Here is a 56,852-nt window from a genome sequence, read left to right on the forward strand (position 1 = left end):
CTCCAACCCCGACATCGACGCTTCGGAAAAGTCACTCCCCGGACCCGCCACCGACCACCCTACGACCCCGGGCTTGACCTAGAGGGGTGCCAGATGAGGACCGAAGTTGTGCAGAGGCTCGCCTGACGCGGCCTCTCGCCTGGGGTCCCACCTCGTGCGCACCGCCCCCGCGCTGATCGAATGACCGTCCAGAGCGGTGCCCGACAGGGCATGGCGAACCTCTTCGAGGGTGGTTCGCGGCTCTGCTGCCTCTCGACGCGTCGGGGCGATTCACACCTCTCCTGGCCGCGACGGTGAGCCAGGCCATCCGTCAGGGGTGAGGCTGGGGTTGGGCTACGACGGCGATGCTCAGGGTGTGACAGCTGCGCCGTCGAACCGCGGGACGCCATCGACGTGGGCCGTGGTGGCGACGGTGGGCCTCATGGCCGGGGTCTTAGCCATCGGGCACTTCGCGCCGTCGGGCTCCATGCTTGTCGCCGGGCCGCTCGGAGCCCTGCTGTTGCTGCTGCTGGCCCGCGTAGCCGGGCTCGGTGCCGGCGACGTCGGCCTGGCCCGCCGGTCCTTGCGGCGTGGTATGGCGTACGCGTTGTGCTGTGCCGCCGCGGTGGCCGTGGTGTACGTGATGGCTGCCTGGCTGCCCGCCACCCGGTCCGCGTTCCTCGACGAGCGGTACCTCACGGACCTGGGCGCGGCGGTGCACACCGCGTTCGTGGTGATCCCGCTCGGCACGATCCTGTTCGAGGAGGTCGCCTTCCGAGGAGTGCTGTGGGGGCTGCTGCGTCGGAAGTGGGGCGGCATTCCGGCCACGCTGGTGTCGTCGGCTCTCTTCGGAGTCTGGCACGTGCTGCCGTCGCTGCGTCTCAATCGGGTCAACCCGGCGGTGACCGACCTGGTCGGTCCCGGCCCGACCGGGCAGGTCGTGGCCGTCGCCGGGGCCGTGGTGTTCACGGCGGCGGCCGGGGTGCTGTTGTGCGAGCTACGCCGGCGCAGCGGCAGCCTGCTGGCCCCGATCGGTCTGCACTGGGCGGTCAACGGCTTCGGCGTCCTGGTGACCGCCGGTATCGGGAGGTGGAGCTGATGACAGGCGATGGAGAGGATGGCACGGAGATGACGACCACGACGTCGCGGGTGCCGGCGCCCGCCGAGCCCGAGCATCCATCGCAACCGCGACGCGGCTGGTGGTGGCGACTGCTGCATCGGTGGCACTACGGCTACGTCGGGCTGCTCGCCGCGGTGACCTGCTTCTGTCTGTCGCTGACGCCGTCGCTGCTGCCGCGGGGGCCCGGGCTACAGGGGGCGGTGAGCGGCATCTCGGCGGCGATCGGTTACGGGCTCGGCGTGCTGGCGGTGTGGCTGGCCAGTAAGCTGCGCAGCCGCCCGATGCACCGGCCCGGCCGGACCGCCTGGCGCATCCTGGCTGTCGGCGCCGCGGTCGCCGTGCTGTTCTTCCTCTATCGGGGCGCCGGCTGGCAGCGGGAGATCCACGAGATGATGGGCGTGGACGCGCCTGCACGTCCCCGGTACCTCCTCGTCCTGCCGCTCGCCCTGCTCCTCGCCGCCGGCCTGGTTGGCCTGATCCGGCTGCTGTCCCGCGCGGCCCGCGGCGTCGGCCGACTGCTCGGACGGGTGATCCCGGCGTCGACCGCGCGGGTGCTCGCCGGCCTGGTGGTGATACTGCTGACGCTGGGCGTGCTCAACGGCGTGGTCCTCGACGGGTTCTTCACCGTTACCGACAACAGCTTCAAGGCGATCAACGGCGAGACCGAGCCCGACGTGTCGCCGACCCAGGATCCGCTACGTTCGGGCGGTCCGGGCTCGCTGGTGTCCTGGGCGTCGCTCGGCAAGCAGGGCCGCAGCTTCGTCGCGGGCGGGCCCAGCCTCGAAGAGCTGCGGCGATTCGGCGGCAACGGCGCCGAACGGCCGATCCGGGTCTATGCCGGACTGGACTCGGCGCCGACCTCGCGGGAACGGGCCGCCCTGGCCGTGGCGGAGTTGCAACGCACCGGTGCGTTCGACCGCAAGGTGCTGCTCGTGATCACCACGACCGGCACGGGCTGGGTCGACCAGGACGGCGTCGACCCGCTGGAGTACATGTACAACGGCGACTCCGCCATGGTCGGCATGCAGTACTCGTACCTGCCTAGCTGGCTGTCCTTCCTGGTCGACAAGGAACGCGCCCGGCAGGCCGGGCGCGACCTGTTCAACGCCGTGTACGGGGCATGGTCGAAGCTGGCAGTGGGCAAACGGCCCAAACTGCTGCTGTTCGGCGAGAGCCTGGGCTCGTTCGGCGCGGAGTCGGCGTTCAGCGGCGCCGACGACATCCGCAACCGGGTCGACGGCATGCTGCTCGTCGGCCCGCCCAACCGCAACGAGCTGTGGCGCCAGTTCGTCGCCGACCGCGATCCGGGCAGCACCGAGATCCTGCCCAGCTACGAGAACGGCGCCACGATCCGCTTCGCCCGTGATCCGGCCACCGACCTGGACCGTCCGGCGTCGGCGTGGTCGACACCGCGGGTGGCGTACCTGCAGCACGCGTCGGACCCGATCGTGTGGTGGAGTCCGCGGCTGATGCTCAGCCGTCCGGACTGGCTGCGCGAGCCCCGCGGCGCCGACGTGTCGACCGACATCCACTGGTACCCGTTCGTGACGTTCTGGCAGGTGACCGCCGACATGGCCTTCTCCACCGGGGTGCCGGCCGGGCACGGGCACAGCTACGGCTCGGAACCGGTGCCCGCCTGGGCGGACATCGCGCCCCCGGACAACTGGACCGCGCAGCGGACCGCGGAGCTGACCGACCTGATCGCGACCCGGTCCGACTGACTTGGACGTCATCCTGGTCCTGAAGGCGCTGTTGCGTTGAGCGAACGCAGACGCGCCAAGATCGGCTTCGCTTCGTCAGACGGCCCGACATGAGCGGTCGAGCGGTGGTCAGACTCACGCAGGCCCCACTCGCCACGACGCTGGAGGCGCGGCGGCAGGACCAGGAAGGCATACCGACTGAGTCGGACGAGTGAACCGGCTACGCGTCACCCGCGCTGGCGGAACGCAGAGACGGCCGCATCGTCGCCCTGAACTGCGAAGATGCGGTTCTTGTCTTGACAACTTTGGTCCACGCAAGAGGTTCGAACCGCTTTGTCTGAATTGCGTTAGCGTAGGTTACGGCCGATCGGCTCGCTGATCTGCGTAAACGGCTCGGGTGGAGCGGTTCTCACGGAAGTATGGCCGCCGCGATTTATGCGCGGATCGCAGCACAAGGCCAGCTCCGTAACTCGCGGAGCTGGCCTTTCTTGGCCAGCTGTCCACGCCGCGGCGCTCCGACCCTGGCCTATCCGGCTTGACGATGACGCCCGCCGCAGGCGAGTAGCTGCAGAGCGTCTGGCGTGTGAGGCCAGGGGGGCGCGAGGACGGTTCGGTCGCCTCCTAGGCAAAGACCCGTTGGTGACACGGGCGGCGCTAACGTCTCGCAGCGCGGCACGCCGTCGCGCCGTGCCTGCCCACAATGGCAGCCCGGAGAGGCCCGGCGGCGGCACAGGCATGACTCTCTCTTCCGGACCGGTCCAGATCCGGCCACGCCGTCGGCGGGTGCGGTCCCGCGGCCGGTCCCGTCGATGTCGTCGAGCACTGAACCGCTGTGCGAGCACCAGCTCGCACCCTGGAATCCCGAGCGCGACGACCCGTACTTCACCCTCGACGCCCAGGTCGCCGCCATCGACATGGCCTTGACCGAGGAGGCGGCAGGACGCAGCCTCTCCCGGGCCATCGTGGACCATGCCGACGAGCTCGTCGGCCGGTCAACCTGAGCCACATCATCCGCGGCGCACTGCAGTCGGCGTCGATCGGCTACTGGGTCGGCGCCGCCATGGCGCCGCCGCCCCGCCGCCGCGGCCTGACCACCACACCAGGGCCGTCCGGGAAACCGGGGGAACCTCAACCTGTACCGCGAGCAGTGGGTGCATGTGGTCGCCGCCGACGTCGAACTTCCCGACGGACGGCGCCGCCAGAACGGCACCGCGCGCAAGACCCTGATTGATCGTGGCCAGGACGTCTCGCGATGGAAAGTCACTCGAACAGGTGTCACTTGGTCCGGGGTCACCCGAACACGTGTCGTGGAAATTCTGTCTGTCCTCTTTAGCGTCGATGCCGTGGCGCCCGGGCTGGCCGGGCAACCCGCGAAAGGAGAAGCGCAATGACGGACGAGACGACCTACGTGTCGCCGACCCTCATCGAGGTGGGCGACTTCGCCGAGCTGACGCTCGGTAACGGCGGCGGCGGAGTCGACACCTTCTGGGAGTGCTGGTTCTGGTGCGACCGCCCGTGACGCTCGCCTGAGCCGATAGGCCGGTGGGGCGCTCGTCGTAGTCATTCATCGACGGGCGTCCCGCTGGCGCACCCGTCGATTCGGTCCTCCGACAGAAGGGCAGGGGCATGGATTTCGTACTCCTACCGGACACCGAGGCCGGTGAACACGTTGCACGCCTGCTGAACCTCAAGCCCGGCCACCGGCGTGTCGCTCACGCATCGGGCAGACCGTGGATCGTCGGATCATGGGCCGACGACGAACTCCTCGAGGCCGTCAGCGATCGAGGGGTACGGCTGGTTGTTCTGGGCTTCACCCGTGTGACGGCGGGCCGCCTGGACGACCTTCTCCGTCCGGTGGCGCGGCTCGACGACCTGGACCGGGTAGCGACGCGGCTACCCGGTAGTTGGTTCCTGTTCGGGTCGGCGAACGGCGATGTGCGGGCGCAAGGCAGCGTGTCGGGAGTGCACCGGCTCTACCACGCCGAGATGGCCGGCGTCACCGTGGTGGCGAACGGACCGTTGGCGCTGGCGGAATTGACCGGTGCCGGGCTCGACGTCGTTCACGTGGCACGGCATCTGTTGTCGCCCTCCCCGCCCTGGCCGCTGAGCGAGCAGAGCGACTGGCAGGGCGTGGAGCCTGTGGCCACCGATCACTACCTCGAACTCAGGCGGGATAGCGGCGCCCGCGTCGTCCGGTGGTGGAGGCCTCCGGATCCGGACACACCGGTGGCCGACGCGGCGACTGTGCGTGACGCCCTCACCGAGGCGGTAGCGTTGCGCACCGCGCGGGGCGGCACCCTGAGCGCCGACCTGTCCGGTGGAATGGACTCCACCAGTCTGTGCTTCCTCGCAGCATCCGGTCCCGCGGAACTCGTGACCATGCGCTGGGGCGGACGAGACCTTGCCAACGACGACGCCGCCTGGTCCGCGCGAGCCGCAGCGAAGTTGCCACGCGCCCGGCACGTGGTGATACCCCCGAGTGAGGTTCCGCTGAACTTTGCCGGTTTGACCACGGACCGCACCGATCCGGAAGCACCGTTCGCCTGGATACGCGGCCGGGCCATCATGGGGCTCCAGGCGCGTCGGCTCGCCGAACTAGGGTCCACTGTCCATCTCACCGGTCATGGGGGGGACGAGCTTTTCTACGCCCTCCCGATGTACGACCACACGGTCATCCGTCAGCAACCGGTGCGCTACCTGCAGACGCTGCGGATGCACCAGGCGCTTCGCCGTTGGTCGGTGCCGAAGACCCTGCGCCAGCTGTGGGACAACCGTAGCTACGGGCGGTGGCTCGCAGACGCCGGGCGCGCTCTCGGCGCGCCACCCACCAGGCAGGCAATACCCTGCTCGGACTGGGGTGTCGCAATCACGCTTCCGCCGTGGGCGACGCCCGACGCAGTGACGACGATGCGGGATGCCCTGCTCGGGTCGGCCCATACCTGCGCGCCCCTGCATCCGCTGCGAGGGCAGCACGTGGTGCTGCAGACCGTGCGCGAGTGCGGTGCCTCCATCCGTCAGGTGAATCGGCTCACCTCCGCGCACGGCGTGTCCTGGCACGCTCCGTACCTCGACGACCGCGTGGTGGAGGCTGTGCTGGCCGTCCGCATTGCCGATCGTGCCGAACCGCGCTCCTACAAGGCCGTGCTCGGCGCCGCGATGCGGGGAATCGTTCCGCCCGAGCTTTTGGGTCGTCCGTCCAAAGCGGAGTACAGCGCGGACGTGTACGCGGGTCTGAAGCGCCATCGGCCGGAACTGCTCGAATTGTGCGACGGCATGCGACTCGCCGAGCTGGGGCTGGTCGACGCGGGAATGTTCCGCTCGGCCGTGCTGGGCCTGCACCCGACGTCGCGCACGTTGATCCCCCTCTTCCGCACGCTCGCCTGCGAGACCTGGCTGCGGTCGATATCCGCTTCCGCGCTCGGGCTCGCCGCGACGCCCAGCACGGCCTAGCCGAGAGGTGTCTGAGATGTCCCTGACCCTCGCCGATTCCGTCAGCCTGACGCCGACGGACGACGGAATGGTGCTGCTCGACGAGCGCACCGGACGCTACTTCCAGTTGAACGACACCGGCGCAACCATACTGCTGATGCTGACCAGCGGCGTCGCGGAGGACCTGGTCGCCGTAGAGCTGCGCAAGCGCTTCGGCGTCGGCGCCGACACGGCGGATCAGGACGTGGTCACGTTCACGGCCGCGCTGCGCTCGGCCGGGCTGGTGACACCGTGAGCATGCCCGTGGTGCTCGAGTCGGCGCCCCGGGTGCCGGTACGAGATCGCCTTCAGGCAATGCTGGCGGTCGCGGTGGCCCGGCTGCTGATCACTCGGCCTCCGGCCCGCCTATGCCGGTGGCTGACGCTCGCCAGCCGAGGTGCTGCGGCCGCTTCCGAAGCCGAGGCGCGGCGCGCACGCCGCGCGGTGGTGGCAGTCAGCCGGCGTTGCGCCGGCCAGCACTGCCTGCAGCGGTCCGTTGCGGTGGCATTGTTCGCCCGCATCGGCGGCAGCTGGCCGGATTGGTGCAGCGGCGTTCGGACGGAACCGTTCCGTGGACACGCCTGGGTTGAGGTCGCCGGTCGACCGGTGGACGAACCGGAGGACGGCCATCTCTATCGCACGGTGCTGGCCGTGCGCGCGCGGTGAACGCCGTCCGGACCCGTGGGCTCGGCAAGGCCTACCGGGACGCGACGGCCGTCCGCGGCTTGGACCTGACCGTGCCACGAGGCACGACATTCGGATTTCTGGGGCCCAACGGCGCGGGCAAGTCCACGACGATCGGCATGCTGTGCACCCTGATCAGGCCTACCGCCGGTGAGGCATCGGTGGCGGGGCAGGACATAAACCGGGCACCCCACGAGGTGCGCCGACGGATCGGGCTCGTCACCCAGGAGTCCACAGTCGACCAGGACTTGAGCGCGATAGAAAATCTATCGTTCCACGCCGAGCTGTACGGCGCGTCCCGGCGTGACGCGCGGCGGCGCGCCGGCGCCGTACTCGAAATCATGCATCTGGCCGAGCGGGGCCGATCACCGGTCCGGACCTACTCCGGAGGCATGCGTCGGCGGCTCGACATCGCTCGCGGTCTGATGCACGAACCCGAGGTGTTGTTCCTCGACGAACCCACCGCCGGCCTCGACCCGCACAGCAGAGCGAACATCTGGACGCGCCTGCACGAACTGCGGCAACGGCAGGGGATCACGATCTTCCTCACTACGCACTACCTGGAGGAGGCCGAGAACTGCGGGCGAATCGCCGTGATCGATCGTGGCTCGGTCGTGGCCGAAGGGTCACCGGCGGACCTCAAGTCAACGGTCGGGGACGACCTGGTGTGCCTCCGAACGGCGGACGACGCGGCAGCGGTCCACGCCGTGCGGACCCAGCTCGGGCTCGCGGCGGCGCTGGTCAACCACGAGGTGCGAGTCCGAGCTACTGACGGGGCAGCTCTCATACCGGCGCTGATCCAGGCAGTCACGGTTCCGGTGACCTCCGTGACCGTGGTCAAGCCGAGCCTCGACGACGTGTTCCTGCACCACACCGGCCGGACAATTGGTGAACCGGTGGGGGATCCCCGATGAGGACGGATGAGGTCACCGCGATGCCGGCATCAGCTCCGACGCCCATCACGCCGGCCCCGGACCGGGGGACACGTGAGTGGCGCGCGATTCGGGTGCTCTGGCGCCGGGAGATGCTACGGCTCGTCCGAAACCCGATGCACATCGTCCTGATGCTGATGAATCCGTTGCTTTTCCTCTTCGTCCTCGGGGGTGGGCTCAACGGTGTGATCCGGGGCGGCGACTACCAGCAGTTCCTGTTTCCCGGGATCCTGGTCATGGCTGCGCAGGCGCCGGCCCTCGGCGTCGGATCGTCGATCATCCGGGACCGCGAGATCGGTTTCCTCCGAGGCATGCTGGTCGCTCCCGTGAGCCGGGGGACACTGCTCATCGGCAAGTGTCTCGGGGGCGCGACTGTCGCCACCGTGCAGGCGTGTCTCCTGCTCTGCTTCGCCGGCGTTGTCGGGATGTCCTACCGCCCGACCGTGCTGGCGGCCCTGCTCGTGGAGCTCGCGGTGGTAGCCCTCGCGCTCACTACCGCGGGTGCGTTCATCGCGGTCGTGGTACGCCGCACGGAGACTTTCCAGGCTGTATTAGGACTGGCGACCATGCCCCTGCTCTTCTTGTCGGGGGCCTTGTTTCCTCCGAGCGGGCTGCCGGCAGGGCTCCACGTCGTAAGCCTGATCAACCCGTTGACCTATGCCGTCGACGCGCTGCGCCGCACCTCCGGAGGGCCCGCCCTGGTGACCTGGGGCGGTTGGATACCGCCGGTCGCCCTCGAGTTGCTCATGCTGGCCGCCGCCGGCGTCCTCGCGCTCGCGATGGGCGCGCGCCGGTTCGCGAGCGAAACGTGATGCCCGGAACCCAGCGAGAGGTAGTCCCGATGACCGTTCGTTTCGGTGTACTCCTGAACGCTCAGCGTGGGCCCGCACAGAGTGAATCCGACGCGCTGGCCCGGACAGTGAACCTGGCACGCCGAGCCGAGGACCTCGAGGTCGACGACCTCTGGGTGGTCGAGCATCACTTGGCGGCGGATGTCGTCAGCCCTTCGTCGCTCGCGATGGCGGCATTCCTGCTCGGACGCACCCGGCGAATTCGCGTGGGGACCGCAGTGACGATATTGCCGCTGCACTCGCCGGTCCACGTGGCCGAACAAGCCGCGCTCCTGGACCATCTGTCCGACGGCCGGTTCAGCCTCGGTGTCGGGCGAGGACAGCCGGGGATGGAGTACGAGGTGATCGGCGCCGGCCGGCATTACTGGGATCGGGGCTTTCCCGCGGCGTTGGACCGGACAATCGCGGCGTTCAGCGGGGACACGACGGCGGCTACCGACCTCTACGCCTTCCCGCCGGCGCAAACGGTGCCACGCCCGGCGACCCCGGGCGGCCCGCCCATCCACGTCGCGGTCAATTCGTCGGCTTCCCTTCCGACCGCGGCCAGCCGGGGACTGCCCATGTTGATGTACTTCGACAAGAGCACGCAGGCGAAGGCGGACCTGGTCGAAGAGCACGCTCACATCGCGGCTGCGAACGGCTTCCCCAGATTCGGATACGACCACGCCTTCTCGGTCTACGCCCAGGTCACCGACACGCCGGAGCATGCTCGCGAGCTCATGTTGGCACGCGCAGAGTCCATCGTCGCGCGCGGTTCCGTGCCCGTCGATCGAGCGCCGGACGACCGACGTCGGGGTGCCGGATCTGCGGATACCGGCGCGGCGCGAGCGGCCGCCATCGCTGATCGCCTTCTGCAATGGCATCCGGTCGGGGAACCCGATGCCTGCGCCGCTCGGCTCTTCGCGGGCATCGAGGGCTCGGGCTGCACCCGAGTGCTGTGCCACGTTGAGCTGACCCGCGACGCGCAAACGTGTCTAGACAACCTGGAGCGGCTGGCGACCGAGGTCTTTCCCCTCGTTCGCGCTGAGCTGGCCCGCCACGCAGTGCGATCTGCCTCGAGGCTTGGCTGATCGAGGTGCACCGGAGTCGAAGTAGTCAGCGTCTGTGCGCCTGAGTGCTCTCGAAATCGACGCCTCGGATAACCGGGCTGCCCGTGCGCATTAGCACGAATAGTGCTACTTGTCCACGTGCTGACGACCACTGACAGATCGGGACCTTTATTCATAATGTGACTACGTGGTTGAGAAGAACGTCGAGCCACGCAAGCGCATCCGATCCTGTCTCGCCCGGCCCGAGGGCGCCCGCGGGATCGATGACGGCAATGGCGCGGCTGGTGAGGGCGTCGATCGAGCGCTCACGAGAATCATCCTGGTTTTCCGGACGGCGAGTGCCGCGGTTGCTTGCGTCATCGCGGTGATCGGACTTGCGCCGCCTGCTGATGCCGGCCTGACCTACGCCGCTGCGGGCGGACTGCTGGCCTGGGTGGGATTATTTGCGATGCATTTTCGGCGGCCTCCGATGCGGGAGATGCTCGTCGTCGCCGATGCGGCGGTCGTCATCATGCTGTGTCTCGCTTACATGCGGCTGGTTCCGGCGGAGCTGGCTGCGGCGTCCTCGGGCACCAGCTGGGTCGATCTACTCGCGAGCGTCTCGGTATTCACTGTCCAATTTGGATTGCGTCAGCCAGCGGGTGCGGCGGTCGGCCTTGTGATCGTCGCTGCGCACACTGTCGGCCGCGGAGGATTTGGTGAAGCAGGGGTCGTTCTGATACTTCAAGTCTTGCTCGCGGCGACGATCAGCCTCACGTTGAGACGGGCAGGGCGAGCGGCGGACGTGGTCCTGGCCGAGGCGGCGCAGCAGCGCAGTCTGGAGCGCGCTCGAGAGGCCACCCGGGCTGACGAACGTGAGCAACAACGCCGGATGCACGACACTGTTCTGGCGACCTTGACGATGGTCAGCACGGGCGTCATCGGTGGCGAATCGGATGCACTCCGGCGGCGCGCGTCCGACGACTTGATGGTGCTGGAAGCGGTACGTGTCCAACCCGTGGGCGGCCTTGAGCCAGGCGAGAAGATCCGTCTCGACGTTCTGCTTCGCGACGGGGTGATTCGCAAATTTCCGAGGCTCCGGGTTGCTCTCGACCTTGCACCGGTGACGGTGCCGGCCGAGATAGCGGAGACGCTGACCGCCTGCGTGGATGAAGCGCTTCGCAACGTCGGCAGGCACGCCGGAACGACAAACGTTCGGCTCTCGACTGAGTCGATGCGCGACGGTGCGGTCGTGACCGTGAGCGACGACGGCGCCGGCTTCGAACCGGCGAAGGTGTCGCCGGGCCGCCGAGGTCTGCGCGAGTCGATTCTCGGCCGGATTCGGGCGGCCGGCGGAGCCGCCGACGTCGTCACCGCGCCGGGTGCAGGAACCACGATCGTCATGCGGTGGCCCGATGGCTGACCAGTCCTCCGCGAACGACATAGCGGCGCGATACGCGAAGGCCGTCGCGGTCAGCGTCGTGGCGATCGGTGCGGTTTGGCACTTCGGCTACGACGTGTTGATCCTCCTTCGCGGTTGGGCGAGTTACGACCCGTTGATCGCGGAGTTGGGCGCGTGGCTGATCGTCACAGTTGTGCAGATCGTCGGGTCCGTTCTGCTGCTCAGAGACGCGCTCTCCGCGGCGACGGCACGAGTGCTCGCCGGAGTGGCGGTCACGGCAGGTGTCCTGGCGGTCAGCGCTTATCCGCCGGGCCAAGCGTTGAGCGACGTGTCCTGGGCCTGGAACACGGTGGGCTGGCTCGGTGTGCTCTTCCTGCTGGGACGACCGGTCTGGGAGGCGGGTGTCCTGCTGGCCGTCAACAGCGTCGCGACGCTCGTCGCGCTGGTAGCGGACGGTGCGTGGGACCGGATCACCGCCGCCCGATTTCTGGCGGTGGTGTGCGCGACCGTGGGCGTTCAGATGCTCTATGCGACGTTCGCTCGCTGGCTGATCGACGTGGCGCGAGAGGCCACCGTCCATGCCCGCGAGCAGGAAGAACGTATGGCCCGACACGCGGCGCGGGTTGCCGTCCATGACGCCCGCCAACGCCGGTACGAGGAACTGAGTCTCCGGGTGCGTCCTTTGCTGCGTGGGCTCTCACTACAGAGGCTCGATCCTGAAGATCTGCGTGTCCAGCGGCAGGCAGGTATCGAGGCTGCCCGATTGCGCCGCTTGTTCGCCGAGACCGACGACACGGACCATCCCTTGCTGCACGAACTACGCGCCTGCGCGGACGTCGCCGAACGCCGTGGTGTCGATGTGACCTTTATGTCTTACGGCGATCCACCCTACTTGCCAACGGCGGTCCGGCGCCGGCTCGCTGAAGCCCCACTGCAGGTCCTGGCCTCAGCCGACGTTTCAGCACGAGTCACCGTGGTGGTCGACGCAACCGAGGTCGTGATCTCGGCCGTCGGCGACTGCGCAGAAACTCTGGTGGGCCTCGTACCGGACGCAGTGCTCTATGACGAGGAGACAAACGAAATATGGGTCGAGAGCCGATGGGGACTCCAGACACCATCTCAGTAAGTGTCATCGACGATCATCCGGTGGTGATCGAGGGCGTGCTCGCCTGGTTGAGCCAGGAGCCACGCGTGCTCATCCATCACACCGGCGACGAACTCGATATTGATCGGGCGCTTGCCGATGTCCTCATCATGGACCTGAACCTGAATGGTCGGCTCGCCGTCGATGACATCCCGGCGATAGCCGACGCGGGACAACGGATCGTTGTCTTCTCACAGTTCACCGAGCAGGACCTGGTGCTGTCGGCACAGGACGCCGGAGCCAGCGCGTTCGTCGCTAAGAACGAGGGTCGCGCACACCTATTGCACGCCGTCGTTGCCGCGGCCACGGACCGGCCGTACGTCACACCGACGACGGCTGGCTCGCTGGTAGGTAACAACGGCATCGATGCACCCCGGTTATCGGAGCAGGAGCGAACCGCGCTCCTGTGGTGGTTTCAATCGATGTCCAAAACTTCTGTCGCTCGTCGTATGGGCATTTCGCCGCACACCGTCGACATGTACATTCGGCGGGCTCGCATCAAATACGCCGATGTCGGACGCCCATGTCCTACCAAAGCCGACATGCTGATGCGGGCTGTCGAAGACGGCCTCATCCGACCCGGCGATGTGACCGAACTCCACTTCCGCGCCCGATCCTGATATCCGGCGTCTCCATGGAAGGGTCAGCCGACCGTCGGCGAACGAGCGACGACAGATCCATCACCGACTTCGAAGTGGCCCGCGCCTCGTTCGCGGCCGGCGAAGACTCGGTTGCTGCGGGTCGTTGTGGTTCATCGACGCCGGCAGATGACGGCCTCGCCCGCGACGAGCCGGTGAAACAGATCGCCCCCGCCAGTTCGCCGCCAACCGCGCGCTGCGCTGAGCCGCCGCACGGCTCGCCCGACGATGGTCGCCTGCCTGGATCAACCGGTGGCTGCGGCGAGGGCTTCCCTCGACGGTCGGCGTGGCGCCAACCTGTCCAGCCGCCGACGCGCCGGACAGACCCGACCGGATCGACTCGAAGGAGTGTTGCTCGACCTCGATTGCGTCCTGGTCGGCAGATAACGCGGTGTCCGAATCCTTCTTGCGGAAATTCGCGACCACCCCTGGAAATCACCCGGCCGCTGAGTGGTCTTCAGGACCCGTCGGGATCCCCTCGCGGACTTCGTCGGTGACTTGAAATCGGTCTTTGGAGACCGAGGCGCTGCCGAGTTCTTCATCCGGGTACGGAAGGGTTCGATGCGTGCCCAGTCAGGTGGCGGCTCGTGCCGATGTTGCGGCCATGCGGGACCGGGTGTAGCCACGACGTGCCGGAGTCCGAATAGACGGTGCAGTAGCGGTTGACCCGGCAACCGCTCACCGACCGCGACGACGAGTTGGGTGTCGGCGCCGATGACGATCTGCATGTTCACCGAATACCAGTAGTTCGTCGACTACTGGTGATGCTCTGATGCGAACGTGGATGAGTCCCGCCCACGACGCCAACGCCGGACTGCCGCTCCGACAGGCTAGTGAACACGAGATCAGTTCCGTCCGCGGCGCCGACAACACCACCACGCAGAGTCCAAGGATCACCATCAACTGCGGTTACGAGTCGGCCTTCACCTACGTTGGGGCAGTCGGCTACCTGCCATCACGAGTGGTAGTCATATGAGAAGAAATAAGCACGAAAGTCTTTGTCAAAATAGCAGTACCGCACGTCGTCGTAGAGCTTGATATAAATCGAGCGGTCGGCGCGGCAGTCCAGCAAAGAATCGAAAGGGCCAACCTTGCGTAGTTCGAAGGCACTAGCGGGCGCCGCGATGAAAATGATTGAGAGCAGACTAAAAAGAATAGCAGCTGCGATTGCTGTCAGTTTCCTGCGGGCAAGCATTCGGTCACCTCAATGGTTTGGGAATGAGGGTGTTGTCTTCTGCGACGAGCACTACGTTAGATCGGCGCTTCGTCGTGGACACGACACCCGAACGCGTGACAGGAGACCGCTCCGGCTGACCGACGCGGCAGCACTGGACCCGTCCCGGCCCCCCGCGACGCTCGCCGGCAAACACGGGGCAGCGACTCGCCGCCACGAGGCGGTTCCTGGTCCTGCCGCATCCAGAGGTGGGCGCGTAGTGGGCGCAGAGGCGGGTCGACCCGCAACGGTGGTTGTCCGGCGTCCGCCGATTGCGGCGCAAGACGATGCGAACACGTCCTGAGCCCTCCGACGCGAGGGCCGGGGACGGCATGCCGTCCCCGGCCCTCGCGCTGTTCAGATCCGGATGGCGATCTTCCCGACCGCTCCGCCGCCCAACGCGGCGAAGGCGCGATCGAGATCGGCAAGGTCGAACGTGCGGGTGATGGGCGCTCGTAGACGTCCGTCACCGGCCAGCTCGGCGATCGTGCGCAGCGCGTCTTGGTCGACGCCGGCTCGAATGTTGGTCGACCCTGAGCGATCCGGGTCAGCCGCATGCCCGGTAGAGGCGACCCGACCGGCGGGAGCGAGCACGGCGTCCGCAAGGTCGGCGAGGTTGGCAGGGTTGCGGTTCACGAGGTCGATGATCGCGGTTACCCCATCCGGATGCAGTGTGCGAACTCGCTCGGCGAGATCACCACCGGTCCAGTCGACGACGTCGGCCGCGCCCAGCTCGCGCACGTGACGTGCCTCTTCCCCCGGGCGGGCGGTGGCCACCACCGCTGCCCCGCGGGCCGCCAGCAACTGGATGGCATAGCTGCCTACGCCGCCGGTGGCTCCGTTGACCAGGACGACGTCACCGGCGCCGGCTTCGATCGCGTCGACGCAACGCAGCGCGGTGAGCGCGGCCAGGCCGAGCGCGCCGGCCGAGGTGTCGTCCACGGTCTCCGGGGTCCGGCACACCCATTCCCGCGGCACGGAGACCAACTCGGCGAAGGAGCCGCGGGCGGCGACGAGCTCGCGGACCAGTCCGAAGACCCGGTCGCCGGGGGAGAGGTCAGAGACCTCCGCGCCGACGGCTTCGACGGTGCCGGCCAGGTCGCTGCCCAGCACCACCGGGAAGCGGTAGGTCATGTACCTGGCGGCAGCGCCGCTCGCGACAATCGCGTCGTGCGGGGTCACCGAGGACGTGTGCACCCGCACCAGCACCTCGTCGGGCGCCGGCTCCGGAGCGGGTGCCTGGGTGAGTTCTGGCTGAGCGCCCTCGGCAGGCAGCAGGTAGGCGCGCATCAGTAGGCCTCCGTGAACAGCCGTACCTGTGCATTCGGTACGACTTGCCTCAGCAGTTCGTGATCCGCCGCGGTTAGTTCGTCGCCGTTCTCCTGCTTGAGCAGGGCCAGGGAGGCGTCGGCGACGAACAGCGCACGGTCGCGTCGCCGTCGATACCAGGCATCCAGCGCGTCGGGTAGGCCGTCGTGCTGGTCCAGGGCCGCGGCGAGGGTGACCGCGTCCTCCACCGCCATCGCCGCGCCCTGGGACAGGTGCGGAGGGCTGGTGTGCGCCGCGTCCCCGGCGATAGCGATCCGGTCCCGGAACCAGGGTTCGCGGACGGTCAGGTACTCCAGCGGCGTGTACACGATGGTGTGGTCGGGGGTGATGCTGTCGCGGAGCTCACCGAGTCGCCCCGAGAACGGCCGGGTGCGCTCGCGGAACAGATCGAGAAAATCCTCCGGCGCGTGGCGTGGCTTACCCGGCTCGGGTGTGACGAGGCCGAAGTACATGTCGTCTCGGCTGGTGGGTGTGAGCACAACCTTCACGCCCGCAGCGAACGCCACGACGATGTGCTCCAGATAGTCCGGTCGTGGGAGGGTGACCCGCCAGTTCGCCGAGCCGGTGAAGGCCGGCGCGTATTTGTCGCCGAACAGGTGCTCGCGGATCTTCGATCGGACACCGTCGAAGCCCACGACCAGGTCGTAGCGGTTGCTCCCGGCACCGGCATCACGGATCGGCGGGGTGCGCTTTCCGGTCCAGGTGGCCAGCTCGACCTCCACCCCGTCGGCGTCCTCGTGCATCTCCCAGATCGTGACGCCGGTGCGGATGCGCGCGCCCGCCTTGTCCGCGGCCTCGCGCAGAATCTGGTTGTACGCCGGTCGTCCGATGGCGTTGTTCGAGGGCTTGGCGTACACGCCGTCCGGCGGTGGGATCGCGGCCACCTGTTCGCCGAGCGGGTTCCACAGCACCAGCTCTTCGAAAGGGAAACCGATGTTGAGGCAGGCCTCGCGTACGCCGATCTCATCGAGGGCCGCGAGCACGTTGGCCGGCTGGTTGAGCCCGACGCCGAGCACGGCGTCGGAGCCGACAGCCTCCGCGACGTCCACCTGGACACCGCGCTGGCCGAGCGCCGCCGCCAGCGTCAGGCCGCCGATACCGGCACCCTGGATCAGAACCTTCCGAACCGCGGCCATCAGCGAGCACCTGCCGACTGGGTGCACTTTGGCCGGCGGTGCGCCGGCCCTGCCGCCCTTTCGCCGGTGGAGCGGGAGTCACTGCCGAGAGGGATATGTGGTGCAGACATGTCGGACTCCTTCGTCCGAGTCGGGACGGTGCGTCGGTAGACGGTGCGGCGACGGGGAGCCGGCCACGAAAACTGCCGTGGCCGGCAGCGCATTACTTGTCGCGGTAACCCGTCCGTGCGTACTCGTTGTACGGAGCGGGCTGGACCACCGCCCGGATCCGTTGGAAGGCTCCGGGGTCGGCTACTCCCGTCGGGCCGGGGTGTTCGCCCCAGACGATCGTGACCTCGGTTCCCGGGGCAGCGTGCTGCGTGTCGACACGGGCGATCGAGTGGACCAGCCCGTCACGCGCGCTCGACGCCGCGTACTCCGAGATGCCGACCAGGTCGGAACCAATCTCCACGCGGTCCTTGGTGTAGCTGTGAACCAGTCCGCGGTCGGCGCCGAAAACCCGGTCGAGGTCCTCCCGGTTCCAGACCAGCGTGACCTTGGTTCGGCGGACGGCGTCCTTCTGCGTCCGGAGCGCCTCGCGACCGATGAATTCGTGGTCGAAGGAGATGGATCGTCCGTATCCCAGCTCGTACGGGTTGACGTAGTAGTCCTCGATGTTGGGCGAGTAGAAGCTGCCGCGTAGCGCGGCCATTCCCTCATAGGAGAAGACACTGGTGTGCCGGCGGAACTCGTCCATCCCCGCCGAGGTGTAGATGGCGGGTACCGGGGTGGCCAGCCAGCCACTGTCGACGCCCGCCGTGTAGTAGGCCCGCCCGCCCACCTGAACGATGCCCAGGTCTTCCCCGGCGTCGAGGAGGGCATCCCGAACGAAGTCGTGATGCTCCCACGGGCCGAAGAACTCGAAGCCCGGCTGCCCGGTCATGCCGTGGCGCAGAGCGTAGAACTCACGCCCGTCCAGCGACACCGTGCCGTAGTGGAAGAACTTGACGTCGTCGAGCGTGTCCTTGAACAGCTTGTGGATGAGTGGTCCCGCCTTCGGACCCTGGATCTGCAGGCGGAAGAGGACCGGGTCTCCCTGGCGGATGTCCGAGGAATAGTCCCAGGTCAGGTCGACGTCGTACGTGTCGCGCTGGGCGTGGAAAGCGATCCAGTTGTGGGCAGTGCCGATGCCGGTGACGATGAACCGGTCTGCCGCCGTGCGAGTGAGGATCGCATCCTGGATCAGCCAACCCTCCTCGGACACGGTAATCAGCTGCTTGGCCTGCCCCACCGCGAACTTCTGATAGTTGTTCGCGCTCACCGCGGACAACAGGCGCACCGCGTCCGGTCCCTCGATGAACAGGTCGGTCATGTGATGCGATACCTCGAGCAGCGCGACGCCCTCTTCCCACGCGAGCTGCTCCTGCGCCCAGCCGACGAACTCGGCCGGCACCCGGGGTACCTGGATCGGGGGGACATTGGGCTTCCACAGCAGCTGCATCGGGCCGCCGGCCTTGTCCAGGCCGTCCTGAACGGTATCGGTGGGTGTCAGCCCACCCGTGTCACCCATCCAGTCGAAATCAGGCACGGGTCCTCCTCGTTGAAATCCACGGCCGGTCGATCGGCAGCGGGCTCGGTGGTGCGGCAGCCACGGAGCGACTGCATGGGTTATCGGGTCACGCGGGACTTCCGCACGGACAGTGCGGAGACGTCGTCAGCCGGCCGCCGACTCGGAACTGGACGAGTTCTGACCTTGGCGGGATGGCATGTGGTGTGAGCCGGTGATAGCGAACGTTAGGAAGCCCGGGCTCGCGCCGGAAATGCACAGCAGCTATCTCTACGATCCATCAGCCACATAGCCGGACCTCGCGCGGTGGGTCGTGGTCCGTCGGGCGCCCGTCGGCAGTGCCTCCGTCGATGATCGTCGAGGCCATGTGCTGCCCTTCTCAGGAGCCGATCGAGCCGAAGACGATGGTGGTATTGCCGTGGCGGGCGACTCGGTCTTCGAGATGCCAGCGCACTGCCCGTGAGAGCACCGCACGCTCTACGTCGGCGCCCAGCTGGACGAGATCGGCCGTTGCGTGCCGGTGGTCGACGCGCACGACGTCCTGCTCGATGATCGGCCCCTCGTCGAGGTCGGCGGTGACGTAGTGGGCGGTGGCGCCGATAAGTTTGACGCCCCGCTCTTTGGCCTTCTGGTAGGGCCCGGCGCCGATGAACGCGGGCAGGAACGAGTGGTGGATGTTGATGAGCGGCACACCCACGCTCGCCAAGAAGTTCGGCGTGAGGATCTGCATGTACCGAGCAAGCACGACCAGGTCGACGTTGCCCCGCAGCAGGTCCAAGATCCGCGCCTCTGCCTCTGCCCGATTATCGCGGCTGGCGGGCACGTGGAAGAACGGTACGCCGAACGGGCGGATCTCCTCGGCCAGGTCGGCGTGGTTGGAGACGATCATGGCCACGTTCATGTCCAGCTCGCCACGGCGGTTGCGCCACAGCAGGTCCAGGACGCAGTGATCGGTCTTGGAGACCATGATCGCCACCCGCTTGACCTTGGTGGACTCGGTCAGGGTGAACGTCATGTCGAACCGCTCGGCGACCTCGGCGGCGAAGGAGCGTTCCAACTCCCCGAGCACGGCGGGCAGGCCGGGCAGATGGAACTCCGTCCGCTGGAAGAACTTTCCGTTCTCCTCGGCAGTGGAGAATTGGTCGAGGGTGAGGATGTTCGCTCCGTGCTCGGTCAGGAAGCTGCTGATCGCCGACACGATCCCCGGCTGGTCGGCACACTGGATGAGCAGGCGGCCGCGGTCAGCGTAGTGGGCGCCTCGCACCTTGGCGCTGGGCAGGATCGACGGTGCGGCGCTCGCCGTTGTGCTGGTCGTGGATGTTGCGGTCAGGGTGGTCATAAGGTCTCCGGGTCGGCCGGTTGCTGGCGGAGCGAGGCGCGGGGTTGCGTGAGCCGTCCATCGGCTCGAACGATGGGGGTGCGCGGCGCAGGTTCAGGCAAGGCTTCGCAAGGTGCGCTGGCGCCAGACCTCGGTCGGCTCCAAGTCGTTGAAGGTGAATATGTGGAAGCCGGCGATCGCGTTGTCGGGTTTGCCGATGTGGGGCGCTAGGCCCTTGACAATTTTGTCCGGGTTGTAACCGCCTGGTACGAAGAAGCGCCAAAAGAGGGTTTGCTGCTTCTTCAGGAACTTCGCCGATTCGCCGATGCCGAGGCCGCCGGAGACACGCAGCAACTTCTGCCTGCTGACTGCTCCCGGCGCACCCACGTACACGGGGAGGTCGATGCCGCGCCTCTTGAGCTCACGTGCCCAGGACAAGATCACTCGCGGGTCGAACACGATCTGGGTGGTGATGTGTGTCGCCATCGGGGCTTTCTCCGCGAGTGCCTGGAACAGCACTTCCTCGCTGACCGCCGGATGTCCCTCCGGATGTCCACCAATTCCGATGTCGGTGAAGCCGTGATCCAGTTCGTGCAGGGCGCGCAGGAGCGAGAGCGCATCGCTGAATTCGGTTGGGGTGTCGGTGCGGTCACCGCCGATCACGAACACGTGGGTGATGCCGGACTGCCGGCAGCGGGCGACGACATCGGCCAGGTGGGCCCGGTCGCGCACCTGCTGCGCGGACAGGTGCGGAGCGACCGCGTACCCATGTCCGGCGAGGCTGACCGCTAAGTCAACGGACGCGTCCTGGCCCTTGGCGGGGGAGGCGGTCACCGTCAGCGGGACGTGTTTGGGCACGTGCGCGAGCACGGCCTCTTCGGTCCTCTTGAAGGGGATGACCTCGAACCCCAGTGTCTCGAAGGCCCGGCGCAGCGAAGCGCGGGCCGCCGGTCCCCGGTCGGCGATCGTGCGATCCACTAGTTCCCCTTCGGGTCGGCGGGAGCTGGTCAGCACTGGCTGTTTGGGGACACCCGCTCGCCGACGCTGATCGTTGCCAACGCTAGAAAGGCCGCCCGGCAGCGGGAAATGCGTTGTTGCTATCTCTGCGATCCGTCGGACGCATAGCCGTGATCCGCAGGATGCGAGCGCATCTGCGCTAGCTACCCGTATCCCGGCATATTCGGCACGGGCGTGTTCGGACCGGCGGCATTCATACCGCTCCTTGCTCACCGATGTTTCGCGGGGTCAGCCACGTGCTCGCTGATCAGCCGGTAGTCGCTGCTCGGCCGATCGGCGTCTCCCGCGACGACAGAGGCATCCTGCTCGCCGTGTGCCTCTCCAGGCGGCCCACCCGCTCTCCAGCGCCTACGCATCGGCTGACCCGGGCGGGCGTGTCGCCGATGTTGCGCGCGGGAACCCGGAGGGCGCGGCGGGGGCCGCAGTACTGCGGCACCGGTCGACGGTGACGGTAAACGCCTCGGCCGCGCGGCCCTTTGGCCGGTGGCTGGGCGTCGGCGGCCTGCGCCGGAGTGACGGCGTCGGCTACCGATCGGCCGGATCGTTCTCCTCGGTAGGGCCGCCGGGCGGCCTCAGCGCCGAGAGGATTTCGTCGATCATGCGGTTCCACTCCTGCGCGAAGACGGGATCACGCCAGTCACGGCCCGTGACGAGCTCGGTGAGCTGTGGTAGAGCGGCGGGCGCAGTGGTCACGAGCACCGCGAAGAGCCCGAAGTACTCCGGGGAGAGCGAAGAGCGAAGTCGACCGGCCGCCTGCTCCGTGGCCACGACCTCGATGATTCGCCGGAAGTCTTCTTCACGCTTGGGCCCGAACGGGATATCAAGGCCGTCAGGGTTCACATGTTCCCGGCCTTCCCAGACCAGGTGAGCGACCCCTTCTTCGGAGACGGTGGACATTTCGACTGCGGCATGAGAGATCTCGGAGAGGGAGGACAACTCGAAGGATCGGTAGAAATCGGCTGATTGTGCATGGGCCCTCTCGAGAACCGCCCGTGCGAGTTCCGCCTTGCTCGCGAAGTAGTAGTAGATCACCTGCTTCTTCACTCCGGAGAGCTGCGCGATCGATTCCATTCGTGCCCCGGCGAATCCTGCGCGCGCGAGCTCGCTGGAAGCCGCGGCGAGGATTCGCTCTCGTGTATCCCCGCCGCGTTGGCCCTTGCCGGCGCCTGTCTGGGACATCGATGCTCCTCTATGCGTGGTTGCCATCGACATCCTCCACCGTCAGCTCTCGCTCCCCCACGTGGGTGGTTCAGTGGGGCGATCTGCTGAGAATCGCTCCGGAGCCGAGGTTCATCAGTCCGCTCACCACGGCGACGTTGTCCGCCTTCTTGATCTGGCGGGCACCCGCGCGTCCCTGTACCTGCAACGCAGCCTCGACCCAATGTCCCATCCCGTGCAGCCGGCCCTCACTCAGGTTGCCCCCGTGGGTGTTGATGGGGAACTCACCGTCGATGTCGATCCGCCCTTTCTGAATGAACTCGAAGGCTTCACCTTCGCCGCAGAAGCCCATGCCTTCGAGCCAGAAGTAGACGTCGGGCGCCCATCCGTCGTAGAGCATGGCTGCGTCGATGTCGCTGGGACGCAGTCCGGACGTACTCCAGAGGCCCTCGCCGATCGTCTTCGCGGTGTGCTGCATCTGCTCGAACATTCGCGGACCGATACCGCTGCCGAGGCCACTGATCGATCGTGGCTCGATGCCTTTCGGAATGCCGGACTGACCGAGGCCGGAGACGTACGCCGGGGGGTTCGGCAGATCCTTGGCCCGGTCGGCCCGGGTCATGACGATGGCGGCCACTCCGTCGACCGGAATATCGCAGTCGTAGAGGCACATCGGGTCGGCGATCATTCGAGCGCTCAGGTATTCCTCGACCGTCAACGGCGTGTCGCGGAAGTACGCGTTCGGATTGAGGTTCGCGCCCTTGCGCTGCGCCACGGCGAGCGTCGCGAGGTGCTCGCGCCGGGCGCCGTACAGCTTCATGTACCGCATGTAGGCGGGCGCGAATTCGGCGATCGCGGCCGACTTGCCGTACGGAAGGGTGTAGGCCGAACTGTCCGGCGCTTCCAGGTCGGAGTGCGTGGCCTGGTAGCTACCGCCCGCCACGAACGACATCGCCCGCCAGACGACGGCGTAGTCGCATCGGTTGAGCGCCAGCGCGTGGGCCGCTTGTTCGATCGCGGTGCTCACGTTGCCGGTCTGGGTCTCAGCCCACCACTTGATGTTTTCGATGCCCAGGCTGTTCACGAGCCAGGCCACGCTGACGAACTGCGTTCCGTCCCTGGGCCCCTCGGGGAACTGCGGAAACGTCGCCGCCCCGTCCACGTCGTGAATCGTGATGCCCGCGTCCTGTATGGCGGCCAGGACCGCGTCCTTCGCGAGGAGGCCGAGGGGGCGCGTGAGCCGGCGCCCCACCTGTGAGTGCCCGACGCCGACGATGGCGACCGGGTTGTCATTACTGAACATTGGTACCTCCGGCCAAGCGGAATTGCAGGAGGACCTCGCTACCCCGCGGTTCGAAGTCCGCGATCACGGGGAAGCCGAGTTCCAGGGACTCGAAGTCGTATTCGCCGAGCAGGTTGGTCACGAGGACCAGCGACGGCTGCTCTTCGAGGGCGACCGAAACGAGCACGTACGGTGTTTCGTCCTGAAAGGCAGCGACCCAGGTCTGGTGGACGCGCGTGAACGAGTAAATCGTGCCTCGACCGGAAACCTCGGCCCAGGTGAACTCTTCGCCGAGGCATTCCTGGCAGACCATCTTGCGTCGCTGGCTGTACCAGCCGCAGGAGACACAGCGGGAGAGAACCAGACGGTGCTCCCGGAGTGCGTCCCAGTAGGGCCTGTCCGCTTCTGTGGGGATCGGAATCGGCTTCCCGATGCTTACCGCCATGTCTCGCCTAACTCTTGCAGGAATCGATGGGTGTCATTGGTGCGGTCCCGGCCGGGTGGTCGCCCATTGCGGAGCCGACGATCCCGCGTCCTCCGCGGGGCGGTCCCAGTACAGGTCGACGCCGTCCACGCGGAACGGAAAATCCAGCCGCCGGGACGGCCGCCGGTTCATCTCGTGGACCCGCGTCCCCGTCGGCAGTGACAACGGCAGCTCGATCACCGCGGCGCCGGCGGTGAACTCGGGCTGTGCCAGGAGCGTCGACGTACGCGCCAGGGAGAACTTCGTGACGGAGCCCTGCCCGGTCACCAGCTGGCGGCGCAGTCCGTTGATCGCGGCCGCGGCGAGTTGGTACCCGGTGCTGAAATCGAGGATCTCGACGGGAAGGATCCGCGGCCGGGATCCGTCCACCCGGTGTCCGAGCGAGTTCAGCGGGAGCCGGTGGTCAGGGTCCTCGTTGGCCCACCGGGCATGCTCGTGAGCCAACCCCGAGGCGAACTGGAGGACCGTGTCGAAACCCCGGCGGTGGCTCAGCGGACCCGTCCAGCCGTAGGCGTCAAGGGTGACCTCGACCAGCCCGGGGCTGATCTCGGCCCGCGCGTCCGCGTCGTAGCCCAGAGCGTCGAGAGCGCCCGGTCGGTACCCGTGGACGAACACGTCCGCGGAGGCCAGCAGTTGGCGATACCGCTCCCGCCCCTCGGGGGTCTTGGCGTCCAGCACCGCCCATCGCTTCCCGAGCACGATGTCGTTGGCCTTCATCATCGTCACCTCGTCCCCGTCGGGGGGATCGAGCCGAAGGACCTCCGCGCCCAGAGCGGCCAGGAATCGGGTGGCCATGGGGGCGGCCACCACGCGGGTCATGTCGAGCACCCGCACCCCGAGCAGGGGCCGCAACGGATGAGGTGACCACCGCGCGCTCCGTGACGTCGTGGCGCGAAGGTCGGCGATGGGCTCGTTCGCGACCGCGCGTCCCTGGTCGGACTCCCGCCACTCCGCGAGGGAACGCCCGAAGGCGGCGACGGCGCCGGCACGCACGAGCCGGCTCTCCAGCGCCTCGGCCGACTCCGCCCGACAGGCACGTGCGACGTCGTCAGGATCCTCCGGAACGCCCAAGGCCTCGCACATCCGGCGCCGCAGCGAGGGGAAGGAGGCCTGCACTCGGACCCACCGGTCGTCCGCGGTGAGGTACTCGGCCATCCACCTCGAGTGGATCCCGTGCTGCTCCGGCTCGTCGATGTACCGGGTGGGGGCCAGCGGGACGTCGAACCATGCCACCGACTCCGGCCTGTCGACGGCCACCGCAGGCGCGTCCAGACCGGAGGCTTCGAGCAGGGACGCCACCGAAAGCCCACTGACGGCGAAGGACGCCGCGGCGAGGTCCGCGATCGGGAAGGGCGTTCCCAGATCCCCGTCGCCGCTCACCTGGAGGGAGTCGACGTCGGACGACTGTTCGCCGAGGCTCTCCCAGATCTGCCGGGTGAACCACCGGGTGAGCTCCTGGCCACCCTTCGACGGTGCCAGAGGTGTGGGATCCATTAGTGGAGCCCCAACCAGATGGATTTGGTCTCGGTGTACTCCAAGAGGGCGTCGGGCCCGATCTCCCTCCCGAGGCCGCTGCTCTTCACCCCGCCGAAGGGCACGTTGTTGCTGAACGCCCGCCAGGTGTTGATCCAGACGACACCCGACTCCAGACGGCGCGAGAGCCGGTGCGCCCGCGAGAGGTCGTTCGTCCACAGCCCGGCGACCAGTCCGTACTGGGACTCGTTGGCGATGCGAACGGCGTCCTCCGCGTCCTCGAACCGGATAACCGCGCCCACCGGCCCGAAGATCTCCTCACGGCGGATCCGGGAGGCGGAGTCCGGGGTCGCGTAGAGCGTCGGCTCCACGAAGCGCCCCGTGCCGACGCCGTCGATCTCGGGTCCGCGACGTCCACCGACGAGGAGTTCACACCCGTCGTCTTTGGCGAGGTCGAGGTAGTGCGTCACCTTCTCGTACTGGGGCCGCGAGGCGAGGGGACCGATGTCGGACGCGGTGTCGAGCGGGTCGCCGATCCGGATGTCGGCGACTCGCTGCCTAAGGAGCGCGACGACCTCGTCGTAGATCGGCGCCTGCACCAGGAGGCGGGATCCGGCGTTGCACGCCTGACCGGCGCCCGCCACGATGCCCTTGACGAGAGAGTCCACGGCCAGATCCAGGTTCGCGTCGGCGAAGACGATCTGCGCGCCCTTGCCTCCCAGCTCGAACGTGGTGCGCAGGAAGCGCGGCGCGACTCGCTGTGCGATCGCGGCGCCGGTGGCGGTCGAACCGGTGAAGGCGACCTTGTCGATACCCGGGTCGTCGACCAGCGCTTGGCCGGTGGCGCCGAAACCGGTCACCACGTTCACGACGCCTGCCGGGAGCCCGGCCTCCAGGCCGAGCCGTGCCAGCAGCAGTGTCGAAACCGGCGTCACCTCCGACGGTTTGATCACCATCGTGTTGCCCGCGGCCAGGGCCGGGAACAGCTTCCACCCGAGGAGTCCGAGCGGGTTGTTCCACGGAGTGATCGCCGCGACGACACCGATCGGCTGGCGCAGGGTCCAGGCCTCGTGGTTCGGAAACGCTGGCTCGATCACGTGCCCGACCGGTCCGAGCGCGAGCTGGGCGAAGTACTCCGCGGTTGCGGCGAGTGCGCCGCTCGCACCGCGCATCTCGGCGATCGTCTTGCCGTTCTCGTGCACCTGGGTCCGCGCCAACGCCTCGACGTTGTCGGTGATCGCGCGCCCCCACCGCGAGAGGATCGCCGCCCGCTCGTAGGCCGGCGTCTGGCTCCAGGTGGCGAAGGCTGCCCGCGCCGCGGCGACCGCGCGTGTCACGTCCGCGATGTCGGCCAGGGGCACGTGCCCCCACTCGACGTCGTCGTACGGATCGAAGCACCGGAACGTCTCACCCGTGGTGGACTGCGTCCAGCTGTCTCCGATCAGCATGTCGTAGCGCTGCTCGGTGTTGAACTCGGGGAACCTGGTGGGGCTCATCATTGACCTACCTGATCTGGGAAACGAACGCCCGCGATGCCGGGCTGGGATGCGGCGGGTAGTGCGAGCACGTCATCGGTGTGCTCACCCAGCCGGGGCGCACGGCGGCGTACCTGCGCCGGAGTCCGGGAGAGCCTGGCGATGAAGCCCCGCTGGATCAACGAGTCCCCGGGAACGGTCTGGTAGAAGCCGAGAGACGCCAGCTGCGGGTCGTCCAGCACCTCGTCGGGGCGCTGGACGGGAGCCGCCGGCACCCCCGCCGCCTGCAGTTCCCGGGCCAACGCGTCCTTCGCACGCGACGCACAGGCTCCTCCGACAAGATCGTCCAGCTCTGCGCGGTTGTGAGCCCTGGCGTCGGCGGTCGCGAAGCGTGGGTCCCGGGCCACCGCGTCGAGCCCGAGGACCTCACAGAGCCCGGACCACTCGTCGTCCGACCGGACGGACAGCGCGAGCCAGTCGTCTTCGCCGGCCGTGCGGTAAACACCGTGCGGCGCGTGCCGAGGGTGTCGGTTGGAGTCGCTGCCCGACGGCAGGTCATCTCGGCTGGCGCGGACGATCTCGTGACCCAGGAGACTGGTCACCGCTTCGCGCTGGGAGTGGTCGACGTGAACGGCTTCGTTCGTGCGGTCGCGGAGCCGCAGGGCCGCCAGCGCCAGGCCCGGCGCGACGATGGAGACGAGCTGGTCCGGGTAGTTGACGTTGTTGCCGGTCCACATCGGGAGATCGGGCCCGTAGCCGGTGACCGACATCAGGCCCCCGATGGCCTCGAGCGTGGAGCCGAACGAGATGTAGTCCCGCTCGGGGCCCGTCGACCCCTGGCTGCTCAGCGAGAGCAGGACGATTCGTGGATTCGCGGCCTTCAGCTGTTCGAAGCCGACGCCCAGCCGCTCGAGCACCCCCCGGCGGAAGTTCTCCACCACGAGGTCCGCCTGGGCGACCAGTCGCAGGAACGCCGCGCGCCCCTCGTCGGTCTTGAGGTTGATCGCCACACCGAGCTTGCCGCGGTTGACGGCGTTGAAGGCGGGGCTGGCGTCGGGGTCGATCGATCCGGCTCCCGCCACCTGGGACCAGCTGCGGAAGGGGTCGGTGTACGTCGTCGATTCGACCTTGATGACCTCGGCTCCGAAGTCGGCCAGCACCTGCGACGATGCCGCCCCCGCCGTGATGATCCCGAGGTCGATGACCCGTAGACCTGCGAGCGGCATCATCGGCGTACTCCTCCGGTCGTCACGGCCTGGTAGGGGGCGGCGCTCCGGGCGCCGTTGAAGGTCACCGGCAGAGCAGGCTGGAGGCTTTCCGGCCCGGCGGAGTCCAGGGGCACGAGGAAGCCGCGCTGGCGATATTGCTCAGAACGCAGCAGGTCGGTCGGTGTGTAGATCGGTCCGGCCGGTACGCCGACCGCTTGGAGCCGGTGGTACAACTCGTCTCGCGTGAGTCCGGCGGACAGCTCGTTGATGACCTCGACCAGTTCCCGGGAATGGCGCACCCGCTCCGGATGGCCGGCGAACCGTGGATCGTCGAGACGTTCGGAGCCGAACACGCGAAGGATCGCCGGCCAGTCGGTCGCGCGGTAGTAGAAGCCGAACTGACCGTCGCTGCACTCGGTGATGATCGGCCCGGACCGATCGCCTCGAGTGAGCACGTTGCCGACCTGGTGATACATCCGGCCCTTCCACTCGATGTAGGCGGCGACCTCCAGCAGAGAGGTCTCGACCACTTGGCCGCGCCCGTCCTTGTCGCGCTGGTGCAGGGCGACCATGGCTCCGGTGAAGGCCGCTAGCCCGGCTGAGTACTCGATCTGGTGGCCACCGAGGGCCAGCGGCGCTTGGTCCGGCACGCCCACCAGTGACATCAGCCCCGAGCGCGCCTGAGCGAGGAAGTCGCCCCCCGGCAGCGTGGACTGCGGCCCCGTTCGGCCCTGGTCGGTCACGACGACCACGACGACGTGGTCAGGAAGCCCGCTCGGGACGTCGGACGCCAGGACGATGTCGTAGTCGCCGAGCGACCCGGTCGGCCGAGGGTCCGTCGACATACGTTTGCCGTCGTCCACGTAGTCGCGGACCGCGTTGTCGTAGTCGGCGAGCCGTGGCCCGTAGGCCGTCACGTCAGCGCCGAGGCCGGCGAGGTACTTCCCGCAGAAGGCCAACGCGAGGGAGGAGTCGAGTTCCGCGACTGCCAGGCCTCCGAGCGGGCGGACGGCAGTCATGACGTCACCGCGACATCAGGCATCGGCTGGGCGTCGGCACCGGCGCTCTCGCTACTCATCGGCGCTTCTCCTCGATTCGATCCGGACAATGATCAACTAGTTGGATGAGACATAGGTCTAGGTCACATGTGTGCGAGCGACCGCCTGGCCCGACGTAGGGTGCTGGCATGTCCGCAGCTGTCCAGGCCTCTGACGCCACACCCGAGCGCATCCTTCAGGCCGCAATCACAGAACTCGCCGAGCACGGGTTCGCGGGCCTGCGAACCGATCGCGTCGTCGCGGCGGCCGGGTGCAACAAGCAGCTTCTGTACTACTACTACGGGAGCAAGGCCGGCCTCCGTGACGCTGTTCTGGAGCGGATGGCGAGCGAGTCCGCTCCCCGTTGGGAGCAGCTCGAGGGGCTGGGCCTCGTGGACGCCGTGCGGGTGATCACGGAGACCATGGCGGCCGGCGAGCGACACTGGCGACGCGTACTGGCCTGGGAGGGCGCGGAGCACGTGATCGGGGAGTCCGAGATCGTGCTCGAGGAACTGCGCACCAAGGCGTGGCAGCGGATGGTCCGCGTCTTCGAATCCGCGCAGGCCGACGGCACCCTGTCGGAGAGCGTCGATGCGAAGATCCTGGCCTTGCTGTTCAGCTTGATGACGATGGCGCCGGACACGCTGCCCCAGATCACCCGCATGGTCACGGGGCAGGAGGCCTCGGATCCGGCCTTTGTCGAAGGGCTCGTAGAGACCATCCGCTTCCTGGGGGCGAGCGTCGCGCAGGACGTCAGGTCCTGATCACGCCGGCCGCGTGTAGAGGCTCTTGCCACCACAGACATAGAGAACCTGCCCCGTCGTCGAAGCACCGGCCGGCCCGGCGAAGTAAGAGACTGCCCAGGCGACGTCTTCGGGTTTGCCGATGACGCCGGAGGGCTGAGCCGCGAGGAGTTTTGCCATCACTTCCGGCGTCTCGTTGCGGATGAGCGGAGTGTCGATGAGGCCGGGCGCGACGGCGTTCACGGTGATCCCGAATCGGGCCAGTTCGATGCCGAGCGATCGGGTGAGCGAGACCACGCCGCCCTTCGACGCCGAGTACGCGGATTGCCCGAACCACCCCAGCCATGCCCGCGACGTGATGTTGACGATTCGGCCCGATCGCCGGTCGGCCATCACCCGGGCCGCCGCGCGCGAGCAGTTCATGACGCCCGTCAGGTTGACGGCGAGGGTGCGATTCCAGTCCTCGTCGCTCAGCTTCCTGATCCCGCTGTTGATGCTGATGCCGGCGTTGTTCACCAGGATGTCCAGCGGCCCGTGGCGTTCTTCGCCGACCGCTACCAACGCGTTGGCGGCATCGGCCGAGGTGACGTCGGCGACTGCGGCCGAGGCAGTGAGCCCCGCCGCGGTGAGCTCCGCCGCGGCGCGTTCGGCGCCCTCGGCGGACCGGTCGGCGATCGTGACGGCCGCGCCCTGCGCGGCCAGCTCGGTCGCGATGGCCAGACCGATGCCCTGGGCCGCGCCGGTGACGATGGCGGTCTTTCCCTTGAGCTTCACGATTGCCCCTCAGACGCTCAGGCTCGACAGCAGGCTGGCTCCACCGCAGACGTAAAGCACCTGACCGGTCACATAGCTGCTGCGTGGGTCGGCGAGGAAGACAACGGTCGCGGCGACGTCCTCGACGGCGACGGGCGTGGGCAGCAGGCTGCGCACGTCCTCGACGGACGGGTCGAACGGCGCGACCAGGTTCACCCGCACCTGCGACGGCGCCAGCTCCAGCGCGAGGCTCCGGACCACCGAGGCGAGCGCCCCGGCGACCGCTGCGGCCTCGGCACGCTTTCCGCTGCCTAGCTGGTCCCGACTACCCACGACGACGATCGCCCCGCCGCCGGCGTCGCCAGCCCGGAACGGCCATCGCCGTGCGCCGGCGAGCAACTCGGCAACGACGGTGTCGTTGACCTGCCCTCCGACGAGTCCCGCATCGACCACGACGGCATCGAATGGGCCGCTCTCGTCCGAAGCGACGTCCCACCCGGCGTCCCGCAGCTGGGCGAGAACGGTGTCGGTGAGACTCGTCGGAGCGGACCCGATGAAGACGACAGGCACGTCACCCCTCCGCGGTCAGGATGTGGACGGAGCAGGCGCCGTTGTCGACGCCGAAGATCCCGCCACCGGTCGTGTGGGTCAACGCGACCTGGGCGTTCGGAACCTGGAGATCACCGGCGGTTCCGATCAGCTGCCAGTAAGCCTCGGCGAGCTGCGTCACGCCGCTCGCGCCGACCGGGTGCCCGCGGGAGAGGAGTCCGCCGCTCGGGCTCACCGCGACGCGGCCCCCGATGTTGAACTCTCCGTCCGCGACCGCCTGGTAGGCCTTGCCTCGCTCGGCGATGCCGAGTGCCTCGGCGTGCAGGAACTCCGCGATCGCGAACGCGTCGTGCAGCTCGACCAGGTCCAGGTCGGCCGGCGTGATGCCCGACATCTCGTAGGCCGCCGATGCTGTGCGGTCGGTGATGTCCGGCCAGGTCATGTCGCGGTACGACGTGTGGAACTGGCCCGATCGCACCACGCTGGCGCGGATCCTGGCCGTGGGCCGTCCCAGTTGCTTCGCGAAGGCTTCGCTGCACAGCAGCACCGCCGCGGCGCCGTCGCTGTTCGGGCAGCAGTGGAACAGGTTGAACGGATCGGCGACCGGACGCGATGCTTCGACCTCCTCCGCGGTGACCGCCTTGCGGAGGTGGGCGCGCGGGTTGAGAGCGCCGTTACCGCGGTTCTTCACCGCCACGTTGGTCAGGTCAGCGACCGTCGCTCCGGTCTCGAACAGGTAGCGCTGCGCCCGCATGGCGTAGGTCGCCGGCATGACGACGCCCTGGTCGATCTCGATGTCGGCGGTGGTGAGCGGCAGGGTTCCGCCGCCGAACGCGGACAGGTTCTCCACTCCGACGACCAGCACGCAGTCGTAGACGCCGGCGGCTATTCCCTGCCACGCGAGGTTGGCCGCCGATCCGCCGCTGGCGCAGGCGTTCTCGATGGTGAACACGGGCTGGCCGGAGACCCCGACCCGCTGCAGGATGCGCTGCGCGACGAGGGAGCCGCCGTACACGGAGCCGACGAAGCCGGCCTGAATCGCGTCCGGCGTGACTCCGGTGTCAGCGAGCAGCGTCGCCGCTGCCGACACGCCGAGGTCGGCGGCCGACAGCGTCTTGTGCTTGCCGAAGGGGTGCACGGCCGCCCCAGCGATGTAAACGTTCGTCATTTCCGATCACCTCCGGAGAGTGCGCGCGCCACGTAGGACACGAGCGGCGTCCCGTCCTTGTTGCCGATCTCGCCCACCGTCAGCGCAACGGGGGTGTCCGGCGTCAGCGCGGACTCCCCCTCGGTGTGGGCGAGCACCCGCACGCCATCGATGTCGACGTAGCTGAGGACATAAGGTGCGGGGAATCCGGGCGGGCCGACGCGGACGACCGTGGAGGCGTAGGCGATCCCGGTCGTGCCGCTGTCGACGTCGGTCAGGTTCGTTCCGGCGCACCGCGAGCAGATCGCGACGGGCGGGAACCAGCGGCTGGCGCAGTCCCGGCACTCGGTGATGCGCAGGTGCACCCCGTCGTCGTCGTGAGTGAAGTACTCGCCGGCGACGACCTTGGTCGCGACGCCGGTCGGGGCGGTTTCGTTGCCCATTACTGTCCTCCGTACTTGGGGGCGCGTCGTTCGCCGAAGGCCCGGCGTCCTTCGGCTCGGTCCTCGGTATCGCGCAACAGACCCCACATCGCCTGCTCCATAGCGATCGCCTGGCTGAGCGGGAGCTCGTAGCTGCGCTGGGCGAGCTGGGTCATCGCCCGGACGGAGAGCGGGCCGTTCGCCGCGATCCGGTGCGCCAGTTCGAGTGCGGCGCCGAGCAGTTCGTCCGGCTCGTACACGTCGCTGACCAGGCCGACGCGATGCGCCTCGGCGGCGTCGATCCGATCGCCGGTCAGCACCATCTTCATCGCCACCGCCGGCGGGACGGCCCGGAGCAGGAGCGATAGGCCGCCGACCGCCGGGAGGCTCGCCCAGCGAGCCTCCGGCAGGGAGAACGTCGCGTTGGTCGAGGCGATCCGCAAATCGCAGTTCAATGCGATCTCCAGACCGCCGCCCACGGCGTGACCGTTGATGGCGGCGATGAGCGGTTTGCCGACGCCGATCTCGTTGAGCGTGATGGCCCGGACGTAGCCGCCGTCGTGTGCACCGTGTTCCCACGGCCCGAGCAGCGCCTTCGCGAAAGGACTGCCTTCCGGCGGTGTGCGGCGCAGGTCGGACCCGGCGCAGAACGCACGGCTGCCGGCTCCGGTCACGATGGCGACGGCGAGCGAGTCGTCGTCGCGGAAGTCTTCGAGGGTGCGCCGCAGCAGAACCATCGACTCCGGGTCGAGGGAGTTGTGGACGTCCTCCCGATCGAGACGCACGATCAAGATCGCGTCGTCTCGCTCCGTGCTGACACCCGGGCGCGGTGATGCGTCGATCTCCGACATCAGATGTCTCCCTTCTTGCTGGTGCGGCCGATGAGCCGCGGGTCAGGACGCCTCGGAAGCGAACGACCGTCGCTTGCGCAGCGGGACGCTCGGGTCCTGTAGGTCGCTGATCGGGACGACGGCGCCCGACGCGATGAGAGCCTTCCCGGCAGCGAAATCGGCCGGGCTGGAGAGGGCGTCGACCGCGCGCACCACGCCGTCCCGGAGGTAGAAGACCGAGAAGCGGCGCCCCGACGTGACGTCACCGCGGATCGCCACGGCGTCGCAGCCCACCGTCGATCCGGCGGCCTGCAGCTTGACGTCGTACTGGTCGGACCAGAACCACGGAAGGTCGTCGTAGCGCCGTCCCCGGCCGAGGATGTCCTCGGCTACGAGACGTGCCTGGGCCGCGGCGTTCGGCATGGACTCGAGCCGCCGCAGGCCCCCGTTCAGCGGATCGGGGTGTCGAGCGACGTCACCGATCGCGTAGACGCCGGCGACCCCGGCCCGGCAGAACTCGTCGACGACGATGCCGTTGTCCACGTCCAGGCCGGCCCGTGCGGCGACCTCGTCGTTGGGCACCATCCCGATGCCGATCAGCACCTGGTCGACCGGGATTCGTGAGTCGTCGGCCAGCACCACCGCGGAGACGTTTCCGTCCTCGACCTGATAGCCCTCGACCTGGGTCGAGAGCCGGACGTCCACGCCTTCCTCGGTGTGGACGCGGAGGAAGAACTCCGAGACGACGGGTGAGGTCACGCGGGCGAGGAGCCGGTCGGCGGCCTCGATCACCGTCACCCGGGCGTCCAGACCCCGCAACACGGCGGCCACTTCGAGCCCGACGTACCCGCCTCCGATGACGGCGAAGCGGGATTCTGCGATCGTCGTGGACCGGAGACGCTTCACGTCGTCGATGGTGCGGACGTAGTGGACGTTGCCTGCGCTCCCGAGCCCGGAGTCCGCGATGCGACGCGGGCGCCCGCCGGTGGCGAAGACGAGGCGGTCCCATTCGAGCACCGAACCGTCGTCACATCCGGCCTTCCTTCCCCCCAGGTCGACCCACTCGACGGCCACGCCACGGTGCACCGTGACGTCGTGGTCCCGGTAGAAGTCCGCAGGGCGCAGGTACAGCTCCGGGGTGTCCACCTCACCCCGGAGGTAGGCCTTCGAAAGCGGCGGCCGGGTGTAAGGGAAATGCGGCTCGGAACCGACCAACGTCACCGGACCCTGGTGGCCACCGGCCCGTAACGCACCCGCGAGTTCGCCTGCCGCCTGTCCCGCCCCGACCACGAGAACGCGCGCGTTCTCAGCCGGCTCCGTCATCGCTGCGTCGCGGGAACATGGACGACGATGCCGTCGACCGCGTCGGTCAGCGTGATCTGACAGCACAGCCGACTCGTCGACGTGGGTTCCTCCGACGTGACGTCGAGAAGGGATTCCTCGTCATCGCTCCGCGGATCGAGCTTCCCGAACCATGTCTCGTCGACGAAAACGTGGCACGTCGCGCAGGAGAGGTCACCCCCGCACTCACCGATGATCCCCGGCACGAGGTTCTCGACCGCGACCTTCATCAGGCTGCGGCCCTCTGCTGTGCACGTGGTGCTGCTGCCGTCAGGCTGCACATAAGTCACTCGTGCCATGACTCTGGTACTCCGATCAGTGCGGGTCTCTTGCGAGAGTTCAGAAGTGGCCGATGACGGGGCACCGCGACGCGTCGCCGGTCCCGTCGTGGGCGTAGTCGGCCTCAGCGATTTCCGGCAGCATCTGGACGGCGGTCATGACGTCCCGTGCGTGCTCGATGACGAAGGCCCGCATCACCGGGTTGGTCGCGGTGATGTAGTCGCCGCGGAGCAGGCCGTCGACTGCGGCCCGCGCCACGTCCCGGGTGTTCTGCGCGTGCGGCTCGATGGCCTGGGCCAGTTCCGGCGAGGATCGGACGAGGTCGAGGACCTTCTCGGTGCGAACCCAGCTGGGCGTCAGCAGGGTGACCGACACACCGGTTCCCTCGAAGTCCCGGCGGGCCGTGTCGGCGATGCCCAGCGTCGCGTACTTCGCGGTCGTGTAGGCACTCGCCGCGAAGACGTGCGGGGGCACACCGAGCGAGTGCTCCGACCCGACCAGGAGCAGCCGGGCAGCACGCCCTGACCGGGCCGTGTCGATCAGCGCCGGGCCGAACGTGTGCACCGTCGAGAACGTCCCGAAGACGAAGACGTCGAACATCGCACGGACGTCGGCGAGGTCGTGCTCCCAGATGCGTCCGCCGCCGTTGCCGGCCATGACGCTCACCACGGCGGTGGTCACCGGACCGAACTGCGACTGCGCGGTCTCTACCACCAGCCGCAGTTCGTCCGCGTTTCGCACGTCGGCGTGGACGTAGGCGGCCGTACCGCCGGCGTCCGTGATCGCGGCGACGGTCTGCGCGCCGCCCTCGTCGTCGATGTCGCTGACGACCACGCTCGCCCCGCGAGCGCCCAGCTCGAGGGCGATCCCTCGCCCTACGCCAGATGCTCCGCCGGTGACGACGGCAACCTCGCCGTCGAGCCTCGTCGGGTTCTCGGTCACGAAACCCTCGCCACGGGGAGCGAACGGATCTGGTTGATGAACGTGGACCAGCCCCGCTGCGGCGCACCGTTGAGCCGGAGACGGAAGTCGCGCTTTGCCATCTCCTCGAACAGGATTCGCAGCTCGAGCTTGGCGAGCGCGTTGCCGATGCACCGATGCGGGCCGCTACCGAACGCCAGCGAGGCGGTCTCGGTTCGCCATGGGTCGAACTCGTCCGGGTTCGCGAAGACCGCAGGATCACGGTTCGCCGCGGTGAAATAGAGGTTCAGCAGGTCGTTCTTGCGAACCGGCTGGCCGCCGACCACGGTGTCCTGGGTCGCCGTGCGCGACATGAACATCGCCGGCGTGATGTACCGCAGGAACTCGTCGATGACCTTGTCCGGGCCGAGTTCCTGGATGCCGCGGAACGTCTTCTCGGCGATCTCCGGGCTTTCGAGGATCATGCGCATGGACTGACCGATGAGCGTGTGCGTCGTCTCGAAACCCGCGGCCTGGAGCAGGTTGAGGAAGTCGTAAGCCTCAGCCTCGGTGATCTCACCGCGCTCTGCCGCGTGGATCAGCACACTCGTCATGTCCGACTGGGGATTGCGCAGCTTCTCCGGGACGAGTTTCTCGCGGTAGTAGGTGAACGTCCGGCTCAAGACCTCGCCCACCGCGTTGACATCGGCGGTCTGCATCGCCTCGAAGGCGGCGAGCGTCTGGTCCACGATCCACTGCCGGTCCGCGGCCGGTACGCCCTGCACACGTGCGACGACGAAGGAGGGGATGATCTGGGCGACCTCGAGGATGTAGTCGAACTCGTCGAGGCGCTCGATCCGCTCGAGAACCTCCACCACGATCTCGCGTACCCACGGGTCGAAGTTCTTGACGATCCGGGGCCCGAAGGCCGCCGCGGCCACCCGGCGCACGGAGCTGTGCCGCGGCGGATCCATCATCATCAGGTTGTTGTAGAGCGGATTCTCGGCCGGGTCGGGCGACAGATTCGTCGACGGCCAGGCCCCTCCCGGCTGAGAGGCGAACAGTGCCGGGTTGGACTCGATTTCCACGATGTCGGCGAACCGGGTCACAGCCCAGAAGCCGCCATTCGCCGTCGCAATTTCGGTGGGCTGCCAGTGGAATCCCGGCGTTTCGCGGAGGCGGGCGAATGCTTCGTGCGGCACGCCTGGCGCGAACGTCTGAGGGTCGGTCAGGTCGGGGATCTGGGTTGTCTCAACACCCGTGGTCACGATTCCTCCTCGAACCGTCGATGCGTCCTCGCATCGGGTGGAGGGGAGCGTATGCCAACTAGTCAGTTGAGTCAACGAATAGCCTGCTAGCGGATACTTCCGGCTCCGGCCCACGTGCGCGTGGCGGCGACGTCCCGCGCGATCTGCCCGATCAGGTCGGCGGTGCCCTCGAACCGGCGTTGCGGACGCAAGTGACGGTGCAGCTCGACCCGGATGAGCCGTCCGTAGAGGTCACCGGCCCAGTCGAGCAAATACGCCTCGAGTAGTCGGACCCCCTCGCCGCCGTAGTACGTGGGGCGGCGGCCGACCGAGACCACGGCCGGCACGGCGCCTGTCCCGGCGTCGTCCAGGAGGACGGCGCCCGCGTAGACGCCGTCCAGCCGCACCGCGTCGGTGTCGTGCAGGTTCGCGGTGGGGAAGCCGAGCAGGCGGCCACGGCGGTCGCCGGGCCGCACCACTCCCTGGACCACGATCGGCCCGGTCACGACTCCCTTCCGGCCGCGCGGTGCACCACGTCGGCCCATTGTTCGAGCCAGGCTCGGAGCCGGGCGCTCTCGCCGTAGTCGCGGTCGAGGAGGTAGAGCCCGGCCGTCGGGCAGGTGGCACCGATCTCCACCAGCACCGGCTTCAGCAGCACGTCGGGAGCGAGCGCATGGGCCTCCCCGGCCCCGAGCATCAGCGGAACCGCGGTCACCCCGGCCAGGCCGGTCTGCCCCTCGAAATGGTCGAGGAAGAGTTTGAGCAGACCGGTGTAGGTGGCCTTGTAGGTCGGGGAGGCGATCACGGCCAGGTCCGCGTCCTTGACCTTCTCCTTCGCCTCGGCGACCGCTGGGTCACCCCACCCGAGGAGGGCGGGGCCGAGCTCGGTCAGTTCGATCAGTTCGACCGACTCCGCGCCGAGAGCACGGGCGACGATCTGGGCGGCCTCCGCGGTCCGGGACGCGCGCTTGGGATTGCCGACGACGGCGACTGCCTTCATCGAGGGTCTTCTCGGTGCCGTAACTGCCGGTAGGTGCCCTGGAAGAAGAGCAGTGGATCGCCCTTGTGCCAGTCCGGCGTACTCATCTCCGAGACTTCGCCGACGATGATCAGGTGGTCACCGGCGTCGTGCTCGGCCCACGTGGTGCAGTCGAGCCACATCACAGTGTCGGCCAGCACCGGGTTGCCCAGGGCCGAGGAGTGCCACGAGACGCCGGCCCACTTGTCGGTGCCACTGCGGGCGAACTGGTTGGAGATCCGCTGCTGGTCGTGGGCCAGGACGTTGACGCAGAAACGCTCGCTCGGCCGGATCCGCGGATAGCTGGTGGAGGTCTTCTGCACGCTGAAGGAGACCAGCGGCGGAGCCATCGAGACGCTGTAGAAGGACTGGCAGGTGAAGCCGACCGGCTCGGCGCCTTGAGCGCCGGTGATCACCGTGATGCCGGAGGGGTAGTGGCTGAGCGCGTCGCGGAACCGGCGTGGGTCGACGAACATGGTCGTCATGCCTGCACGCCCCGGAAGGGTTCGCGCAGGCCGCGCTTCTCCAGCTCGGTCAGCACGCTTCCCGGAGCCACCAGGCGCTTGACGCCGTCGGTGAAGTCCGGCCAGGTCAGCAGGACACCGTCGAGACCGATCTCGCTGATCTCCTCCAGCTGGTCGGCGATGTCCGAGGCGGTGCCGACCAGGATGGGTCCGCCCGAGCCGGCCGCGAACCGCTGGCGCATCGACCGGATCACCTCCTCCGGGATGTTGCTGGTCACGCTGGCGCTCAGGGCCGCGGCCTGCCAGGCGTCGAGCAACTCGTTCTCCGCCATCGGGCCGGTGAAGTACTCCAGGTACTCCTCCGCCTCGGCGCGGGAGTCGCGCTGCACGACGGCGCAGTAGGTCCAGACGCCGACCTCACGGCCCTTCGCGCGGGCGGTGCTCTTGAGCTCGTCGACCTTCGCCTTGGCGTCGCTCCCGATTGCGTCGGGCACCGTGAAGCAGACGTCGGCGTACGTGGTGGCGTAGTCCATCCCGCGGGGCGACGATCCGGCGTTGATGATCGGGAGATACGGCTTCTGCAGCGGCTGAGGCCGGGACAAGCCACCCTTGACCTCGTAGAACTCGCCCGTGTAGTCGAACTCCTCCTTCTCCGTCCAGAGCTTGGTGAGGATCTGCACCCACTCCTCGAGCTCGGCGTACCGGGCCTCGTGCTCCCGGAGCCCCACCCCGAACATGTCGAGTTCGATCGCGTTCCAGCCGCCGACGATGTTGAGCGCGAACCGCCCGCCCGACATCAGGTCGATCGTGGTGCACTGCTTGGCCGCGAGCACCGGGTGCATCACCGAGCCGTGCACGGTCGCGATGTGGGTCGTGTACGACGTGACCTGGGACAGCCCCGCCGCCCACGTGAACGGGTCGACGACCTGGGCCACACCGGCCTCCGGCATACCCGGGACGTAGCCCTTCCACCGGGCGTACCCGAGCGAGGCCTCCAGCCCGGCCTGGTCAGCGATCTTCGCGACCTCGACGATGCGGTCCCAGTGGGGGCGCCACACCTCCGGGACGCGGGTCAGTGTCGCGCCACCGTTGGTACCGAAGAGCCCGAGCTTGAGTTTGTTCGGGCTGTCGATCAAAGGATTCATTGTCACTCCTGGTTCAGTGGAGAGCCGGCCGCCGCAGGCGGACCCTCGGGAGGCGGAGATTCGGGTACGCGACCGCCGTCAGCAGGACCAGACCCTGGATGAGCCCCTGGACGGCCGCGGAGGCGCCGAGCGCGAGGATGAACTGCGAGAGCATCGTCATGAACAGCGCACCGACGACGGCGGCGACGAGGCTGATCCGGGTGCCGGTGACGGCGGCGCCGGCCACGACGAGAGCGGAGATCGACGAGATGAGGTAGGTGCTGGTGGCGCCGGAGCTGCCGGCCCCGACGAATCCGGCGATCAGCACGCCGGTGACGCCGAACAGGAACCCGGCGATGCCGTAGGCGCCGACGAGAGAACGGATCACCGGCAGGCCGGCGGCTCTGGCTGCGTCGGGGCTGGATCCGGTGGCGACGAAACGTCGTCCGAAGGTCGTCAGCCGGACCAGCACCAGCAGCACGATCACGACGCCGGCGGCGATCCAGAAACTGGTGGCGATGCCGGCCACCCGGCTCGTGGCGAAGTGGGTGAGGCTGTCCGGGACCAGGATCTGCTGCCCGTTGCTGACCAGGTAGGCCAGGCCGAGGAACAGACCGTTGGAGGCCAGCGTGGCCACCAGCGGGCTGAGCGCCAGCCGGGACACCAGTAACCCGTTGCCTGCCCCGGCCAGCACGCCCACGACCAGCGCGATCGTGACGGCCGAGAGCGGGGCGACGCCGCTGTCGGTGAGCTTCGCGACGATCATCCCGGTCAGCGCGATGATCCCGACCAGGGAGAAGTCGAAGCCGCGCTGCATGACGACCACCGCCTGCCCCAGCGTGGCGACCGCCAGCAGCCCGAACTCGGGCATCATGTTGGCCAGCGAGCGCCCGGTCGCCGCGTTGGGTGTCGCGGCGAGCATCACGAGGTAGAGCGCGGCGACCGCGATCCAGACCCACTTGTAGGGCGAACCGGCCGCCCAGCGGGCGAGGGATTTGACACTCATGGAGAACACATCTCTTCCGACCGATCGGCGGTCTACCGGGCCGGCCTGCGCCGGGCGAGGGAGTAGATGCAGACCGCGACGATGGTCACGAGGGCCACGAGGATCTGCTGCCAACCCGCGCTCAGACCGAGGTACGGCGTCGCCGTCTGGATCTGGACGAGGAGGACGGCCGCGCACAGCACGCCCCAGAAGCTGCCCCGGCCGCCGGTGAGAGCGACCCCGCCGACCACCGCGGCGGCGACGCTGGTGAGCACATAGCTCTCACCGGCGGTCGGATCGCCGGTACCGGTCTGGCCGATCAACAGAACACCGGCGAGGGCGGCCAGCGCAGCAGAGCCGACGTAAGCGATGAAAGCCACCCTAGTGGCGCTGATTCCCATCGCGTGGGAGGCGTCGCGGGAGCTTCCGACCGCTTGTACGGCCTTGCCGGACACCGTGTGTGTCCGCCAGAGTTCGAGCGCGGCCGCGACGACCACGGCCACGATGAGGGCGAGCGGAATCGGGCCGAACGATCGAGTGATCTGGTTGAGGAGGGACGGGGCGATCAGCCCTCCGGCCTGGGGACGCAGTATCAGCGCGACCGCGGCGAGCACCGTCCACATGCCGAAGCTGGCCATCATCGGGGGGATCTTGAGGAGGGCGCCGAGCCCCCAGTTGCTCACCCCGACGAGCACCGCGGCGAGCACGACGAAGAGCCAGCCCTGGACGTCGTAGCCGGCGCCCGCGCCGATCAGGTAGTAGGACGCGATCACCGGGACGATGGACATCAGCGGTCCGATGGACAGATCGAAGCCGCCCTGCATCAGGACCAACGCCTGCGCGGAGGCCGCCACCGCGAGGATGGCGCCGAGGCCCAGGACGAGGCTGATGTTGCGGGTGGTGAGGTAGGTGTCGTCGCTGATCTGGGCTGCGATCGCCAGCAGGAGGGTCAGCACGAGCAGCACGGGCACCGGCACGACGTCGTGGCCGAGCAGCGATTTCCACCGGGACGGGGCGACGGCCCGGTGGTCGTGCGTCGACGACGCGCGGAGTACCGCGTTCGTGATGGCTGCCTCGGACAGATCGTTGCCGGCGAGCTCGGCGACGATCTGCCCACGGGACATGACGACCACCCGGTCGCAGACCCCGGCGAGCTCGCCGTTGTCCGACGAGAGCATCAGCACGCCCGCACCGGTCGCTGCGACGTCGCGGATGTGCGTGTAGATCTCAGTCTTCGCCCCGACGTCGACCCCCTGGGTGGGCTGGTCGAGAACGAGGAGACGCGGGGAACCGGCTAGCGCTCCGCCCATGACGACCTTCTGCTGGTTCCCGCCGGAGAGCGAACCGATCGGGGCGTCCGGGGAGGCCGTCTTCACCGAGTACCGCCGGAGGATCTCCGCGCCGTCTCGTCGTTCGAGGCGCGGTGAGACGAAGCCGAACCGGGCCACCGACCGGATACCCCGGATCATCGCGTTCTCGCGGACGGACAGATCGGGGAAGACGCCCTCGCGGTGACGATCGGCGGGGACGTAGGCGACTCCGGCCTTCACACCGGCGACCGGGTTGGAGATCCGCGCCGGATAGCCGCCGAGCTTCAACTGGCCGGTGTACTTCTGCAGGCCGGCGATCGCCCGGGCGAACTGCGCCTGACCGTTGCCGTCGATCCCGGCGAGGCCGACGACCTCGCCGGAATCGATGACGAGATCGGCGCCGCGGAAACCGTCGCCCTGCAGTCCGTAGGCCTCCAACACCGCCGGTTCGCCCCGGAAGCGCTCCGTCACCGCCTCCTTGACCGGGTACTGGGCGTCCAGCGACCGGCCGATGATCAGCTCGATGATCTGCGCCTCGTCGAGATCCGCGGTTTCGCGGGTCCCGCGGTTCACCCCGTTGCGCAGCACCGTGACGCGATCGGAGATCTCCCGGACCTCTTTGACGCGGTGGGAGATGTACACGACGGCGGAACCGGTGGCCGCCAGCTCCCGCACGACCCGGAAGAGCCGTTCGACGTCCGCGGCCTTGAGGTGCTCGGACGGTTCGTCGAGGAGGAGCACCGCGGGGCTCTGGCAGAGCGCGCGAGCGAGTTCGACGATGAACTGCTGCTCGGGGTTGAGGTGGTCGGCCCGCATGCGCGGGTCGATGTCCGGGCGGTCGTCCCAGGCGTCGAGGCAGGTACGTGCCCAGGCGACCACGTCCTTGACCGGCGGGCGCATGCCCGCCGGCACCGCGAGCAGGATGTTGTCGGCGACGGTGAGTTCGCCGAGCAGGGCCGGGTGCTGGCGCACGATGGCGAGGCCGGCCGCCCGCGCGGCGGTGGCGTCGCCGCGCACGTCGTGCCCGTCGACGACGGCCTGACCGGCGTCGGGCACGAGCGCGCCCGACGCGATGGCCATCAGGGTCGATTTCCCGGCCCCGTTCTCGCCGATGAGGCCGTGGATCTGGCCGGCCGGCACCTCCAGGGTCACCTCAGAAAGCGCCTGCACCGCCCCGAAGGCCTTGCTCACGCCCTCCAGCCGCAGGCGCGCGGTGGTCGTCGTGCGGTCAGCGCTGACCCGTTGCTGTGTCGTCTCGGTCATTGATCCACGCCCTCCCGGGTCACTTCAGGGCTTGGGTGAGCTGAGCGGAGGTCAGACCGCTGGTGAGGTCGGCGTCGGCCGGCAGCGACGGGTCACACTTCAGCGCCGGCTGGCCCCCGACCGTGTCGACGGCCTGCGGCGGCACGATCGCGGTGGGCTCGTCCCAGCTGATCTTGTTGTAGGAGGCCAGCCCCCGGCGCAGCGCGGCGCCGATGACCTGCGTCGTGGACTCCCAGGTCGCGAACGGGTACTGCTGCGCGGCGGGCATCTTGTTGTAGTCGCAGTACGTCTGGTTGATCCCGGCGGAGCAACCCACGGCGGGTTCCTTGACCCCCGCGTCCTGGAACGGCTTGACGTAGAGCGAGCCGCACCCGGCGGTCGCGATCGCAGTGATGTTGCCGTACTTCTGGATCGCGCCGGTGGTCACCTTCGCGATCGTCTGCGGGTCGTAGTTGCCCACCAGGAACGAATCCCCGACCAGCTTGAGCTTCGTGCTGTCCTTCAGTCCGGCCTTGACGCCGTCGTACAGGTCCTTGGCCGAGGTCGAGGTCGGGACGTCACCGACGACCGCCACGTTGCCGCTGTCCACGTTCTTGTCGAACCACTCGGCGATCTTCTCGCCGATGCCGTACGTGTTCAGGTAGACGCTCGCCGTGTAGTCCGTGCCGGGCGTGCCGCCGATCGAGCCGTAGTACGGAATGACGGTGACGCCGGCCTTGGTGGCCGCACGCAGGGCGGGCAGCTCGGAGTCGCCGAAGTCCGGCAGGACGATCAGGACGTTGACGCCTTTGGACACCATGCTGTTGATGTCGGTCGCGACCTGCTGCGGGTTGCCGTTCGCCGAGGCGTAAACGACGTTCGGATCGATGTTCGGGCACTTGGCGATCTGCGTCTTCAGGACTTCGAGCGCGGTCGTGCGCCACGTGTTGTTTTGGCCGTCCTCGACGCCGATCTTGATCGGCTTGTCACCGCAGACCTTGGCGGTGTCCCAGGCCGCCGGGTCCCAGGTGGTGACGTCGGCTGCCGCGGCCGAGGGCGAGTCGGCGGAGTTCGAGTCGGACGACGGCGGCGCGGTGCACGCCGCGAGCAGGGCCGCCATCGCGGCGACCGTGCCGATCTTGAGCGAAGTTCTCATGGGGTTCCTCGGGGGTTCAGGCGGAAATCGGAGCGAGGCGGAAGGAGGATGCGTGGTGCCGCTCGGAAATGCGCTTCTGTCCGACGCCGAACACGTTTTCGCGGAGCGTGGTGCCCTCGTACTCGGTGCGGTAGACGCCGCGTCGCTGCAATTCGGGAACGATGTAGTCGCGGAAATCGCGGAGGCTGTTCGGGTACAGGAAAGAACGCAGCAGGAAACCGTCGAGGTCGTATTCGGCCAGGTATTCCTCGAGCTGGTCGGCGACCTTGACCGGACTGCCGACGAACGTGCCCGGCATGTTGCCGACGGCCTTGAAGATGTCCATGTAGTCGCCGACGGTGATGTCCGGGCTCGGGATGTAGGCCGAGAAGTCGTCGCGCTTGAATCCGTCGGTGCGCAGCGCGTCGATCAGCGTCTCGCTGCGGTCGTGGACCAGCGGGTTGAAGCCGTTGAGCGCGTTGACGTGCGCGAGGTAGCCCTCGGGACGCGTCCACTTCTCGTAGGTGGCCAGCTTGGCCCGGGCGGCTTCGTCGTCCTCGCCGGTGACGATCGCGGCGACGCTGAGCAGCTTCATGTCCTCGCGTCGGCGGCCGAACGACGCGGCCTTGGCGCGCAGGTCGGCGATGAGCGCTTTGTAGGTGTCCGGTTCCGAGCCGCTGGCCGTGAAGACGACCTCGGCGTGCTTGGCCGCGAAGAGACGGCCGCGCTCGGACATGCCCGCCTGGAAGATGACCGGGGTGCGTTGCGGGCTGGGGTGCCACAGCGCGGGGCCGGAGGAGCGGTAGTGCTCGCCCACGTGGTCGATCCGGTGGACCTTGTCCGGGTCGATGTAGACCCCGGACTCCCGGTCGGCGACGACGGCGTCGTCCTCCCACGAGCCTTCCCACAGCTTGTAGGCGACGTCCATGAACTCTTCGGTGGTGTCGTAGCGCTCCGCGCTCGACGAGGCGGGCGGCACGCCGTAGTTGTCCTCGGCGTTCTTGATGAAGCCGGTCACGACGTTCCATCCGGCGCGACCCTTGGTGAGGTGGTCCAGGGTGGCCATCCGGCGGGCGTGGGAGAACGGCGGGTCGAACGTGCTGGCCGCGGTCACCGCCAGCCCGAGGTGCGCGGTCACGCTCGCCACGGACGCGGCAACCAGGCCCGGGTCGATCACCGGGACGTGCATTCCCTCGCGCAGCGAGACGTCGAACGAGCCGCCGAAGGAGTCGGTGATGCCCAGCCCGTCGGCCAGGAACAGTGCGTCCATTTTTGATTCTTCGCAGAGCCGAGCGATTTCGGCCCAGAACGCCGGGTCGTCGAACCGGAGTTTCTGGCTCTCCGGGTGACGCCAGATGCCGTAGTCGTTGTGGGCGAGCGTCGGCATCGACAGCAAACTGAAATGAATCTGCCGCTTGCCGGAAGCGTCGGTCATCGATGCTCTTTTCTTTTCGGGCGGGGAGAGGTGATTCAGGGAGCCGACAGTGCCGGGGGAGTGACGCTTTCCTTGATCGCCACTCCGCTGGAGCCGGCGGCGACCAGGTCGTCGAGCAGGCCGGCGATGCGGGCGACGGCGGCGTCGACGCGGACCCCGTCGGGCTGGATGTTGCAGATCAGGTTGCGTTCTGCGTTGGTATGCCGGTGGCGGGGCCGGAAGCCCATGTACGCGGAGAGACTGCGCGGGGTCTGAAGCCCTGGGCGCTCGCCGATGAGCAGGACCGCGACCCGGCAGCCGGTGAGCTCTCCGATGTCGTTCAGGACGCCCACTCGTGCCCGGTGCACGTAGATCGGTGTGCCGAGCGACCAGCCCCGTGCGGTGGCCGCCGCGTGCAGACCGGCGAAGACGGCCGGGCCGTGCTCGGTCAGGGCCTCCGGGGACAAACCATCGCCGAGGATCAGTTGCAGGTCCGTGTCCTGGCCGGCGTCGCGGGCGACGGTGGCCGCCCCGGCGTCGTCGAGGCGGCGTCCCAGGTCGGGGCGGAGCAGGTATTCGCGGTGCGAGGTGGCGCGGCTCGAGACCGTGATCAGACCGTGGGCCGCTGCGATGCCACGCAGCGCCGGGTGTTCCGGTCCGACCTCGGCACGCAAGGCGTCCTTGGCCAGCGCGTGATCGAGCCGGAGCCGGAGCAGGGCGTCGGTGGGATAGGACGTTCCGGGTCCGCCGAGGAAGAGCCGGGCCGGCGTCGCCGTGCGCGCGTGCTGCCGGAGCGACGCGAGCCGCGCGCTGTCCGGTGTGGCGGGTGCGGGTGCGGCGGGCACCGCCGGCGGGGCCGTCTCTCGCTCGGCCGGGACGGGAGCCATCAGGCACCCGCCAGAATGGTGAGCCGGCCGCCCAGGTCGGCCGGCAGGTCGGCCGGCAGGTCCCGGCCGCGCGCGCCGGACATCCGCCGGTGCCAGGCGTCGAACTCGGGAGCGGCCGACCGGCCGAGGATCGTCCGCGCCGTCGCGACGTCGTGATAGCTGGTCGATTGGTAGCCGAGCATGATGTCATCGCCGGCCGGGACGCCCATCACGAAGTTGGCCCCGGCCGCCCCGAGCAGCACGAGCAGGTTGTCGTTGCTGTTGTGGTCGGCCTCGACGTGGTTGGTGAAACAGACGTCGCAGCCCATCGGGAGCCCCATGAGCTTGCCGACGAAGTGGTCCTCCAGTCCGGCCCGGGTGATCTGGTCGGAATCGGCGAGGTACTCCGGCCCGATGAACCCGACCACCGAGTTGACCAGGAACGGGTCGAACAGGCGGGCGACGGCCTGGGCGCGCGCCTCGCAGGTCAGCTGGTCGATGCCGTGGTGGGCGTCGGACGACAGCGCCGAGCCCTGACCGGTCTCGAAGTACATGGCCTGCCGGCCCGCGTACCGTGCGGGGTTCGACGCGTGTTGTGAGCGCACCGCCTCGGCGGCCTCTCCGAGCAGCGCCAGGTCGATGCCGAACGCGCGGTTCGCGGTCTCGGTTCCGGCCACCGACTGGAACAGCAGGTCGACGGTGGCTCCGCGCTCGAGGGCCGCCAGCTGGGTGGTGACGTGAGCCAGCACGCACGCCTGGGTCGGAACGGCGAGTTCGTCGACGACCGCCTCGAGCATTCCCAGGATCGCGGCCACCGTGTCGACCGACTCGATCGCGGGATTGACGCCGATCAGCGCATCACCACACCCGTAAGCGAGGCCGTCGAGGATCGAGTACGCGATGCCGGCCAGGTCGTCGGTCGGATGGTTGGGCTGCAGGCGCGCCGCGAGGACGCCGGGCTGGCCGACCGTGGTGCGGCAGGTGGTCTCGACGCGCAGCGGGGCGGTCGCCCGGATGAGGTCGAGGTTGCTCATCAGCTTCGCCGTCGCCGCGGCGATCTCCGGGATGACGAGGTCACGCAGGCCGGGCCAGTGGGCCGCGAAGCCCGGCGCCAGCACGAACTCGCGGAACTCCCCGACGGTCAGGCTGCCCAGAGCGGAGTCGAACCGATCCCGGTCCAGGCCCGACAGAATCGCGGCGGTCACCTCGTCGTCGACCAGCGGTTCGTCGACGATCTCGGCGAGACGCAGGTCGGCGAGGGCGAATTTGGCGGCCATCCGCTCGGCCTCGCTCCGCGCGGCGACACCGGCGAGCACGTCCCCGGACTTGGGCTCGTTGGCCTTCGCGAGGATCTCGGCGAGGGAGCCGAACCCGAATCGCTCGCCCCTGACGGTCGCGGTGCGATTCACGCGTCCACCTGCTGACACATCGGAGTCCTCCGTCTTCCGGACGAAACGGCGGCACTCCTTTGTGACAGCCACTGCCACAAAGGCAGGTGCTGACTTTTTAGCTTTAACTGTCAGACTGGCACAAGCACGCTGGAGTTAAGCCTGTGTAACGCGGCGAGGGGCGCCCCGAATGGGGCACCCCTCGCGTCGCTCGACAGAGATGTGCTTATGGCGGTGGCTGCAACAGATCGGTGAGCGCCTGCCAGCCCTCGGCCGGCGCGCCGATCACGGAGCCGTGCAGCGCGGCACGGCGAGCGGAGTTCGTCGTCACTACCGCGATCGTGACCGCCCCCCAGATGCGCGGACGGGGATCGGCGTCGATGTCCACCCCGAGCCGGCGGGCGACGATCTGAGCGATGTCGTCCTGCCACACCCGCATGCGCGCGTCGATGCCCGCCTGGAGCCGGGTCGACCGCTGTGCGAGCCGGAAGACCTGCACGATCGCGCGGTCGAGTTCGGTGGCGAACTCGCCCTCCATCGTGACCTCGACGCCGGCCATGCCGATGTAGGTGTCACCGAGGACCTCGAGCCACGGTTTGTCGAGCGACTCGGTCTCCAGGCGGGACAGGATGTCGGGCCCGTAGCTCTCGAGGAGCGTGAGGACGACGTCCTCCTTAGTCGGGAAGTGGCGGAAGAACGTCCGTTCCGAGATGCCGGCTTCCGCCGCGATCTCCGCGACCGAGACGTCGTCGAAGCCGCGTTTCTCGAACAGCTCGAGCGCGGCGGTCCGGGTGTCCGCCCGGATCGCTTGTCGCTGACGCTCCCGGAGGCCGGCTGGCTTGGACGCCTCTGTCATCTGAACCCTCTTCCAGCTTCGACGATTCTGCGATCATCACCGAAGCTGTCAGTCAGTGCCAAATAGGCAGATCGCGTCTGGGGCCTCGCTGGGCCCGCTACGCGCCGATGATCGGCGGGGTGGTGACTCCGAGCTCGGCCAGACGTTCGTCGACCAGGTCCAGCGCGGCACGGATCTCGTCGAGACGCGGCTCGGCGAACGCGCGGATGCGCGCGTCGGTGATCACGAGGAAGTCCCCACGCTCGACGCCCTCCAGCGTCAGCTGCGCGGTCAGCTCGGGCGGGAGCCCGGCCAGCTCCATCGCCTGCGCGATCTGCTTCCCGACCTCCGCCGGCAGCTGGGCGCTCCCGCCGTAGACGTCCTGGCGGTTACTGGCCGAGTCCCAGAGTCGGGTGTTCACGACGCTGGGGCAGAACAGCGTCACTCCCACACCACTCTGCTTGACGTCACGACGCAACGTGTCGGCCAGGCCCAGCAGCGCGTGCTTGGTGGCGGTGTAGATGCTCGTCGGCCCCGTCGGAGGGACGCCCACCGAGTTCTCCGACCCGGTGATCACGAAGTGGGCGCGCCCGCCGGCCTCCGCCGCGGTCACCTGACCCGGTACGAAGGCCTGGATCGTGTTGAACACCCCGCCCACGTTCACGTCGAACATCCATTGGAACTCTTTGGGGTCGGTGTCCACGATCGTCCCGCCGGTCGCGACGCCGGCGTTGGCGAAAACGAGCGTGGGAACGCCGAGGTCGGCCCGTACCTCGGCGGCGAGGTCCTGCATTCGCGCGTGGTCCGCGACGTCACACGCGTAGCCCCGCGCGCCCCCGCCGATCGCCTCGGCAACCGCCTGCGCGGCATCCAGACGCAGATCCACGACTGCTACCCGCGCACCGCGGGTAGCCAGCCGCTCCGACAACGCCTTGCCGATCCCGCTGGCAGCACCGGTGACGAGGGCGACCTGGTTCTCGAACATGAATCTCCCTTGAGTCAGTGAGGTCAGCGCGCACCCTACGCCGAAAGCGCTACCGGGTGGCAAACCTGCTCCCCGGTACAATTGGCTACGGGTGGCAATCCCGACAGAAGGGAGCCCGGCATGGAGCGGCGCATTCTCGGTCTCGAGACCGAGTACGGAGTCACGTGCACCTACCGGGGCCAGCGGCGTCTCTCGCCGGACGAGGTCGCGCGGTACCTGTTCCGCCGGGTGGTGTCCTGGGGACGCAGCAGCAACGTCTTCCTCCGCAACGGATCCCGTCTCTACCTCGACGTCGGCTCACACCCCGAGTACGCGACACCCGAGTGCGACTCCCTCGTCGACCTCGTCACCCACGACCGTGCGGGCGAGCGCATCCTCGAAGGCCTGGCCGTCGACGCCGAGAAGCGCCTGCGCGACGAGGGCATTGCGGGTGACATCTTCCTGTTCAAGAACAACACCGATTCGGCGGGCAACTCCTACGGCTGCCACGAGAACTACTCGGTGTTGCGGCGCGGGGAGTTCGGGCGGCTCGCCGAGGTGATGGTTCCCTTCTTGGTGACCCGTCAGCTGATCTGCGGCGCCGGGAAGGTACTGCAGACGCCGCGCGGGGCCGTGTTCTGCCTGTCGCAGCGCGCCGAGCACATCTGGGAAGGTGTCTCGAGTGCCACCACGCGCAGCCGGCCGATCATCAACACCCGCGACGAGCCGCACGCCGACGCCGAACGCTTCCGGCGTCTGCACGTGATCGTCGGCGACTCGAACATGAACGAGGTCACCACGCTGCTCAAGGTCGGCAGCGCGGACCTCGTGCTGCGGATGATCGAGGCCGGGATCACGATGAAGGACCTCACGCTGGAGAACCCGATCCGGGCTATTCGCGAGATCAGCCACGACATCACCGGACGACGCAAGGTCCGGCTGTCCGACGGCCGGGAGCTCAGCGCGCTCGACATCCAGCACGAGTACCTCGCCAGGGCGACCGAATTCGTCGAGCACAAGGGAGGCGACCAGGCCGCCAAGCGGGTCATCGAACTCTGGGGCCGCGTGCTCAGCGCGATCGAGAGCGGCGATCCCGGCTCGTTGTCCCGGGAGATCGATTGGGTGTCGAAGTACACGCTGATCGAGCGCTACCGGGCCAAGCACGGCCTAGCGCTGTCGCACCCGCGGATCGCCCAGCTCGACCTGGCCTATCACGACATCCGGCGTGGCCGCGGTCTGCACACGCTGCTGGAGAAGCGCAAGCAGGTCGATCGTGTCACCAGTGATCTGAGGATTTTCGAGGCGAAGGATAGGCCGCCGCAGACCACCCGGGCGCGGTTGCGCGGCGAGTTCATCCGGCGTGCTCAGGAGAAGCGCCGCGACTTCACCGTCGACTGGGTCCACCTCAAGCTCAACGACCAGGCGCAGCGCACCGTGCTGTGCAAGGACCCATTCCAGGCCTACGACGAGCGGGTGGACCGCCTCATCGAGAGCATGTGACGGGAGCCCCGCCGCCCCTCGACCAAGCGGCGGCGGAGCTTGTCCCGGATCAGGCCGGGGCGCCGGAGTTGGTCCCGGCGAGCAGCGCGCCGGCGTCGACCTTCAGCTGGAGTCCGGTGACGTACCGTGACTCGTCGGAGGCCAGGAAGAGCACTGCGTTGCTGATGTCGCCGGGTTCGACGTAGGGAATCGGCATCGGCTGCATCGCAGGAAACGCCAGCTCGGCGTCCTCCCGGGTGGGGTTCTCCAGGTCGGGGCGGAAGATCTTGTACATCGGCGCGCTCTGCAGCATGTCGGTGTCCACGTTCGTGGGATGGACCGCGTTGACGCGGATCGAGTGCGGCGCGAACTGCAGGGCCGCGTCGTGCACGAAGCGAGCGACCCCACGCTTCGCGTGCGAGTAACCGGCGCCGCCGGGACCGTTCTCGGGGTTGTCGGTCCCACCTGGCGCGAGACCCGCGACGGAGCCTGTGCAGATGATCGACGCCCCTGCGGTCAGGTGCGGAAAGGCCGCCTCGACCGCGTTGATGACGCCGATCAGATCGACGCTGACCGCGTCGAGGAATCCCTGCGGCGGAACGTCGCCGCCCAGCGGGCAGATGCCGGCGTTGGCGACGACGATGTCGAGGCGCCCGAGCTCGGCGACGCCGCGGCGGACGGCGTCGAAGACCTGGGACCGTTCGCGTACGTCAGCCTTGACGATGACCACACGGCGGTCGAGTTTCTCGACCAGCCGGGCGGTCTCCTCCAGGTCTGCCGTGGTGGCCAGCGGATAGTGGTTCGTCTCGATGTCCTCGCAGATATCGATGGCGATGATGTCCGCGCCTTCCGCGGCCAGGCGAAGGGCGTGACTGCGGCCCTGTCCGCGCGCCGCCCCGGTGACGAAGGCGACCTTGCCCTGTACTCGTCCTGCCATCTTCGAGTTCTCCTCGTGCGTTTGTGCGGCGCCGGTAACCGGCGTCCGACCGCCAGACTATATGCACTCAGTGCAACTTCAAGCGCTGTCCTAGATTGGACGAGTGGTCGACCAGGAGCTCGCACCGACGGACGGACGCACACGTCGGCGGCGGCAGAACTGGCGCGCGACCCAGAGAGCGGCCATCCGGCTGGTGGGCGACCGCGGCTTCGCGGCGGTCACCGTGGACGAGATCGCAGCAACGGCCGGACTCTCGCGGCGAACGTTCTTCAATATGTTCCCGACGAAGGCTGCAGCGCTGTTCGACGCCCCCGCGGAGGACCACGAGTGGCTGGCGACGCTGCTGCGCGAAGCCGAGGGCGCCCGGCCACTCTGGCCGGCGCTCCGATCGATCTGCACGGTGTTCGCGGGCGGGCATGAGGACGTGCTCGCGGTCCGCCGTCGGCTGGTCGGAGAGTCGCCGGAACTCGAGCAGTACCACCGGGTCGCGCAGAGCCACGTCGGTGCGGCGCTCGCCGACTGGGCCCGCCGCCAGTTGCCGGGCGACGCGCTACGGGCCGAGCTGCTGGCTCGATCCGCCGAGGCGGTGATGCTCTCCGCGTTCTACGTCTGGCAACCCGACGACGATCCGGCCGAGTTTCCGCGCCTCATCGCACAGGGCTTCGAGGAACTCGTTCCGATCTTCGACGTCGCGTCGCCGACGGGGGAGTAGTTGAGGTCTCTCTTCTGCGGCCTATGCCTGCGTCCTGCGCGCTTAGCGCTGATCGTTGCAGCGATGGTTGTGGCTTGAGAATGAAAGAGTCCCCTCAATCCCTGGTGCTCGCGCTCGCGGTCGGCCTAGGTTGCGCACGACGGGTTTGAGCCGACAGGTTGTTTCCAGTGGGACGGAGCGGTTCCGATGAGTGACAAATTTGACGTGGTCGAGACGCACAGTAGGTACTGCGACGCGCTGGACCGCGGCGATGCCGACGATCTGGTCGCGGTGTTCACCGAGGACGCCGTCTGGTACTGCGAGCCGATGGGGACCTTCGAGGGCCACCAGGGCCTGCGGACCTTCTGCAAAGCGGTTCACGAGATGACCCCCGGCTCGATGCGACACACGACCTCGAATCACGTCGTGGACGTCACCGGCGACACCGCGCGTTTACGGTGCTACCTCACCGGGATCGTCTGGGACGCGGCAAGGGGCGTCGCCCCGCAGGTCGGCGGCGCGGGGCGGTACGACGCCCAACTCGTCCGCCAGGACGGGGCGTGGAAGATCCGGCGCCTCGACGTCGAGCTCTACGAGGTCGGCGACAACCTCGACGAGCGGCTCACCACATCCTGAAGCCGCCGGGTCAGGCCGGCGTCGCCACCGTGCGGTGAGCCCGCTGCGGGCGCAGCCGCGCGCCGTGAGCACAGGTAGGCGCCGTGCTCGGCGCGACGGTCCTGCTCCTCGATCGTGATCCGAACGGCCGCGAGCTAACCAGGGGCTGCCTACCCCAGGGTGGAGAGCGGTCTGGTTGCTCCGGCGGGCGTGGCGAAACATCCCTGCCAGACCGATCAGATCCGAGGAGGCCACCGTGCGTGCCACTCTGACAGTTCTCAGCGCTACGTTGACCGCGCTACTAGCCGCCCCGGCCGCGGCCGGGGCGGCTAGTACCGGAACGCCGCCGCCGGTGCCGACCCCCGGTGGGCCGCCGCCACCGGTCGAGCCCACCGTGCCCGGTCCGACGAACGTCGACGCACTGGACGTGGCGGTCCGGCCGGATGGCGCCACGCGGCACGGCGTCCGCATCAGCTTTGACCGCACCAGCCGCGCCGCGGAAGGCGGCAAACCGGCCGCGGCCACGCAGTTCGTGTTCTTGTTCGACAAGTCCGTCCGGTTCCATCCCGCCGCGTTCCCCACCTGCGAGGTGGAAGCGTTTCTGGCGCGCGGAGCCGTTGCCTGTCCGGACGGGTCGCAGGTTGGTGACGGAACCGCGACCTACCCCGATCGCTCCGTCGCGGTCGCGGTCTTCAACACCCGCTATGACGACGGTTCGCGGGGCGTCCTCATCACGGTGCCGTCGGCCAGGATCGCGCTCCGCAACACGTTCGAGCCGGTCACTGGCTCCTACCGTCACCACTATCGGTGGGGGTCCGACGAGTTGCTGCCCTCGCCGCTGCCGCCGGCCGAGCGTGCGGCGACGATCCGGTTCCAGGTGACATTCGGTGCGTCGTACGGGGGTCGCAGCTACGTCGAGAGCACCGCGAAGCCGGGGACTCCACTGCGCTTCGGGCTCTGGAGCCGCTTCGTCACCGGTCAGATCGCCCTGCCCACAACGACGGCGGCGAGCCCCGCCTGATCATCGGGGGAGGATCCCGTGCAGGAACATGTCACTGGTGTCAGTCGGCGCGACGTTCTCCGGACCGTCGTTGCCGGTGCTGGCGGTACCGCGTTGACCGCAGCGGTTTCCGGCTCTACCGCCGCCGCGACCCCGGCCGGTCATCGCCGCTTCGAGGGGAAAGTCGTCGTCATCACCGGTGCCACGTCCGGCATCGGCCGGGCAACCGCCGAGGCGTTCGCTCGCGAAGGTGCACACGTGATTTTCTGCGGACGACGTGCCGCGCTCGGCCGTCAGGTGCAGGCCGCGATCCGAGGCACCGGGGGCAGCGCCACCTTCGTACCGGCCGACGTCCGGTTTCCCGACCAGGTGCAGCGCCTCGTCGACACCGCCGTCGCCCGGCACGGCCGGCTCGACATCGCCTTCAACAACGCGGGAGTCCTGGGCGCCCGCAAACCCGTCCAGGACACGACCGACGCGGAGTTCGACGAACTGATCGACATCAACCTGCGCGGGGTGTTCAACGCGATGCGCGCCGAGCTTCGCCAGTTCCGCCGCCAGCAAGGCGCCCCGGGCGTCATCGTGAACACCTCGTCGTTCCACGCCTACGCCGCCCGCGCACTCAGCCCTGTCTACGGCGCCACCAAGGGCGCGATCCTCGCGATGACCCGCAGCGCCGCCATCGTCCAGGGCGAGGACCGGACCGGAATCCGGATCAACGTGCTTGCCCCGGGCACGGTCGACACCCGACTGTTGCGGCAGGCCACCGGGGGAGACCCGGCGGCGACCGCGCGAGCCGCGCAGGACGCCTCGGGTCTGCGCCGGATCGCCACCCCGGCGGAGATGGCAGGGGTTGTGTTGTTCCTCGCTTCCGACGACGCCGTGTACATCACCGGCGAGGGCATCGCCGCGGACGGCGGCGCACTCGCCTCCATCTGAGCAGGCCGTGGCCGGTCACGAGAGCGAGACCGGACGATCCTCCGGAAGCAGAGTCGTCAGGCGTCGAGCTTGCGAGAGGTGGGACCCGTGGGTCCTCCTCGAGGATCGGCGTCGGGACCGTTGACCATCACGACGAGATCGAGTTCGGCGACCGAGTCTGCATCGGCGAAGGGCGGGACACCTGCAGCAGGAACGAAGCCTGCCGACTCGTACAGGGCGCGGGCTCGGGTGTTCGTCCGTTTGACGTCGAGCCAGATCCGTCGCGTCGGTGTCACCTCACGAATGCTCGCTACCGCCGCTTCGAGCAGGGCGCGCCCGTGCCCCATGCCGCGGCGATCGGGTCGTACCACCATCCGCCGTAGTTCGATCGGTCCTGAGCCCTCAAGACCGGCGAGTGTGGCGAAGCCGACGATTTCGTCGTCCACAAGGCCCACGAAGTGGCCCTGATCCGGGTCAGCGAGCGCGCGAGTGTGCCAATCCGTCCCGGTGCCGCCCAACCAGTTGGAGGTGTCCGGCATGGACTCCATCCTCGTTACCGCGGGGAGGTCGCCGAGGACGGTCGGCCTGAGGCTGAGTCGCAGAGCTTCTCGGCCTGGGGGAAGTCGTCGTGACCCGTCCACGGCCGAGACGCTAGTCGTCCGCTTGGGAACCCCGCCAGAGCCCGCATCCCGTCGGACGCCACGGTCGGAAGACATATCAGTGGACGGTGGGAGATAAGTGCACCAATTCTGCCCGAATAGGCCGCGGGCTCACGCTTGTGCACGCGGGTGGTCGGTAGAAGTCGCAGCCTAAGGCTTGTGATGTTCATCTCGACACCAGCGATTAAGTATCCTATTCTCTCGGCCTAGCGGGTGTCCCTGGATGGCAAAGGAGCCTCAGTGGTACGCAGACAAAGGTTGAGACAACGGCGAGCCGCCGTTGCCGCAGTTGCAGTCCTCGGGCTCGGAGCAGCCTTATTGGCCGGCTGCAGTGGGAACAATGATTCGGACGGCTCCTCGTCGAGCACGTCGAAGGCGGTGGACCTGTCCGTTCTGGGGGACAAGAAGCCGGCCACCGGGGCGCCGGTGAAGATCGGGCTGTTCAACATCGAGGGCGGCACGGCGGTCGACAGCCCCGAGATCGGGGACGGGGCGCGGGCGGCGGCCGACTACGCGAACGAATATCTCGGTGGTCTCGGCGGCCACAAGATCGAAATCGTGAGGTGCGGCGACAAGGGCGACGGCGCGTCGGCAGCGGCGTGCGCGAACAAGTTCGTCCAGGCACGAGTGGCCGCGGTGGTGGTGGGACAGCCCGCCACGGCCGACCAGATCGTCCCGGTCATTCAGGGCGCGAAGATCCCCTGGATCAGTGCCTCGCCGTCGGCGCCCACCGAGTTCGCCTACCCGGGTGCCACCTTCTTCTCGTCGGGGTTCCTTGGCCTGCTCGCGAGCCAAGCCGTCTACGCCAAGCAGAAGGGCTGGAAGCGCGTCACCATGCTGGGCACCGAGAATCCCCAGCTCGTCGCTACGCTCAACAGCATCGGGAAGCCCCTGTTCAAGGGGCAGGGCGTCACGCTCGACTTCGTTCCGGTGCCGCACGGGACGGCCGACGCCGGTCCTCAGGTCACCGCGGCG

Annotated in this window: 56 protein-coding genes (1 of these 56 running past the window's edge); 20 read left to right on the top strand and 36 right to left on the bottom strand. The window is 68.4% G+C overall.

From position 1 onward, the window contains the following. Positions 1-421: 421 nt before the first annotated feature. The 13 genes from BUB75_RS42205 to BUB75_RS42260 all read left to right on the top strand — a co-directional run bounded on the left by BUB75_RS42205 (position 422) and on the right by BUB75_RS42260 (position 12,928). Complete coding sequence (locus BUB75_RS42205) at positions 422-1,078, top strand: CPBP family intramembrane glutamic endopeptidase (RefSeq protein WP_073266298.1); 657 nt, start codon at positions 422-424, stop codon at positions 1,076-1,078. Between the two features lie 29 nt (positions 1,079-1,107). Beyond that, positions 1,108-2,820 carry an alpha/beta hydrolase gene (locus BUB75_RS42210; RefSeq protein WP_073266204.1) on the top strand — a complete coding sequence of 571 codons (1,713 nt, stop codon included), beginning with the start codon at positions 1,108-1,110 and terminating at the stop codon, positions 2,818-2,820. Positions 2,821-3,608: 788 nt separating this feature from the next. Beyond that, positions 3,609-3,800 carry a hypothetical protein gene (locus BUB75_RS42215; RefSeq protein ID WP_073266206.1) on the top strand — a complete coding sequence of 64 codons (192 nt, stop codon included), beginning with the start codon at positions 3,609-3,611 and terminating at the stop codon, positions 3,798-3,800. Positions 3,801-4,186: 386 nt separating this feature from the next. After that, positions 4,187-4,318 carry a lasso RiPP family leader peptide-containing protein gene (locus tag BUB75_RS45930; RefSeq protein ID WP_143175772.1) on the top strand — a complete coding sequence of 44 codons (132 nt, stop codon included), beginning with the start codon at positions 4,187-4,189 and terminating at the stop codon, positions 4,316-4,318. Between the two features lie 107 nt (positions 4,319-4,425). Continuing rightward, positions 4,426-6,249, top strand: coding sequence for an asparagine synthase-related protein (locus tag BUB75_RS42220; protein ID WP_073266208.1), 1,824 nt, complete (start codon positions 4,426-4,428; stop codon positions 6,247-6,249). A gap of 16 nt (positions 6,250-6,265) precedes the next feature. Then, a complete protein-coding gene (locus tag BUB75_RS42225) occupies positions 6,266-6,523 on the top strand; it encodes a lasso peptide biosynthesis PqqD family chaperone (RefSeq protein ID WP_073266211.1) in 258 nt (85 codons plus the stop codon). Positions 6,524-6,525: 2 nt separating this feature from the next. Further along, positions 6,526-6,933, top strand: coding sequence for a lasso peptide biosynthesis B2 protein (locus tag BUB75_RS42230; protein ID WP_143175773.1), 408 nt, complete (start codon positions 6,526-6,528; stop codon positions 6,931-6,933). Next, a complete protein-coding gene (locus BUB75_RS42235) occupies positions 6,930-7,865 on the top strand; it encodes an ABC transporter ATP-binding protein (protein WP_073266215.1) in 936 nt (311 codons plus the stop codon). The genes BUB75_RS42230 and BUB75_RS42235 overlap by 4 nt, the downstream gene beginning before the upstream one ends. Next, on the top strand, positions 7,862-8,695 hold the full coding sequence (locus BUB75_RS42240; protein WP_073266218.1) for an ABC transporter permease: 834 nt from the start codon (positions 7,862-7,864) through the stop codon (positions 8,693-8,695). The genes BUB75_RS42235 and BUB75_RS42240 overlap by 4 nt, the downstream gene beginning before the upstream one ends. 29 nt (positions 8,696-8,724) lie before the next feature. After that, on the top strand, positions 8,725-9,804 hold the full coding sequence (locus BUB75_RS42245; RefSeq protein WP_073266220.1) for an LLM class flavin-dependent oxidoreductase: 1,080 nt from the start codon (positions 8,725-8,727) through the stop codon (positions 9,802-9,804). 166 nt (positions 9,805-9,970) lie between these two features. Continuing rightward, the gene (locus BUB75_RS42250; protein ID WP_143175775.1) at positions 9,971-11,185 is read left to right on the top strand and encodes a sensor histidine kinase; all 1,215 of its coding nucleotides are present in this window, start codon (positions 9,971-9,973) and stop codon (positions 11,183-11,185) included. Beyond that, positions 11,178-12,290: a phospholipase D-like domain-containing protein gene (locus BUB75_RS42255; RefSeq protein WP_073266224.1), complete on the top strand. Its 1,113-nt coding sequence runs from the start codon at positions 11,178-11,180 to the stop codon at positions 12,288-12,290. The genes BUB75_RS42250 and BUB75_RS42255 overlap by 8 nt, the downstream gene beginning before the upstream one ends. Continuing rightward, on the top strand, positions 12,248-12,928 hold the full coding sequence (locus BUB75_RS42260) for a response regulator transcription factor (RefSeq protein WP_073266226.1): 681 nt from the start codon (positions 12,248-12,250) through the stop codon (positions 12,926-12,928). The genes BUB75_RS42255 and BUB75_RS42260 overlap by 43 nt, the downstream gene beginning before the upstream one ends. 973 nt (positions 12,929-13,901) lie before the next feature. Here BUB75_RS42260 and BUB75_RS45935 read toward each other — a convergent pair. From BUB75_RS45935 to BUB75_RS42320, 13 genes are all read right to left on the bottom strand, one after another. Further along, positions 13,902-14,141 carry a DUF4179 domain-containing protein gene (locus BUB75_RS45935; RefSeq protein ID WP_143175776.1) on the bottom strand — a complete coding sequence of 80 codons (240 nt, stop codon included), beginning with the start codon at positions 14,139-14,141 and terminating at the stop codon, positions 13,902-13,904. 375 nt (positions 14,142-14,516) lie between these two features. Beyond that, positions 14,517-15,449 carry a quinone oxidoreductase family protein gene (locus BUB75_RS42265; RefSeq protein WP_073266228.1) on the bottom strand — a complete coding sequence of 311 codons (933 nt, stop codon included), beginning with the start codon at positions 15,447-15,449 and terminating at the stop codon, positions 14,517-14,519. Next, on the bottom strand, positions 15,449-16,624 hold the full coding sequence (locus BUB75_RS42270; RefSeq protein WP_073266230.1) for an FAD-dependent monooxygenase: 1,176 nt from the start codon (positions 16,622-16,624) through the stop codon (positions 15,449-15,451). The genes BUB75_RS42265 and BUB75_RS42270 overlap by 1 nt, the downstream gene beginning before the upstream one ends. A 202-nt stretch (positions 16,625-16,826) precedes the next feature. Then, a complete protein-coding gene (locus BUB75_RS42275; protein ID WP_218618110.1) occupies positions 16,827-18,191 on the bottom strand; it encodes a hypothetical protein in 1,365 nt (454 codons plus the stop codon). Between the two features lie 358 nt (positions 18,192-18,549). Then, on the bottom strand, positions 18,550-19,509 hold the full coding sequence (purU, locus tag BUB75_RS42280; protein ID WP_084742468.1) for a formyltetrahydrofolate deformylase: 960 nt from the start codon (positions 19,507-19,509) through the stop codon (positions 18,550-18,552). A gap of 93 nt (positions 19,510-19,602) precedes the next feature. Next, positions 19,603-20,466 (bottom strand): methylenetetrahydrofolate reductase, encoded by an 864-nt coding sequence (locus tag BUB75_RS42285; RefSeq protein ID WP_073266234.1) that lies wholly within the window; start codon positions 20,464-20,466, stop codon positions 19,603-19,605. A 564-nt stretch (positions 20,467-21,030) separates the two neighbouring features. Then, positions 21,031-21,684, bottom strand: a complete 654-nt coding sequence (locus BUB75_RS42290) for a TetR/AcrR family transcriptional regulator (RefSeq protein ID WP_073266237.1) — start codon at positions 21,682-21,684, stop codon at positions 21,031-21,033. Positions 21,685-21,754: 70 nt separating this feature from the next. Continuing rightward, positions 21,755-22,915, bottom strand: a complete 1,161-nt coding sequence (locus tag BUB75_RS42295) for a thiolase C-terminal domain-containing protein (RefSeq protein WP_218618111.1) — start codon at positions 22,913-22,915, stop codon at positions 21,755-21,757. Between the two features lie 40 nt (positions 22,916-22,955). Next, on the bottom strand, positions 22,956-23,390 hold the full coding sequence (locus tag BUB75_RS42300) for a Zn-ribbon domain-containing OB-fold protein (RefSeq protein ID WP_073266241.1): 435 nt from the start codon (positions 23,388-23,390) through the stop codon (positions 22,956-22,958). Between the two features lie 33 nt (positions 23,391-23,423). Next, positions 23,424-24,923, bottom strand: coding sequence for a CoA transferase (locus BUB75_RS42305; protein WP_084742470.1), 1,500 nt, complete (start codon positions 24,921-24,923; stop codon positions 23,424-23,426). Next, positions 24,923-26,398 (bottom strand): aldehyde dehydrogenase family protein, encoded by a 1,476-nt coding sequence (locus BUB75_RS42310; RefSeq protein ID WP_073266243.1) that lies wholly within the window; start codon positions 26,396-26,398, stop codon positions 24,923-24,925. The genes BUB75_RS42305 and BUB75_RS42310 overlap by 1 nt, the downstream gene beginning before the upstream one ends. Further along, the gene (locus BUB75_RS42315) at positions 26,398-27,606 is read right to left on the bottom strand and encodes a CaiB/BaiF CoA transferase family protein (protein ID WP_084742472.1); all 1,209 of its coding nucleotides are present in this window, start codon (positions 27,604-27,606) and stop codon (positions 26,398-26,400) included. Before BUB75_RS42315 ends, BUB75_RS42310 begins: the two co-directional genes overlap by 1 nt. Next, the gene (locus tag BUB75_RS42320; RefSeq protein WP_073266247.1) at positions 27,603-28,604 is read right to left on the bottom strand and encodes a CoA transferase; all 1,002 of its coding nucleotides are present in this window, start codon (positions 28,602-28,604) and stop codon (positions 27,603-27,605) included. The genes BUB75_RS42315 and BUB75_RS42320 overlap by 4 nt, the downstream gene beginning before the upstream one ends. Positions 28,605-28,771: 167 nt before the next feature. Between BUB75_RS42320 and BUB75_RS42325 the strand changes: the two genes are divergently transcribed. Continuing rightward, positions 28,772-29,386, top strand: a complete 615-nt coding sequence (locus BUB75_RS42325; protein ID WP_073266249.1) for a TetR/AcrR family transcriptional regulator — start codon at positions 28,772-28,774, stop codon at positions 29,384-29,386. Here the strand turns inward: BUB75_RS42325 and BUB75_RS42330 are convergent, their stop codons facing one another. From BUB75_RS42330 to BUB75_RS42430, 21 genes are all read right to left on the bottom strand, one after another. Continuing rightward, the gene (locus BUB75_RS42330; RefSeq protein ID WP_073266251.1) at positions 29,387-30,139 is read right to left on the bottom strand and encodes an SDR family NAD(P)-dependent oxidoreductase; all 753 of its coding nucleotides are present in this window, start codon (positions 30,137-30,139) and stop codon (positions 29,387-29,389) included. A 9-nt stretch (positions 30,140-30,148) separates the two neighbouring features. Further along, positions 30,149-30,688, bottom strand: coding sequence for an SDR family oxidoreductase (locus tag BUB75_RS42335; RefSeq protein WP_073266253.1), 540 nt, complete (start codon positions 30,686-30,688; stop codon positions 30,149-30,151). 1 nt (position 30,689) lies between these two features. Further along, positions 30,690-31,835, bottom strand: coding sequence for a thiolase family protein (locus BUB75_RS42340; RefSeq protein WP_073266255.1), 1,146 nt, complete (start codon positions 31,833-31,835; stop codon positions 30,690-30,692). After that, a complete protein-coding gene (locus tag BUB75_RS42345; protein ID WP_073266257.1) occupies positions 31,832-32,257 on the bottom strand; it encodes a Zn-ribbon domain-containing OB-fold protein in 426 nt (141 codons plus the stop codon). Before BUB75_RS42345 ends, BUB75_RS42340 begins: the two co-directional genes overlap by 4 nt. Next, the gene (locus BUB75_RS42350) at positions 32,257-33,087 is read right to left on the bottom strand and encodes an enoyl-CoA hydratase/isomerase family protein (RefSeq protein WP_073266259.1); all 831 of its coding nucleotides are present in this window, start codon (positions 33,085-33,087) and stop codon (positions 32,257-32,259) included. Before BUB75_RS42350 ends, BUB75_RS42345 begins: the two co-directional genes overlap by 1 nt. A gap of 42 nt (positions 33,088-33,129) precedes the next feature. Beyond that, entirely contained in the window at positions 33,130-34,389 is a 1,260-nt protein-coding gene (locus tag BUB75_RS42355) for an NAD(P)/FAD-dependent oxidoreductase (RefSeq protein WP_073266261.1), read from the bottom strand. Beyond that, positions 34,386-34,706, bottom strand: coding sequence for a 2Fe-2S iron-sulfur cluster-binding protein (locus BUB75_RS42360; RefSeq protein WP_073266263.1), 321 nt, complete (start codon positions 34,704-34,706; stop codon positions 34,386-34,388). Before BUB75_RS42360 ends, BUB75_RS42355 begins: the two co-directional genes overlap by 4 nt. Before the next feature lie 40 nt (positions 34,707-34,746). Next, positions 34,747-35,628: an SDR family NAD(P)-dependent oxidoreductase gene (locus BUB75_RS42365; RefSeq protein WP_073266265.1), complete on the bottom strand. Its 882-nt coding sequence runs from the start codon at positions 35,626-35,628 to the stop codon at positions 34,747-34,749. Then, a complete protein-coding gene (locus BUB75_RS42370) occupies positions 35,625-36,929 on the bottom strand; it encodes a cytochrome P450 (RefSeq protein ID WP_143175777.1) in 1,305 nt (434 codons plus the stop codon). The genes BUB75_RS42365 and BUB75_RS42370 overlap by 4 nt, the downstream gene beginning before the upstream one ends. 11 nt (positions 36,930-36,940) lie before the next feature. Continuing rightward, positions 36,941-37,339: a riboflavin kinase gene (locus tag BUB75_RS42375; protein WP_073266268.1), complete on the bottom strand. Its 399-nt coding sequence runs from the start codon at positions 37,337-37,339 to the stop codon at positions 36,941-36,943. Continuing rightward, positions 37,336-37,833 (bottom strand): NADPH-dependent FMN reductase, encoded by a 498-nt coding sequence (locus tag BUB75_RS42380; protein WP_073266269.1) that lies wholly within the window; start codon positions 37,831-37,833, stop codon positions 37,336-37,338. The genes BUB75_RS42375 and BUB75_RS42380 overlap by 4 nt, the downstream gene beginning before the upstream one ends. Beyond that, a complete protein-coding gene (locus tag BUB75_RS42385) occupies positions 37,830-38,336 on the bottom strand; it encodes a flavin reductase family protein (protein WP_073266270.1) in 507 nt (168 codons plus the stop codon). The genes BUB75_RS42380 and BUB75_RS42385 overlap by 4 nt, the downstream gene beginning before the upstream one ends. Next, positions 38,333-39,460 carry an LLM class flavin-dependent oxidoreductase gene (locus BUB75_RS42390; RefSeq protein ID WP_073266271.1) on the bottom strand — a complete coding sequence of 376 codons (1,128 nt, stop codon included), beginning with the start codon at positions 39,458-39,460 and terminating at the stop codon, positions 38,333-38,335. The genes BUB75_RS42385 and BUB75_RS42390 overlap by 4 nt, the downstream gene beginning before the upstream one ends. Before the next feature lie 13 nt (positions 39,461-39,473). Then, positions 39,474-40,445 (bottom strand): ABC transporter permease, encoded by a 972-nt coding sequence (locus BUB75_RS42395; RefSeq protein WP_073266272.1) that lies wholly within the window; start codon positions 40,443-40,445, stop codon positions 39,474-39,476. Between the two features lie 32 nt (positions 40,446-40,477). Further along, positions 40,478-42,997, bottom strand: coding sequence for an ATP-binding cassette domain-containing protein (locus BUB75_RS42400; RefSeq protein WP_073266273.1), 2,520 nt, complete (start codon positions 42,995-42,997; stop codon positions 40,478-40,480). Positions 42,998-43,016: 19 nt separating this feature from the next. Next, a complete protein-coding gene (locus BUB75_RS42405) occupies positions 43,017-44,132 on the bottom strand; it encodes a substrate-binding domain-containing protein (RefSeq protein ID WP_073266274.1) in 1,116 nt (371 codons plus the stop codon). Between the two features lie 16 nt (positions 44,133-44,148). Next, the gene (locus BUB75_RS42410) at positions 44,149-45,546 is read right to left on the bottom strand and encodes an NtaA/DmoA family FMN-dependent monooxygenase (protein WP_084742475.1); all 1,398 of its coding nucleotides are present in this window, start codon (positions 45,544-45,546) and stop codon (positions 44,149-44,151) included. Between the two features lie 35 nt (positions 45,547-45,581). Beyond that, positions 45,582-46,412 carry an ethanolamine ammonia-lyase subunit EutC gene (locus BUB75_RS42415; protein ID WP_084742476.1) on the bottom strand — a complete coding sequence of 277 codons (831 nt, stop codon included), beginning with the start codon at positions 46,410-46,412 and terminating at the stop codon, positions 45,582-45,584. After that, entirely contained in the window at positions 46,412-47,800 is a 1,389-nt protein-coding gene (gene eutB / locus BUB75_RS42420) for an ethanolamine ammonia-lyase subunit EutB (RefSeq protein ID WP_073266276.1), read from the bottom strand. The genes BUB75_RS42415 and eutB overlap by 1 nt, the downstream gene beginning before the upstream one ends. A gap of 205 nt (positions 47,801-48,005) precedes the next feature. Further along, on the bottom strand, positions 48,006-48,635 hold the full coding sequence (locus BUB75_RS42425; RefSeq protein ID WP_073266278.1) for a TetR family transcriptional regulator: 630 nt from the start codon (positions 48,633-48,635) through the stop codon (positions 48,006-48,008). Between the two features lie 97 nt (positions 48,636-48,732). Next, entirely contained in the window at positions 48,733-49,599 is an 867-nt protein-coding gene (locus BUB75_RS42430; protein WP_073266280.1) for an SDR family oxidoreductase, read from the bottom strand. Positions 49,600-49,719: 120 nt separating this feature from the next. On the opposite strand from BUB75_RS42430, the gene pafA reads away from it, so the two are divergent. Then, the gene (pafA, locus tag BUB75_RS42435; RefSeq protein WP_073266282.1) at positions 49,720-51,078 is read left to right on the top strand and encodes a Pup--protein ligase; all 1,359 of its coding nucleotides are present in this window, start codon (positions 49,720-49,722) and stop codon (positions 51,076-51,078) included. A gap of 49 nt (positions 51,079-51,127) precedes the next feature. On the opposite strand, the gene BUB75_RS42440 is transcribed toward pafA, so the two are convergent. Then, on the bottom strand, positions 51,128-51,994 hold the full coding sequence (locus BUB75_RS42440) for a mycofactocin-coupled SDR family oxidoreductase (protein WP_073266284.1): 867 nt from the start codon (positions 51,992-51,994) through the stop codon (positions 51,128-51,130). Positions 51,995-52,097: 103 nt separating this feature from the next. Here BUB75_RS42440 and BUB75_RS42445 point away from each other — a divergent pair, with 103 nt between their 5' ends. The 4 genes from BUB75_RS42445 (at position 52,098) to BUB75_RS42460 (ending at position 55,239) form a co-directional block, all read left to right on the top strand. Next, positions 52,098-52,706 (top strand): TetR family transcriptional regulator, encoded by a 609-nt coding sequence (locus BUB75_RS42445; RefSeq protein WP_073266286.1) that lies wholly within the window; start codon positions 52,098-52,100, stop codon positions 52,704-52,706. A gap of 186 nt (positions 52,707-52,892) precedes the next feature. After that, positions 52,893-53,321: a nuclear transport factor 2 family protein gene (locus BUB75_RS42450; protein WP_073266288.1), complete on the top strand. Its 429-nt coding sequence runs from the start codon at positions 52,893-52,895 to the stop codon at positions 53,319-53,321. 235 nt (positions 53,322-53,556) lie between these two features. Next, the gene (locus BUB75_RS42455; protein WP_218618112.1) at positions 53,557-54,321 is read left to right on the top strand and encodes a hypothetical protein; all 765 of its coding nucleotides are present in this window, start codon (positions 53,557-53,559) and stop codon (positions 54,319-54,321) included. Positions 54,322-54,414: 93 nt separating this feature from the next. Then, complete coding sequence (locus BUB75_RS42460) at positions 54,415-55,239, top strand: SDR family NAD(P)-dependent oxidoreductase (protein WP_178380124.1); 825 nt, start codon at positions 54,415-54,417, stop codon at positions 55,237-55,239. A gap of 56 nt (positions 55,240-55,295) precedes the next feature. On the opposite strand, the gene BUB75_RS42465 is transcribed toward BUB75_RS42460, so the two are convergent. Then, positions 55,296-55,934, bottom strand: a complete 639-nt coding sequence (locus tag BUB75_RS42465) for a GNAT family N-acetyltransferase (protein ID WP_084742477.1) — start codon at positions 55,932-55,934, stop codon at positions 55,296-55,298. A 156-nt stretch (positions 55,935-56,090) separates the two neighbouring features. Here BUB75_RS42465 and BUB75_RS42470 point away from each other — a divergent pair, with 156 nt between their 5' ends. Beyond that, positions 56,091-56,852: the 5' portion of an ABC transporter substrate-binding protein gene (locus BUB75_RS42470; protein WP_084742478.1), read on the top strand. Its footprint extends 561 nt past the window's final position; 762 of the gene's 1,323 nt are visible here — the first part of the coding sequence; the start codon lies at positions 56,091-56,093; its stop codon lies beyond the right edge, outside the window.

The sequence above is a fragment of the Cryptosporangium aurantiacum genome (assembly GCF_900143005.1).
GTDB classification, from domain to species: Bacteria; Actinomycetota; Actinomycetes; order Mycobacteriales; family Cryptosporangiaceae; genus Cryptosporangium; species Cryptosporangium aurantiacum.

Coding starts and splice junctions, on each gene's coding strand:
- BUB75_RS42450 (WP_073266288.1), top strand. CDS start 52,893: ATGAGTGACAAATTTGACGTGGTCGAGACGCACAGTAGGTACTGCGAC.
- BUB75_RS42395 (WP_073266272.1), bottom strand. CDS start 40,445: ATGAGTGTCAAATCCCTCGCCCGCTGGGCGGCCGGTTCGCCCTACAAG.
- BUB75_RS42410 (WP_084742475.1), bottom strand. CDS start 45,546: ATGACCGACGCTTCCGGCAAGCGGCAGATTCATTTCAGTTTGCTGTCG.
- BUB75_RS42245 (WP_073266220.1), top strand. CDS start 8,725: ATGACCGTTCGTTTCGGTGTACTCCTGAACGCTCAGCGTGGGCCCGCA.
- BUB75_RS42400 (WP_073266273.1), bottom strand. CDS start 42,997: ATGACCGAGACGACACAGCAACGGGTCAGCGCTGACCGCACGACGACC.
- BUB75_RS42350 (WP_073266259.1), bottom strand. CDS start 33,087: ATGTCGGAGATCGACGCATCACCGCGCCCGGGTGTCAGCACGGAGCGA.
- BUB75_RS45930 (WP_143175772.1), top strand. CDS start 4,187: ATGACGGACGAGACGACCTACGTGTCGCCGACCCTCATCGAGGTGGGC.
- BUB75_RS42265 (WP_073266228.1), bottom strand. CDS start 15,449: ATGCGCGCCTACCTGCTGCCTGCCGAGGGCGCTCAGCCAGAACTCACC.
- BUB75_RS42425 (WP_073266278.1), bottom strand. CDS start 48,635: ATGACAGAGGCGTCCAAGCCAGCCGGCCTCCGGGAGCGTCAGCGACAA.
- BUB75_RS42210 (WP_073266204.1), top strand. CDS start 1,108: ATGACGACCACGACGTCGCGGGTGCCGGCGCCCGCCGAGCCCGAGCAT.
- BUB75_RS42255 (WP_073266224.1), top strand. CDS start 11,178: ATGGCTGACCAGTCCTCCGCGAACGACATAGCGGCGCGATACGCGAAG.
- BUB75_RS42240 (WP_073266218.1), top strand. CDS start 7,862: ATGAGGACGGATGAGGTCACCGCGATGCCGGCATCAGCTCCGACGCCC.
- BUB75_RS42390 (WP_073266271.1), bottom strand. CDS start 39,460: ATGAATCCTTTGATCGACAGCCCGAACAAACTCAAGCTCGGGCTCTTC.
- BUB75_RS42315 (WP_084742472.1), bottom strand. CDS start 27,606: ATGATGCCGCTCGCAGGTCTACGGGTCATCGACCTCGGGATCATCACG.
- BUB75_RS42310 (WP_073266243.1), bottom strand. CDS start 26,398: ATGAGCCCCACCAGGTTCCCCGAGTTCAACACCGAGCAGCGCTACGAC.
- BUB75_RS42325 (WP_073266249.1), top strand. CDS start 28,772: ATGTCCGCAGCTGTCCAGGCCTCTGACGCCACACCCGAGCGCATCCTT.
- BUB75_RS42230 (WP_143175773.1), top strand. CDS start 6,526: ATGCCCGTGGTGCTCGAGTCGGCGCCCCGGGTGCCGGTACGAGATCGC.
- BUB75_RS42405 (WP_073266274.1), bottom strand. CDS start 44,132: ATGAGAACTTCGCTCAAGATCGGCACGGTCGCCGCGATGGCGGCCCTG.
- BUB75_RS42440 (WP_073266284.1), bottom strand. CDS start 51,994: ATGGCAGGACGAGTACAGGGCAAGGTCGCCTTCGTCACCGGGGCGGCG.
- BUB75_RS42355 (WP_073266261.1), bottom strand. CDS start 34,389: ATGACGGAGCCGGCTGAGAACGCGCGCGTTCTCGTGGTCGGGGCGGGA.
- BUB75_RS42300 (WP_073266241.1), bottom strand. CDS start 23,390: ATGGCGGTAAGCATCGGGAAGCCGATTCCGATCCCCACAGAAGCGGAC.
- BUB75_RS42205 (WP_073266298.1), top strand. CDS start 422: ATGGCCGGGGTCTTAGCCATCGGGCACTTCGCGCCGTCGGGCTCCATG.
- BUB75_RS42290 (WP_073266237.1), bottom strand. CDS start 21,684: ATGTCCCAGACAGGCGCCGGCAAGGGCCAACGCGGCGGGGATACACGA.
- BUB75_RS42225 (WP_073266211.1), top strand. CDS start 6,266: ATGTCCCTGACCCTCGCCGATTCCGTCAGCCTGACGCCGACGGACGAC.
- BUB75_RS42220 (WP_073266208.1), top strand. CDS start 4,426: ATGGATTTCGTACTCCTACCGGACACCGAGGCCGGTGAACACGTTGCA.
- BUB75_RS42270 (WP_073266230.1), bottom strand. CDS start 16,624: ATGGCCGCGGTTCGGAAGGTTCTGATCCAGGGTGCCGGTATCGGCGGC.
- pafA (WP_073266282.1), top strand. CDS start 49,720: ATGGAGCGGCGCATTCTCGGTCTCGAGACCGAGTACGGAGTCACGTGC.
- BUB75_RS42465 (WP_084742477.1), bottom strand. CDS start 55,934: ATGTCTTCCGACCGTGGCGTCCGACGGGATGCGGGCTCTGGCGGGGTT.
- BUB75_RS42215 (WP_073266206.1), top strand. CDS start 3,609: ATGTCGTCGAGCACTGAACCGCTGTGCGAGCACCAGCTCGCACCCTGG.
- BUB75_RS42385 (WP_073266270.1), bottom strand. CDS start 38,336: ATGACGACCATGTTCGTCGACCCACGCCGGTTCCGCGACGCGCTCAGC.
- BUB75_RS42360 (WP_073266263.1), bottom strand. CDS start 34,706: ATGGCACGAGTGACTTATGTGCAGCCTGACGGCAGCAGCACCACGTGC.
- BUB75_RS42345 (WP_073266257.1), bottom strand. CDS start 32,257: ATGGGCAACGAAACCGCCCCGACCGGCGTCGCGACCAAGGTCGTCGCC.
- BUB75_RS42340 (WP_073266255.1), bottom strand. CDS start 31,835: ATGACGAACGTTTACATCGCTGGGGCGGCCGTGCACCCCTTCGGCAAG.
- BUB75_RS42260 (WP_073266226.1), top strand. CDS start 12,248: ATGGGTCGAGAGCCGATGGGGACTCCAGACACCATCTCAGTAAGTGTC.
- BUB75_RS45935 (WP_143175776.1), bottom strand. CDS start 14,141: ATGCTTGCCCGCAGGAAACTGACAGCAATCGCAGCTGCTATTCTTTTT.
- BUB75_RS42415 (WP_084742476.1), bottom strand. CDS start 46,412: ATGGCTCCCGTCCCGGCCGAGCGAGAGACGGCCCCGCCGGCGGTGCCC.
- BUB75_RS42380 (WP_073266269.1), bottom strand. CDS start 37,833: ATGAAGGCAGTCGCCGTCGTCGGCAATCCCAAGCGCGCGTCCCGGACC.
- purU (WP_084742468.1), bottom strand. CDS start 19,509: ATGACCACCCTGACCGCAACATCCACGACCAGCACAACGGCGAGCGCC.
- BUB75_RS42305 (WP_084742470.1), bottom strand. CDS start 24,923: ATGGATCCCACACCTCTGGCACCGTCGAAGGGTGGCCAGGAGCTCACC.
- BUB75_RS42430 (WP_073266280.1), bottom strand. CDS start 49,599: ATGTTCGAGAACCAGGTCGCCCTCGTCACCGGTGCTGCCAGCGGGATC.
- BUB75_RS42320 (WP_073266247.1), bottom strand. CDS start 28,604: ATGACTGCCGTCCGCCCGCTCGGAGGCCTGGCAGTCGCGGAACTCGAC.